Annotated in this window: 57 protein-coding genes, 3 tRNA genes, 2 pseudogenes and 1 riboswitch (1 of these 63 running past the window's edge); of the genes and pseudogenes, 25 read left to right on the top strand and 37 right to left on the bottom strand. The window is 71.5% G+C overall.

What is annotated here, in order from left to right; translation table 11 throughout:
* A protein-coding gene (locus ACLF5H_RS33275; protein WP_421679740.1) for a putative bifunctional diguanylate cyclase/phosphodiesterase crosses the window boundary here: on the top strand, positions 1-244 show its 3' end. The gene continues 1559 nt to the left of window position 1, outside the view; the window shows 244 of its 1803 coding nt (coding positions 1560-1803); the start codon falls outside the window, past its left edge; it ends in the stop codon at positions 242-244.
* Between the two features lie 21 nt (positions 245-265).
* On the opposite strand, the gene ACLF5H_RS33270 is transcribed toward ACLF5H_RS33275, so the two are convergent.
* Together ACLF5H_RS33270 and ACLF5H_RS33265 are read right to left on the bottom strand one after the other, a co-directional pair.
* Positions 266-1396 (bottom strand): LLM class flavin-dependent oxidoreductase, encoded by a 1131-nt coding sequence (locus ACLF5H_RS33270; protein ID WP_421679739.1) that lies wholly within the window; start codon positions 1394-1396, stop codon positions 266-268.
* A gap of 102 nt (positions 1397-1498) precedes the next feature.
* Positions 1499-2230 carry a maleate cis-trans isomerase family protein gene (locus ACLF5H_RS33265; RefSeq protein WP_421679738.1) on the bottom strand — a complete coding sequence of 244 codons (732 nt, stop codon included), beginning with the start codon at positions 2228-2230 and terminating at the stop codon, positions 1499-1501.
* 259 nt (positions 2231-2489) lie between these two features.
* Between ACLF5H_RS33265 and ACLF5H_RS33260 the strand changes: the two genes are divergently transcribed.
* From ACLF5H_RS33260 to ACLF5H_RS33230, 7 genes are all read left to right on the top strand, one after another.
* Positions 2490-3488 (top strand): D-2-hydroxyacid dehydrogenase, encoded by a 999-nt coding sequence (locus ACLF5H_RS33260; protein WP_421679737.1) that lies wholly within the window; start codon positions 2490-2492, stop codon positions 3486-3488.
* 199 nt (positions 3489-3687) lie between these two features.
* Positions 3688-4539, top strand: coding sequence for an ectoine/hydroxyectoine ABC transporter substrate-binding protein EhuB (ehuB, locus tag ACLF5H_RS33255; protein ID WP_421679736.1), 852 nt, complete (start codon positions 3688-3690; stop codon positions 4537-4539).
* Positions 4536-5255 carry an ectoine/hydroxyectoine ABC transporter permease subunit EhuC gene (gene ehuC / locus ACLF5H_RS33250; protein WP_421679735.1) on the top strand — a complete coding sequence of 240 codons (720 nt, stop codon included), beginning with the start codon at positions 4536-4538 and terminating at the stop codon, positions 5253-5255. Before ehuB ends, ehuC begins: the two co-directional genes overlap by 4 nt.
* On the top strand, positions 5252-5902 hold the full coding sequence (ehuD, locus tag ACLF5H_RS33245) for an ectoine/hydroxyectoine ABC transporter permease subunit EhuD (protein WP_421679734.1): 651 nt from the start codon (positions 5252-5254) through the stop codon (positions 5900-5902). Before ehuC ends, ehuD begins: the two co-directional genes overlap by 4 nt.
* Positions 5892-6674, top strand: a complete 783-nt coding sequence (gene ehuA / locus ACLF5H_RS33240) for an ectoine/hydroxyectoine ABC transporter ATP-binding protein EhuA (protein ID WP_421679733.1) — start codon at positions 5892-5894, stop codon at positions 6672-6674. The genes ehuD and ehuA overlap by 11 nt, the downstream gene beginning before the upstream one ends.
* A gap of 227 nt (positions 6675-6901) precedes the next feature.
* Positions 6902-7660, top strand: coding sequence for an IclR family transcriptional regulator (locus tag ACLF5H_RS33235; protein WP_421679732.1), 759 nt, complete (start codon positions 6902-6904; stop codon positions 7658-7660).
* Positions 7661-7758: 98 nt separating this feature from the next.
* Positions 7759-7832, top strand: a tRNA-Lys gene (locus ACLF5H_RS33230).
* Positions 7833-7875: 43 nt separating this feature from the next.
* Here ACLF5H_RS33230 and ACLF5H_RS33225 read toward each other — a convergent pair.
* The 3 genes and pseudogenes from ACLF5H_RS33225 to ACLF5H_RS33215 all read right to left on the bottom strand — a co-directional run bounded on the left by ACLF5H_RS33225 (position 7876) and on the right by ACLF5H_RS33215 (position 11094).
* Positions 7876-8481 carry a lytic polysaccharide monooxygenase auxiliary activity family 9 protein gene (locus tag ACLF5H_RS33225; RefSeq protein WP_154823181.1) on the bottom strand — a complete coding sequence of 202 codons (606 nt, stop codon included), beginning with the start codon at positions 8479-8481 and terminating at the stop codon, positions 7876-7878.
* 69 nt (positions 8482-8550) lie between these two features.
* A pseudogene (locus tag ACLF5H_RS33220) lies at positions 8551-9734 on the bottom strand (SPFH domain-containing protein).
* Positions 9735-9807: 73 nt separating this feature from the next.
* A complete protein-coding gene (locus ACLF5H_RS33215) occupies positions 9808-11094 on the bottom strand; it encodes a peptidoglycan-binding protein (RefSeq protein WP_421679731.1) in 1287 nt (428 codons plus the stop codon).
* Between the two features lie 176 nt (positions 11095-11270).
* On the opposite strand from ACLF5H_RS33215, the gene ACLF5H_RS33210 reads away from it, so the two are divergent.
* Together ACLF5H_RS33210 and ACLF5H_RS33205 are read left to right on the top strand one after the other, a co-directional pair.
* Positions 11271-11344: transfer RNA gene (locus ACLF5H_RS33210), tRNA-Lys, on the top strand.
* Between the two features lie 76 nt (positions 11345-11420).
* A complete protein-coding gene (locus ACLF5H_RS33205) occupies positions 11421-12092 on the top strand; it encodes a FadR/GntR family transcriptional regulator (protein WP_085564901.1) in 672 nt (223 codons plus the stop codon).
* Positions 12093-12107: 15 nt separating this feature from the next.
* On the opposite strand, the gene ACLF5H_RS33200 is transcribed toward ACLF5H_RS33205, so the two are convergent.
* The 13 genes from ACLF5H_RS33200 to ACLF5H_RS33140 form a co-directional block, all read right to left on the bottom strand.
* A complete protein-coding gene (locus tag ACLF5H_RS33200; RefSeq protein WP_421679730.1) occupies positions 12108-12626 on the bottom strand; it encodes a hypothetical protein in 519 nt (172 codons plus the stop codon).
* Between the two features lie 107 nt (positions 12627-12733).
* The gene (locus ACLF5H_RS33195; RefSeq protein WP_421679729.1) at positions 12734-13513 is read right to left on the bottom strand and encodes an HAD-IIA family hydrolase; all 780 of its coding nucleotides are present in this window, start codon (positions 13511-13513) and stop codon (positions 12734-12736) included.
* A 191-nt stretch (positions 13514-13704) separates the two neighbouring features.
* Positions 13705-14760, bottom strand: coding sequence for a 2-aminoethylphosphonate ABC transporter substrate-binding protein (locus tag ACLF5H_RS33190; protein WP_421679728.1), 1056 nt, complete (start codon positions 14758-14760; stop codon positions 13705-13707).
* 55 nt (positions 14761-14815) lie between these two features.
* Positions 14816-15613, bottom strand: a complete 798-nt coding sequence (locus ACLF5H_RS33185) for an ABC transporter permease (RefSeq protein WP_421679727.1) — start codon at positions 15611-15613, stop codon at positions 14816-14818.
* Positions 15600-16475, bottom strand: a complete 876-nt coding sequence (locus ACLF5H_RS33180) for a 2-aminoethylphosphonate ABC transporter permease subunit (RefSeq protein WP_421679726.1) — start codon at positions 16473-16475, stop codon at positions 15600-15602. Before ACLF5H_RS33180 ends, ACLF5H_RS33185 begins: the two co-directional genes overlap by 14 nt.
* On the bottom strand, positions 16468-17514 hold the full coding sequence (locus tag ACLF5H_RS33175; RefSeq protein ID WP_421679725.1) for an ABC transporter ATP-binding protein: 1047 nt from the start codon (positions 17512-17514) through the stop codon (positions 16468-16470). The genes ACLF5H_RS33180 and ACLF5H_RS33175 overlap by 8 nt, the downstream gene beginning before the upstream one ends.
* A gap of 1 nt (position 17515) precedes the next feature.
* A complete protein-coding gene (locus ACLF5H_RS33170) occupies positions 17516-18214 on the bottom strand; it encodes an HAD family hydrolase (RefSeq protein ID WP_421679724.1) in 699 nt (232 codons plus the stop codon).
* A gap of 8 nt (positions 18215-18222) precedes the next feature.
* Positions 18223-19347, bottom strand: coding sequence for a TIGR03364 family FAD-dependent oxidoreductase (locus ACLF5H_RS33165; RefSeq protein ID WP_421679723.1), 1125 nt, complete (start codon positions 19345-19347; stop codon positions 18223-18225).
* Between the two features lie 153 nt (positions 19348-19500).
* Positions 19501-20256: a GntR family transcriptional regulator gene (locus tag ACLF5H_RS33160; RefSeq protein ID WP_421679722.1), complete on the bottom strand. Its 756-nt coding sequence runs from the start codon at positions 20254-20256 to the stop codon at positions 19501-19503.
* A 38-nt stretch (positions 20257-20294) separates the two neighbouring features.
* Positions 20295-21299 (bottom strand): hypothetical protein, encoded by a 1005-nt coding sequence (locus ACLF5H_RS33155; RefSeq protein ID WP_421679721.1) that lies wholly within the window; start codon positions 21297-21299, stop codon positions 20295-20297.
* Between the two features lie 120 nt (positions 21300-21419).
* Entirely contained in the window at positions 21420-21698 is a 279-nt protein-coding gene (locus tag ACLF5H_RS33150) for a hypothetical protein (RefSeq protein ID WP_421679720.1), read from the bottom strand.
* 55 nt (positions 21699-21753) lie between these two features.
* Positions 21754-22089 (bottom strand): hypothetical protein, encoded by a 336-nt coding sequence (locus tag ACLF5H_RS33145; RefSeq protein ID WP_421679719.1) that lies wholly within the window; start codon positions 22087-22089, stop codon positions 21754-21756.
* 121 nt (positions 22090-22210) lie between these two features.
* On the bottom strand, positions 22211-23344 hold the full coding sequence (locus tag ACLF5H_RS33140) for an ROK family transcriptional regulator (protein ID WP_421679718.1): 1134 nt from the start codon (positions 23342-23344) through the stop codon (positions 22211-22213).
* A gap of 56 nt (positions 23345-23400) precedes the next feature.
* Here ACLF5H_RS33140 and ACLF5H_RS33135 point away from each other — a divergent pair, with 56 nt between their 5' ends.
* From ACLF5H_RS33135 to ACLF5H_RS33125, 3 genes are all read left to right on the top strand, one after another.
* Positions 23401-24465 (top strand): Gfo/Idh/MocA family protein, encoded by a 1065-nt coding sequence (locus tag ACLF5H_RS33135; RefSeq protein WP_421679717.1) that lies wholly within the window; start codon positions 23401-23403, stop codon positions 24463-24465.
* Positions 24462-24974 carry a heme-degrading domain-containing protein gene (locus ACLF5H_RS33130; protein WP_421679716.1) on the top strand — a complete coding sequence of 171 codons (513 nt, stop codon included), beginning with the start codon at positions 24462-24464 and terminating at the stop codon, positions 24972-24974. The genes ACLF5H_RS33135 and ACLF5H_RS33130 overlap by 4 nt, the downstream gene beginning before the upstream one ends.
* Positions 24975-25094: 120 nt before the next feature.
* On the top strand, positions 25095-25970 hold the full coding sequence (locus ACLF5H_RS33125; RefSeq protein ID WP_421679715.1) for an LLM class F420-dependent oxidoreductase: 876 nt from the start codon (positions 25095-25097) through the stop codon (positions 25968-25970).
* Positions 25971-26182: 212 nt separating this feature from the next.
* Here ACLF5H_RS33125 and ACLF5H_RS33120 read toward each other — a convergent pair whose 3' ends face one another.
* The 4 genes from ACLF5H_RS33120 to ACLF5H_RS33105 form a co-directional block, all read right to left on the bottom strand.
* Complete coding sequence (locus ACLF5H_RS33120) at positions 26183-27040, bottom strand: fumarylacetoacetate hydrolase family protein (protein ID WP_421679714.1); 858 nt, start codon at positions 27038-27040, stop codon at positions 26183-26185.
* Positions 27041-27176: 136 nt separating this feature from the next.
* Positions 27177-27896 (bottom strand): YidC/Oxa1 family membrane protein insertase, encoded by a 720-nt coding sequence (locus ACLF5H_RS33115; protein ID WP_421679713.1) that lies wholly within the window; start codon positions 27894-27896, stop codon positions 27177-27179.
* Between the two features lie 90 nt (positions 27897-27986).
* Positions 27987-28313 carry a DUF6412 domain-containing protein gene (locus ACLF5H_RS33110; protein WP_421679712.1) on the bottom strand — a complete coding sequence of 109 codons (327 nt, stop codon included), beginning with the start codon at positions 28311-28313 and terminating at the stop codon, positions 27987-27989.
* 49 nt (positions 28314-28362) lie between these two features.
* Complete coding sequence (locus ACLF5H_RS33105) at positions 28363-28890, bottom strand: winged helix-turn-helix transcriptional regulator (protein WP_421679711.1); 528 nt, start codon at positions 28888-28890, stop codon at positions 28363-28365.
* A 309-nt stretch (positions 28891-29199) separates the two neighbouring features.
* Here ACLF5H_RS33105 and ACLF5H_RS33100 point away from each other — a divergent pair.
* Positions 29200-30588: pseudogene (locus ACLF5H_RS33100) on the top strand (MFS transporter); the annotation flags it as partial.
* Here the strand turns inward: ACLF5H_RS33100 and ACLF5H_RS33095 are convergent.
* From ACLF5H_RS33095 to ACLF5H_RS33085, 3 genes are all read right to left on the bottom strand, one after another.
* The gene (locus tag ACLF5H_RS33095) at positions 30530-31318 is read right to left on the bottom strand and encodes a class E sortase (protein ID WP_421679710.1); all 789 of its coding nucleotides are present in this window, start codon (positions 31316-31318) and stop codon (positions 30530-30532) included. The pseudogene ACLF5H_RS33100 and the gene ACLF5H_RS33095 overlap by 59 nt on opposite strands.
* 74 nt (positions 31319-31392) lie before the next feature.
* A complete protein-coding gene (locus ACLF5H_RS33090; RefSeq protein WP_421679709.1) occupies positions 31393-32127 on the bottom strand; it encodes a TIGR03943 family putative permease subunit in 735 nt (244 codons plus the stop codon).
* Entirely contained in the window at positions 32124-33152 is a 1029-nt protein-coding gene (locus ACLF5H_RS33085) for a permease (protein WP_421679708.1), read from the bottom strand. Before ACLF5H_RS33085 ends, ACLF5H_RS33090 begins: the two co-directional genes overlap by 4 nt.
* Positions 33153-33414: 262 nt before the next feature.
* On the opposite strand from ACLF5H_RS33085, the gene ACLF5H_RS33080 reads away from it, so the two are divergent.
* Both ACLF5H_RS33080 and ACLF5H_RS33075 read left to right on the top strand, forming a co-directional pair.
* Positions 33415-34425 carry a hypothetical protein gene (locus ACLF5H_RS33080; RefSeq protein ID WP_421679707.1) on the top strand — a complete coding sequence of 337 codons (1011 nt, stop codon included), beginning with the start codon at positions 33415-33417 and terminating at the stop codon, positions 34423-34425.
* A 35-nt stretch (positions 34426-34460) separates the two neighbouring features.
* Positions 34461-34913, top strand: a complete 453-nt coding sequence (locus ACLF5H_RS33075) for a very short patch repair endonuclease (protein WP_421679935.1) — start codon at positions 34461-34463, stop codon at positions 34911-34913.
* Here ACLF5H_RS33075 and ACLF5H_RS33070 read toward each other — a convergent pair.
* The 4 genes from ACLF5H_RS33070 to ACLF5H_RS33055 all read right to left on the bottom strand — a co-directional run bounded on the left by ACLF5H_RS33070 (position 34842) and on the right by ACLF5H_RS33055 (position 40431).
* On the bottom strand, positions 34842-36194 hold the full coding sequence (locus ACLF5H_RS33070) for a DNA cytosine methyltransferase (protein ID WP_421679706.1): 1353 nt from the start codon (positions 36192-36194) through the stop codon (positions 34842-34844). The two genes, ACLF5H_RS33075 and ACLF5H_RS33070, sit on opposite strands and share 72 nt — an antisense overlap.
* A 238-nt stretch (positions 36195-36432) precedes the next feature.
* A complete protein-coding gene (locus ACLF5H_RS33065) occupies positions 36433-38238 on the bottom strand; it encodes a DEAD/DEAH box helicase (RefSeq protein ID WP_421679705.1) in 1806 nt (601 codons plus the stop codon).
* Positions 38235-39668 (bottom strand): hypothetical protein, encoded by a 1434-nt coding sequence (locus ACLF5H_RS33060; RefSeq protein WP_421679704.1) that lies wholly within the window; start codon positions 39666-39668, stop codon positions 38235-38237. Before ACLF5H_RS33060 ends, ACLF5H_RS33065 begins: the two co-directional genes overlap by 4 nt.
* A gap of 61 nt (positions 39669-39729) precedes the next feature.
* Positions 39730-40431 (bottom strand): hypothetical protein, encoded by a 702-nt coding sequence (locus tag ACLF5H_RS33055; RefSeq protein ID WP_421679703.1) that lies wholly within the window; start codon positions 40429-40431, stop codon positions 39730-39732.
* 398 nt (positions 40432-40829) lie between these two features.
* Between ACLF5H_RS33055 and ACLF5H_RS33050 the strand changes: the two genes are divergently transcribed.
* From ACLF5H_RS33050 to ACLF5H_RS33040, 3 genes are all read left to right on the top strand, one after another.
* Positions 40830-41762, top strand: coding sequence for a hypothetical protein (locus ACLF5H_RS33050; RefSeq protein WP_421679702.1), 933 nt, complete (start codon positions 40830-40832; stop codon positions 41760-41762).
* A 71-nt stretch (positions 41763-41833) separates the two neighbouring features.
* Positions 41834-42577, top strand: a complete 744-nt coding sequence (locus ACLF5H_RS33045; protein ID WP_421679701.1) for a hypothetical protein — start codon at positions 41834-41836, stop codon at positions 42575-42577.
* A 345-nt stretch (positions 42578-42922) separates the two neighbouring features.
* Positions 42923-43183: a hypothetical protein gene (locus ACLF5H_RS33040; protein ID WP_421679700.1), complete on the top strand. Its 261-nt coding sequence runs from the start codon at positions 42923-42925 to the stop codon at positions 43181-43183.
* Positions 43184-43186: 3 nt separating this feature from the next.
* On the opposite strand, the gene ACLF5H_RS33035 is transcribed toward ACLF5H_RS33040, so the two are convergent.
* On the bottom strand, positions 43187-43705 hold the full coding sequence (locus ACLF5H_RS33035; protein ID WP_421679699.1) for a DUF2267 domain-containing protein: 519 nt from the start codon (positions 43703-43705) through the stop codon (positions 43187-43189).
* Positions 43706-44095: 390 nt separating this feature from the next.
* Positions 44096-44521, bottom strand: coding sequence for an Hsp20/alpha crystallin family protein (locus ACLF5H_RS33030; protein WP_421679698.1), 426 nt, complete (start codon positions 44519-44521; stop codon positions 44096-44098).
* A gap of 194 nt (positions 44522-44715) precedes the next feature.
* Here ACLF5H_RS33030 and ACLF5H_RS33025 point away from each other — a divergent pair, with 194 nt between their 5' ends.
* A complete protein-coding gene (locus ACLF5H_RS33025; RefSeq protein WP_421679697.1) occupies positions 44716-45018 on the top strand; it encodes a hypothetical protein in 303 nt (100 codons plus the stop codon).
* 38 nt (positions 45019-45056) lie between these two features.
* On the opposite strand, the gene ACLF5H_RS33020 is transcribed toward ACLF5H_RS33025, so the two are convergent.
* Both ACLF5H_RS33020 and ACLF5H_RS33015 read right to left on the bottom strand, forming a co-directional pair.
* Complete coding sequence (locus ACLF5H_RS33020; protein ID WP_421679696.1) at positions 45057-46724, bottom strand: MFS transporter; 1668 nt, start codon at positions 46722-46724, stop codon at positions 45057-45059.
* Between the two features lie 96 nt (positions 46725-46820).
* Complete coding sequence (locus ACLF5H_RS33015) at positions 46821-48137, bottom strand: DUF445 domain-containing protein (RefSeq protein ID WP_421679695.1); 1317 nt, start codon at positions 48135-48137, stop codon at positions 46821-46823.
* 220 nt (positions 48138-48357) lie between these two features.
* Between ACLF5H_RS33015 and ACLF5H_RS33010 the strand changes: the two genes are divergently transcribed.
* Positions 48358-49731 (top strand): SGNH/GDSL hydrolase family protein, encoded by a 1374-nt coding sequence (locus ACLF5H_RS33010; RefSeq protein WP_421679934.1) that lies wholly within the window; start codon positions 48358-48360, stop codon positions 49729-49731.
* Positions 49732-49895: 164 nt separating this feature from the next.
* Positions 49896-50498 (top strand): RdgB/HAM1 family non-canonical purine NTP pyrophosphatase, encoded by a 603-nt coding sequence (rdgB, locus tag ACLF5H_RS33005; RefSeq protein WP_421679694.1) that lies wholly within the window; start codon positions 49896-49898, stop codon positions 50496-50498.
* A gap of 55 nt (positions 50499-50553) precedes the next feature.
* On the opposite strand, the gene ACLF5H_RS33000 is transcribed toward rdgB, so the two are convergent.
* The 4 genes from ACLF5H_RS33000 to bcp form a co-directional block, all read right to left on the bottom strand.
* Positions 50554-50627: transfer RNA gene (locus ACLF5H_RS33000), tRNA-Leu, on the bottom strand.
* A gap of 15 nt (positions 50628-50642) precedes the next feature.
* Positions 50643-51317 (bottom strand): HNH endonuclease, encoded by a 675-nt coding sequence (locus tag ACLF5H_RS32995; protein ID WP_421679693.1) that lies wholly within the window; start codon positions 51315-51317, stop codon positions 50643-50645.
* Entirely contained in the window at positions 51314-51979 is a 666-nt protein-coding gene (locus tag ACLF5H_RS32990) for an HNH endonuclease (protein WP_421679692.1), read from the bottom strand. The genes ACLF5H_RS32995 and ACLF5H_RS32990 overlap by 4 nt, the downstream gene beginning before the upstream one ends.
* Positions 51980-52153: 174 nt before the next feature.
* Positions 52154-52621, bottom strand: a complete 468-nt coding sequence (gene bcp / locus ACLF5H_RS32985; RefSeq protein WP_421679691.1) for a thioredoxin-dependent thiol peroxidase — start codon at positions 52619-52621, stop codon at positions 52154-52156.
* A 102-nt stretch (positions 52622-52723) separates the two neighbouring features.
* On the opposite strand from bcp, the gene ACLF5H_RS32980 reads away from it, so the two are divergent.
* The 3 genes from ACLF5H_RS32980 to ACLF5H_RS32970 all read left to right on the top strand — a co-directional run bounded on the left by ACLF5H_RS32980 (position 52724) and on the right by ACLF5H_RS32970 (position 53973).
* Positions 52724-53050 (top strand): DUF3618 domain-containing protein, encoded by a 327-nt coding sequence (locus tag ACLF5H_RS32980; protein WP_421679690.1) that lies wholly within the window; start codon positions 52724-52726, stop codon positions 53048-53050.
* A 73-nt stretch (positions 53051-53123) separates the two neighbouring features.
* On the top strand, positions 53124-53483 hold the full coding sequence (locus tag ACLF5H_RS32975) for a GroES family chaperonin (RefSeq protein ID WP_421679689.1): 360 nt from the start codon (positions 53124-53126) through the stop codon (positions 53481-53483).
* Positions 53484-53555: 72 nt separating this feature from the next.
* Positions 53556-53619, top strand: a riboswitch (guanidine-III (ykkC-III) riboswitch).
* Between the two features lie 36 nt (positions 53620-53655).
* Complete coding sequence (locus tag ACLF5H_RS32970; RefSeq protein ID WP_366665260.1) at positions 53656-53973, top strand: DMT family transporter; 318 nt, start codon at positions 53656-53658, stop codon at positions 53971-53973.
* Positions 53974-54056 lie beyond the last annotated feature (83 nt).

Here is a 54056-nt window from a genome sequence, read left to right as displayed (position 1 = left end):
CGAGGAGGCGTCCAAGGGGGTCGCGCCCAACCCCGCCGACGAGGTGATCGTGGAGGCGATGATCCAACTGGCCCACCGGCTGGGCCTCACCGTCACCGCCGAGTGCGTGGAGACCTCCGCCCAGGCCACCCGTCTGCGCCGCATCGGCTGCGACACCGGCCAGGGCTGGCTGTACTCCCGCCCGGTCCCGCCTGATCGCATCTCCGAGCTGCTGGGGGCGCGGGCGTACACCGCCACCACATGAGGGCGCGCGGCGCCGCGGGAGTCACCCGGCCGTCGGCAACCCGTAGGCGTCGGCGATGAGTTCGTACGAGCGTACGCGCACCTCGCCCCGGTGCGCGTGCGTGGTGAGCATCAACTCGTCGGCGCCGGTGCGCTTCTGGAGGTCGTCGAGGCCGGAGCGCACCTCGTCGGCGGTGCCGTGGACCACGTTGGCGGACCAGGAGGCGATGAACTCCTCCTCCATGGCGCCCAGTTCCGTCTGTTCGGCCTCCGCGGGGTCGGGGAAGAGGCCGGGGCGGCCCATCCGCAGCCGGAGCATGTTGAGGGCCATGGCGCGGGTCTGGCGGCGGGCCTCGCGCTCCTCGTCGGTGGCGAGGGCGGAGACGCCGATGAGGGCGTACGGCTCGGCGAGCACCGGGGAGGGGCGGAAGGTCTGGCGGTACAGGTCCAGCGCGGGCACGGTGTTCTGCGCCGAGAAGTGGTGGGCGAAGGCGAACGGCAGGCCGAGCATTCCGGCCAGCTGGGCGCTGAAGCCGGAGGAGCCGAGCAGCCAGACCGGCGGGCGGTGCGCGGACTGGACCCCGCCCGGGGCGCTGCCCTGCACCGGGCCGGGGATCGCGTGGATGCGCCGGTAGGGGTGGCCGTCGGGGAAGTCGTCGTCCAGGAAGCGGATCAGCTCGGCGAGCTGCTCGGGGAAGTCGTCGGCGCCCTCGTTCAGGGTGTCGCTGCGGCGCAGGGCGGCGGCCGTGGCCCCGTCGGTGCCGGGGGCGCGGCCGAGGCCGAGGTCGATCCGGCGCGGCGCCAGCGCCTCCAGCGTGCCGAACTGCTCGGCGATCACCAGCGGGGCGTGGTTGGGCAGCATGACGCCGCCGGAGCCGAGCCGGATGCGCACGGTGTGGGCGGCGAGGTGCGCGAGGATCACGGCCGGTGAGGAGGAGGCGACGCCCGGCATGGAGTGGTGTTCGGCCACCCAGTACCGGTGGAAGCCGCGGGCCTCGGCGCGGCGGGACAGCTCGACGCTGGTGCGCAGCGCGTCGGTGGCGGTGCGGCCCGCACCGACGGTGACCAGGTCGAGGACGGAGAGCGGGACGGGCGCGGTGCCGTGCGCCGTGCCCCGGATGCCGTCCGCGGCCTCGCGGTTCTCGTGTGTCCGAGCTGCCTCGTCTGCCGACACGGTAGGGCCTCCTGTTCCCGGCGTGAGCTGTGCCGGAGTGTCGTAACAGGTGGCTCTCCCCGCTTATTCCGCGTCCCGCTATTCCGCGTCCCGCCCCGTCCCTCAGACCTGGACGAGCGGCTCCCGGGTGAACAGCGCCCCCAGCTCCGGCGCGTTCACCCGGCGGTCGGCGAGCCGGAGCGCCTCCCACACGGTGACCTGGTTCGCGGTGAGCACCGGCTTGGACAGGGACTTCTCCAGCAGGCCGAGGTGGGCGGCCGTGTGCAGGGCGGTGTCCGGCAGCAGCACCGCCTCCGCGGCCGCGTCGTCCGCGGCCCGCGCCAGCGTCAGTACGTCCTCCTCGCCCCAGCCCGCGACCTCGGCGGCCGTGCCGGCCCCCGAGGAGCGCGTCCCGGTCACCTCCAAGCCCCCGGCCCGCAGGAACTCCGCGAACAGCGCGGTGATCTCCTCGGGGTAGGTGGCGCCGACGGCGACCCGTCGTACCCCCAGCTCATGGGCCGCGTGCACAAAGCCGAAGGAGGTCGAGGAGGCCGGCATCCCGGCCAGGGTGGCCAGGGTGCGCACCTGGTCCTGGGCGCCCTGCCAGCCGTGCACGAAGCCGCCGCCGGTGCACGCCCACACCACGGTCTCGGCACCGGCGAGCCGCAGCCGCTCCATGCCCGCGCCGAGCCGCTCGGCGGAACCCGCCCCGCGCAGTGCCTCGACCTGGAGCGCGTCCTCGCCGATCTCCGTGTGGACCAGGTCCACCCGGATGTCGCTGCCCAGGAGCTGCTCGATGCGCGGGTAGTCGTCCTCGGCGAAGTGGCCCGGGTAGAGGAATCCGAGTGCGGTCATGTCCAGCCTTCCTGCGTGCGATCGGGCAGTGCGGGGCGCCCGCGCGCCGCCTCGGTGGGGGCAGCGCCCGGTACGGCCCCGCGGCCCGGGTACCCAGCCTCCTCGGGGCAGCCCATCCCCTGACCCGATCGGCCGAGAGCGGCCGTGTTGACGCCGGTGGATCCGGGTGCGAGCGTGGGCGATCCGTGCATCCCGGGCGGTCGGAGGACACCTCCGGGGCGTCTCGGAAGCACCCGCCACGGATCGCCGGGAGCCGCGTATGTCGGACGTCGGGAGCCGTTCCGCCGGACGCCGGGAGCCGTCCCGTAGGGGGAGCGTTCCCACCCTGCTCGTGCTGGACGCCGAGCCGCCGCCCCGGCTCGGCGTCCTGACCGGGCGGGCCCGGATCGTGCACACCGACGCGGCGCGGCTGGCCGAGCGGCTGCCGGGCGCGGACGCGCTGCTGGTGTGGGACTTCACCTCGACCGCGGTGCGCGAGGCATGGCCCGGCGCGGGGCCCCGGCCGCGCTGGGTGCACACGGCGAGCGCGGGCGTGGACCATCTGCTGTGCCCGGAGCTGGCCGCGTCCGGCACGGTGGTCACCAACGCGCGCGGGATCTTCGACCAGCCGATCGCCGAGTACGTGGCGGCGCTGGTGCTGGCCGCGGCCAAGGATCTGCCGCGCACCCTGGAGCAGCAGCGGGAGCGGGTGTGGCGGCACCGGGAGAGCAGGCGGGTGGCCGGTACCCGTGCCTGTGTGGTCGGGTCGGGGCCCGTCGGGCGGGCGATCGTACGGCTGCTGAAGGCGCTCGGTGTGACGACGGCGCTGGTCGGGCGGGTGCCGCGGACCGGGGTGTACGGCCCGGCCGACCTGGACCGGCTGGTCTCGCGCGCGGACTGGGTGATCGCGGCGGCGCCGCTGACGGAGGCGACGTACCGCATGTTCGGTGCCCATGTCTTCGGGGTGATGCAGCCCTCGGCGTTCTTCGTCAACGTGGGGCGCGGTGATCTCGTGGACGAGGACGCGCTCGCCCGCGCCCTGGCCCGGCGCTGGATCGCGGGCGCCGCCCTGGACGTGTTCGCCACCGAACCGCTGCCGCCCGACAGCCCGTTGTGGGACCTTCCCGGCCTGATCCTCTCCCCGCACATGAGCGGGGACACGGTGGGCTGGCGGGACGAACTCGGGCGGCAGTTCGTGGAGTTGTACGAGCGCTGGGCGGCGGGCAGACCCCTGGTGAACGTGGTCGACAAGAGACGCGGGTACGTTCCCGGCCACTGACCGGCGGGGCCCGGGAGCTCTCCCTCGCCCTCTCCCGTGGGGGTTCTGTAAAGGGGCGGGGCGGGAAGCGGGGACGCGCCGTCCGGCCGGGAAACCGATGCGCATACCCCGGATCGGCCTGGGTAGCCGCGCCGCCATGGCTCCACCACATGGGAAAGACGGACACAGTTTTCGGCCAGATCTCAGACCCAGCCGACGGATGTTGCTCGGCTCGATCGCGGCGCTCGGGGCACTGGGCGCCGCGGGTTGTACCCGGGTGGCCGCCGCGAGCGGGAACGGCGGCGACCTGCTCGACCGGCTCCGCGCGCAGGGCGTCGTACGGCTCGGGATCGCGGGCGAGATCCCCTTCGGGTACATCGACAAGGACGGCCATCTCACCGGTGAGGCACCGGAGTTGGCGAAGGCGGTCTTCAAGCGGCTCGGCGTCGACCGGGTGCAGCCGGTGCCGACCGAGTTCGGCTCGCTCATACCCGGCCTGAACTCACAGCAGTTCGATGTCGTCGCCGCCGGTATGTACGTCAACGCAGACCGCTGCGAACAGGTCATCTTCGCGGACCCCGACTACCAGATGCTGGATTCGTTCATCGTCCGCAAGGGGAACCCGAAGGGGTTGCACTCCTACCGGGACGTCGTCGCGAAGAAGGCGAGGTTCGCGACCGGCACCGGATACGCCGAGATCCAGTACGCCGTCGAGGCGGGCTACAAGCAGAGCGACATCCTGATCGTGCCGGACCAGGTGGCCGGTCTGAACGCGGTCGAGGCGGGCCGGGTCGACGTGTTCGCCGGTACGGCGCTCACCACCCGCGAGGTCGTGAAGAAGTCGGCCAAGGCGGAGGCGACCACGCCGTTCGCGCCGCTGGTCAAGGGTCAACGGCACGTCGACGGCGGGGCGTTCGCGTTCCGGCCGACCGAGACCCGGCTGCGGGACGCCTTCAACACGGAGCTGCACCGGCTCAAGCGGACCGGTGAACTGTTCCGGATCCTGCGGCCGTTCGGCTTCACCGAGGCCGAGATGACGGACCTGACCGCGAAGGAGCTGTGCGGGCAATGACCTCGGGGCTCTGGGAACTGGTACTCAAGGGCGTCTGGACCACCGTCCAACTGCTGCTGTTCAGCGCGCTGCTGGCCGCCGCGGTGTCCTTCGTGGTCGGCCTCGCGCGCACCCACCGCCGGTGGATCGTGCGCTTCGTGGCCGGCGTCTACACCGAGGTCTTCCGCGGCACCTCCGCGCTGGTGATGATCTTCTGGGTGTTCTTCGTGCTGCCGATCGCCTTCGGCTGGCAGCTGGTGCCGATGTGGGCGGGCACGCTGGCGCTCGGCCTGACGTACGGCGCGTACGGCTCCGAGATCGTGCGCGGCGCGCTGAACTCGGTGGACCCGGCGCAGAAGGAGGGCGGGATCGCGCTGAGCTTCACACCGGCGCAGCGGATGCGGCTGATCGTGCTGCCGCAGGCGGTGCCGGAGATGATCCCCTCCTTCTGCAATCTGCTGATCGAGCTGCTCAAGGGCACCGCGCTGGTGTCGGTGATGGGCATGGGCGATCTGACGTTCAGCGCCAACCTGGTGCGCCTCGCGCTCCAGCAGAGCGCGGAGATCTACACGTACGTGCTGGTCATCTACTTCGTGATCGCCTTCGTGCTGACCCGGCTGATGCGCGGCCTGGAGAAGCGGCTGAAGGCCGGGCTCGGCCGGGACCCCGGCACGAAGTCCGCGGCACATGAGCCGAAGCGGGCGCGGACGACCGGGGTGGGCGGTGGTGTCGTATGAGGTGGGACTGGCACGCGGTGAGCGACTTCATGCCGCACTTCTGGGACGGCCTGCTGGTCACGCTCCAGGCGCTGGCCCTCGGTTCGCTGCTGTCCTTCACCCTCGGCCTGGTGTGGACACTGCTGATGCGGGCGCCGACCCGGTGGGTGCGCTGGCCGGTCGGGGTGGTCACGGAGTTCGTGCGCGACACCCCGCTGCTGGTGCAGCTGTTCTTCCTCTTCTACGTGCTGCCGGAGTGGGGCCTGACCTTCTCCGCGCTGTCCACCGGCGTCTTCGCGATCGGGCTGCACTACTCGACGTACACCATGCAGGTCTACCGGGCCGGCATCGAGGCGGTGCCGGTCGGCCAGTGGGAGGCGGCGACCGCGCTGAACCTGCCCAGGCGGCGGACCTGGACCGCGGTGATCCTGCCGCAGGCGATCCGCCGGGTGATCCCGGCGCTCGGCAACTACGTGATCTCCATGCTCAAGGACACACCGATGCTGATGGTGATCACCGTGCTGGAGATGCTGGGCCAGGCCCGGCTCTTCTCCCAGCAGCGCTTCCAGTTCACCGAGCCGCTCACCGTGATCGGCGTGGCCTTCATCCTCATCTCCTACCTGGCCTCCCTTCTCCTGCGAGCCCTGGAGCGACGCCTTGTCCGTTGAGACCCGTACCGAGCCTTCCGCCACCGCCGCCCAGCCGGCCGATCTGATCCGTCTGGAGCAGGTCACCAAGCGGTTCGGCGCCGACACCGTCCTCGACCACCTGGACTTCGCGGTCCGGCCGGGCAAGCACGTCACGCTGATCGGACCCTCCGGCTCCGGCAAGACCACGATCCTCAGACTCCTGATGACCCTGACGAAGCCGGACGAGGGGACCATCACCGTCGACGGCGAACCGCTGTTCCCGGCGTCGGAGAAGCGGGTCCGGGAGGTGCGCAAGAAGATCGGCATGGTGTTCCAGCACTTCAACCTGTTCCCGAACATGTCGGTGCTGCGCAATCTCACCGAGGCGCCGGTGCAGGTCCTCGGCCTGTCCAAGGACGAGGCGGAGGAGCGGGCGCGGGAGCTGCTGGAGCTGGTGGGTCTCGCCGACAAGTGCGGGGCGCGCCCGGCGCAGCTGTCCGGCGGGCAGCAGCAGCGGGTGGCGATCGCGCGGGCGCTGGCGATGCGGCCGCGGGTGCTGCTGCTCGACGAGGTGACGTCCGCGCTCGACCCGGAGCTGGTCGCGGGCGTCCTCGATCTGCTGCGGGACATCGCGCGCAGCACCGACATCACGATGCTCTGCGTGACCCATGAGATGGGCTTCGCCCGGGACATCTCCGACCAGGTACTGATGTTCGACGGCGGCCGGGTGATCGAGTCCGGCTCCCCGGAGAAGATCTTCAGCGAGCCGGAGCAGGACCGCACCCGGGAATTCCTCGGCGCGGTGCTGTGAGCGCGGCCGCGTGAGGTTCGCGGGCAACGGACGAGGTCCAGCCACTGGGGCATGACTCTGGCATATGTCACCGGGTCTGCGCCGCAGCTGGGGCGGCCGCCGGGACGAGGGGGACGAGCCGGAAACTTGTCAACGCCCCCTCCCCGGCGGCCGTTCGCCCGTTATCGTGGTAGCGCCGCACCGTCCGGAATCCACGGCCCAGTACGCGAGCGCAGGGGGGACCCACCGTGGCGCTGATGCACGAGCCGACCGCCCCGTACCACTCCGCCCAGGACGCGCTGCGCGTGCTGGAGACCGTGGCGCACACCGCCGCCGGGGTCACCGAGACCGAACTGGCCCGGCACACCGGCCTCGGCCCCGAGCGGCTCACCGTGCTGCTGCGGATGCTGCGCCGCGAGGGGTACGTGGAGCAGATCGGCGGCGGGGCGTACGTCACCGGCGACATGCTGCGGCGGCTGACCTCGGCCCAGGACCGCGAGCGTGCCCTCACCGACAAGCTCCAGCTCATGCTGGACCGGCTGCGCGACTCGGTCGGCGCGGCGGTCTACATCAGCCGGTACGTGGACGGCGAGGTCAAGGTCACCCAGTACGCGGCCGGGCCCGCCGCCCCCGCGGTCAACGAGTGGGTGGACTTCCGCTACTCGGCCCACGCCACGGCGGTCGGCAAGAGCCTGCTGACCCAGCTGGACCACAACGGGCGGCGCGACCATCTCGCCCGGCACAAGATGGCCCGCCTCACCTCGCGCACCATCACCAGCGACAAGCTGCTGCTGTCCCGCCTGGAGTCCCAGCCGCCGACGGTGCCGGTGCTCGACCTCCAGGAGTACGCGGTGGGCACGGTCTGCGCGGCCGTCCCGATCACCGCGGGCGCCTCGGTGGGCTGCCTGGCCGTGTCCCTCCCGGTGGAGCACGCGCACCGGCTGAAACAGGCCGCGGACACACTGAACCGGAACGCGGCGCCGGTGCTGCTGTCGCTGGCCATCTGAGCGGATCGCGGCCGGCCTCTCGGGTGGTCAGGAGCACCCCCGAGGACCAGGTAGTATTTTCTTCGTCGCCGGCCGCGAGAGCGGAAGGCGAGAGTCACGCGCCGCTAGCTCAGTTGGTTAGAGCAGCTGACTCTTAATCAGCGGGTCCGGGGTTCGAGTCCCTGGCGGCGCACAGAAGAAGGGCCCCTCGCCTGCGAGGGGCCCTTCGGCGTTACTCAGAAGTTGACGTCCGAACAGGCGTAGAACGCGTTGCCGGTGTCGGCGATCGTCCAGACCGCGAGGATCACGTGGTGTCCGGACAGGCCCGTCGGCAGGACGCCGCTGTGGCTGAGCGTGGCCGGCGGCTGCTGGCCGTTGTAGGGCACCGTCAGGAACGGCGTGAGGTTGAGGTCCGAGCGGGACAGCGGATGGTTCTGGTTCCAGCCCTGCTTGGTGACGTAGTACTTGAAGTCCGTCGTGGCGTGCCGGGCCGTGAACTGCCAGCGGAAGGTGTACGACTGCCCGCCGGTCACCTGGGTGGTGGGCCAGGCGGCGCCGGACGGCGTGGTCGGCGAGCTGAGCTGGGCGAAGCGGTCCACGCTGCCGTTGCAGAGCTGGCCGTCGGCGGGCCCGGTCGCCGGGAAGCCCTTGGGCCCCTCGACGCTCTGCGGCTCGTACTGGATGTCGCCGCAGCCCTTGACCGTGCCGTTGGCGCACAGCTTCTGTCTGCTGATGGGGAGGTCGGTGTAGCCGTGCCCGCTGGCGCCGCCGGTGGAGAGCGCGAACGCTCCGGCGGTCACCACTCCGAGTACGACTGCGGACATTTTGGTCTTGATGCGCATACTGCCGCTCCTGGAGAACGTGGGGAGTTCACTGAGCCGTGCAGGGGAAGGTCTAGACCAAGTCCCAGATTATGGGCGGCACTTGAGCATGTCCATACCAGTGGAGGAGACGGTGGCCCCCAGCTCCCCGCGCCCGGCGCAGAACGCCACCGTGAGATCCCGCACCAGCACCTTGCGCTCGCCCTCGTCCAGCTCGACCAGGCCGCGCGTGGTCAGCCGGGTCACCGTGTCCTCCACGGAGTCCACCACCGAGCTGAGCACGCTGGCCCGCTGCCGGGCGTCCAGCTGGGCGATCCGGCGGCGCTCCATCGCGGCCGCGACCTCCGGGGCGTACTCCACCCGCAGCGGCCGCACGGAGTACACCTCAAGACCGGTCGGCGCGGTCTCCGCCGTCACCAGCCGGGTCAGCGTCTCGCCCGCCGCCGCGGGCCCGCCCCGGCCGCCGCCCGCGGGCTCCACCGGCACCCGGGCCAGCGCCGCCTCCACGCATTCGCGCAGATACCGCTCATGGTCCTCAAGGCCGAGCACCGCCCGCGCCGTGTCCCGCACCCGCCACACCACGAGCACCACCACCCGCAGCGGGGTGCCGCCCGGGTCGGTCGCCGGGATCGCCTCGCTGCGCCAGTGCCGCAGCCGCACGTCGACCCGCCGGCGCCGCAGCAGCGGGTTGACCCAGAGCAGCCCGGTGCGCCGTACCGTCCCCCGGTAGCGGCCGAACAGGCCCACCACCCAGGCCCGTCCGGTGCGCCCCCGGGCCAGCCCGCCGAACCCGGCCGCGCCGAGCAGTCCGGCCCCGGCGTACGCCGCCCACTGCGCGGGGCCGAGATCGGAAGAGCCGCCTGGGCGGCGAGCGGCGGCAGCACCCCCGCCCACCAGGAGGCGGCCAGGCAGCCGGTGACCCCGCAGGCCCCGGCGAGCACCCCGGCCGCCCCGGGCAGCACCCGCGCCTCCCGTTCTGTCAGCTCCGGGTCGATCCGGGGCAGCGGGCGCCGCGGCGGCGGTGCCGGGCGGCCGGTGCGCGGCAGTTCGCCGGTGCCCTGTCTGCGGCCCACCACGGCGGGCTTGGGCGGCACCCGCGCCGGGTCGTCCCCGTCGGGGCGGTCGCGGCCCGAGGGGTCGTCGCGGAAGAGCAGATGGACCGGGATCTCGGTGGTGGACTCGTTGCGGATCAGCCGGGCCGGACGGGTGCCGGTGCCACTGGCCGGGTGGGGCCGTCCCTCGGACTCGGACGGTGTGTGGGTGGTCGTACTCATGCGTGCCTCCAGCCTCCGCGCCAGATGCGTCATGAACGTGAACTGATGGGTGGGGTACGGGCGTCGGGGCCGGTCAGGAGAACAGGCGGCGCCAGGTCTCCGGGCCGACCGAGCCGTCGGCGGCGCCGCCCCGCCAGCCCTGGCCGCGCTGGAAGGCCGCCACCGCCTGCCGGTCCGCCTCGCCCCACCGGGGCCCCGGACCGTCGTCGTAGAACCGGCCGAACCCCTTGCGGGTCAGCTGGACCCCGAGCCGGGTGACGTAGTCGTTGCTCTGCCCCGGGCGGAAGTAGCCCTTGCCCGGGTAGCCGGGGACGCCGTGCGAGGCGGGCTCCGCCGCGTCCGGGGTGATGTCCCGGCCCCGGCCGGAGGTGAGCAGGTCCCAGGTGCGCGGTCCCGGCAGCCCGTCGGCCTCCTCCTCGTCCCAGCCCTGGGCCCGCTGGAACGCCTCGGTGGCCCGCCGGTCCGCCTCGCTCCAGGCCGGGCCCGGACCGTTCGGGTAGTACGGTGCCGCGCCCCGGGCCATCAGCATCCGGCCCAGCTCGGTGACGTACTCGTTGACCGCGCCCAGCCCGAAGGAGTCGGCGCCGGGGAACTCCGGGGAGGTCTTGCCGCCGGTCGCCTCGGCGCCCGCGCTGCCGGTGGCCAGGCCCTTGTAGCGGTAGGGGACGTACTTCCCGGCGTGGCTCCAGTAGGGGTAGGGCGTGGTCTGGCTGCGGGTGTGCGGGGGTGTCTGCTCGTAGACCTTGTAGTGGGTGTGCGCGGAGTCCGTCCAGCCGCCGAAGATCACCACGTGCGAGCCGTTCTGGGGGTTGGCGGTGTTGTGGAAGAGCAGCATGTCGCCGGGCTGGAGCTGGGACTTCTTGATCTTCACGCCGTACTTGGCGAGGCTGCCCGTCCACTGGTTGCTGTTCAGGCCCCAGGCCATGGAGACATAGCCGGAGCAGTCCTGCCGGTAGCCGTCGGTCCAGTAGCGGCCCATGCTGTACGGCACCTTCGCGGTCACCCAGGACTTGGCCCGCTTGATGATCGCGTTGCGGGTGGTGCGCGGGGTGAGGACGCCACCGGGCCGGGCGGCGCCGCTGTCCGGGCCGTGCAGGGGAGCCTCGGCACCCTGGGGGGTGTCGGGGCCGTCGCCGGGGACGGCCAGGCGCCCCGGGGGGTGGCCGGCGGGCAGGGCGGTCGCCGGGGTCACCACGCCGAGGGCGGCGGACACGGCGGCCACGACGACCATCCCGCGCCGCGCGGGGAGATGGGCGGGGCGGCCGGGAGACTGGCGGGGACGGGGGCGCCGCCGGTGGACACAGCCGGGACAGCCACAGTCGCGCGCGGGTTCGAACTCCTCGAACGCCGGAGCGGTCATGCGATCTGCCTCACATTCATGGTGTTTTTGTCCGCTTGTGTGCACGTTGATCAGTTTCCCAACTGTCCGCGCGACGCGCACTTTGACGGTCCGAATGATGTACGGCACCCTCCGAAGCCCTCTTCCGGCGGTCAGAAGCACCCTCGCAGGTCGGGTAGAGTTCTCTCTGTCAGCAGGCGCCGCTAGCTCAGTTGGTTAGAGCAGCTGACTCTTAATCAGCGGGTCCGGGGTTCGAGTCCCTGGCGGCGCACAGACGGAGAAGGTCCCTCGCAGCAGCGGGGGACCTTTTCGTATGCCCCTCTTCATGGGGCCGCTACTCTCTGGCCATGGCAGCGCGGGACCTTCAGGAGCGGATCAAGAGGCTGATCGTGGACCGGCGGCTGCCCCCCGGGGCCCCGCTGCCGACCGAGCCGGAGCTGATGGAGTTCCTCGGGGCGAGCCGGAACTCGGTGCGCGAGGCGCTCAAGGCGCTCCAGGCGATGGGCATCGTGGAGATCCGGCACGGCTTCGGGACGTACGTCGGCCCGATGTCGTTCGCGCCGATGATCGAGGGCCTCGCCTTCCGCACGGTCGTCGGCCACTACCGGGGCGAGGACTCGCTGCTCCAGCTCCTCGAACTGCGCGAGGCCGTGGAGACCGGCCTCGTCTCCCGGCTCGCCGGGCGGCTGCCGCGGGCGGACCTGGCCGAGCTGGACGCCCTGGTCGACCGCATGGAACAGCAGGCGGCCCAGGGCGCGGGGCTCGCCGACACCGACCGCGCCTTCCACGCCACGCTCTACCGGGGCCTGGACAACGCCCTGCTCAGCGAGGTCCTCGAAGCCTTCTGGGACGCCTTCCACCGGGTGCGCCGGGATCTGCTGGACGTGCCGCAGGACCCCCGGGTGACCTGCCGCCAGCACCGGGAGATCCTGGACGCGGTCCGCTCCGGGGACTCCCCGCGCGCGGAGCGCGCCATAAGGGACCACTTCGGGAACGTACGGACCCGGCTGTCGGGCTGAACCGCCGCCGGGGGTTCAGCGGGTACGGCGGCCCCGGCGGGCGCGCAGGCCCACGGCGACGGCGGCGATCGAGGCCAGCGCGAGCCCGGTCACGGCCTGCGCGGTGTCGGGTCCTGAGCCGCTGGTGGCCACGGTGGCGAAGTGCGCGGTGGCGTCGGCCGGGGCGGCGGAGGCTCCTTTGCCGATGGCCGCGACCTTGTCCATGGCCGCGACCGTGATGCTGCCGTCCACCACCCGGTCGGCGCAGGTCACCTTGACCTCGTAGGCGCCCGGCCCGACCGTGGAGCCGACGCGGGCGCTGCCCGACAGGGCGCCCCGATCCCCGGTGAGGCGGGCGTCGGCGGTGAAGGCGCGCGAAGCGGCGACGGCCTGCCTCCCGGTGCAGCCGCTGACCTTCAGGGTCACCTCGGCCCCGGGGGCGGCGGGCGCCGCGGCGAGGGTGCCGCCGTCCGCCGCGTGGGCGGCCTGGGCCGCCGGGCCGAGCGCGGCTACGACCAGCAGACCGCTGCACACAGTGAGGGGAAGTGAGCCCATCGTGAACCTCCAGACACGTAAGGAGGTTCTCCCGGCGGGGGCGCCCCCGCATCCCGGCGGGCGCCCCACTGCTCCGTCCGGGTGAGACCGGGTTTGAGCCCCCGCTGTCAGATGAGGTCGACCAGGTCGGCGATGGAGTCCACGACCTGGGAGGGCCGGAACGGATAGCCGTCCACCTCCTGCGGCTGGGTCACCCCGCTGAGCACCAGGAAGGTGCGCATCCCGGCCTCCAGGCCCGCCAGCACATCGGTGTCCATCCGGTCGCCGATCATCGCGGAGGTCTCGGAGTGGGCGCCGATCGCGTTCAGGCCCGCGCGCATCATCAGCGGGTTGGGCTTGCCGACGAAGTAGGGCTTGCGGCCGGTCGCGGCGGTGATCAGGGCGGCGACCGAGCCGGTGGCGGGCAGCGCGCCCTCGGTGGAGGGGCCGACGTTGTCGGGGTTGGTGGCGATGAACCGGGCGCCGTCGTTGATCAGCCGCACGGCCTTGGTCATGGCCTCGAAGGAGTAGGTGCGGGTCTCGCCCAGGATCACGAAGTCGGGCTCGTGGTCGGTGAGGACGTAGCCGACGTCGTGCAGCGCGGTGGTCAGACCGGCCTCGCCGATGACATAGGCGCTGCCGCCGGGCCGCTGGTCGTTCAGGAACTGGGCGGTGGCCAGCGCCGAGGTCCAGATGTTCTCGGCCGGCACGTCCAGGCCCATCCGGCGCAGCCGGGCGTGCAGGTCGCGGGCGGTGTAGATGGAGTTGTTGGTGAGGACCAGGAAGGGGCGGCCCGAGTCGCGCAGCTTCTTCAGGAAGTCCTCGGCACCGGGGATCGGCACGCCCTCGTGGATCAGGACTCCGTCCATGTCGGTGAGCCACGATTCGATCGGCTTGCGGTCTGCCATGTTGTGCGTCTCCTGGCATGCGTTGGATCTACGAGCGGGGGCCGGAACCACGGCGTACCGACGCCCCCAGCCTAATCAGCCCCGGCTGATCCGTACCCCGCCGATCAGCCGGTAGCCGCCGGAGCCCCGCGGGGGAGGGCGGCACGGCTCCGCCCCCGGCGCGGGCCGGGGGCGGAGCCGTGCCGAGTCGATCAGCTGCCGGTCGCCGACTTCCAGTCCTCGACGTACGAGGTGAGGTTCTTGTCGATGTCGTTCCAGTCCGGCTGGAAGAAGTCGACGCCGTCCATCAGCTTGGTGAGGGCGATGGCGTTGGCGTCCGTGGCCTTGACGTCCTCGCGGGCCGAGAAGCCGCCGCCGATGGAGCTGACCTCGGCCTGCGCCCGCTGGGAGAGCATGAAGTCGAGCAGCTTCCTGCCGTTGGCGCTGTGCGGGGCCTTGGTGACCAGGCCCGCGGCGTACGGCAGCGCGAAGGTGGAGGGCTTGCCGTCCTTGCCCGCCGGGAACCAGATGCCGAGGTTGGGCATGGTCTTGGACTGGGCGTAGTTCATCTGGACGTCGCCGTTGGCGACGAGCAGCTCGCCCTTGTCCACCTTGGGCGCGAGCTTGCCGGTGGAGGCGGACGGGCCGACGTTGTTGGCCTGGAGCTTCTTCAGATAGGCGAGGGCCCGGTCCTTGCCGCCGAGGTCGTGCATGGCCTGGATCAGCACGGCGGTGCCGTCACCGGCGACGCCCGGGGTGGAGTACTGGAGCTTGTTCTTGTACGACGCGTCGAGCAGGTCGTCCCAGGTCTTCGGCGCCGTCTTCAGCTCCTTCTTGTTGTAGACGAAGCCGAAGTAGTTGTTCACGACGGAGGTCCAGGTGCCGTCGGGCGCCTTGTCGGCGCCGCTGACCGCGGTGGAGCCGTCGGGCTCGTACTTCTGGAGCAGGCCCTTGGCGTCGGCCTCCTGGATGAACGGCGGCAGCGTGACCAGCACATCGGCCTGCGGGTTGCTCTTCTCGCGGACGGCGCGCTGCACCACCTCGCCCGAGCCGCCCTCGACGTACTTGACCTTGATGCCGGTCTTCTTGGTGAAGTCCGCGAAGACCTTGTCGTACCAGCCGTCCCCGTTCTCGCCCTTGAGGCCGTCCGCGCTGTAGACGGTGACCTCCTTGGCGTCGGAGGCGGCGGAGGAGGAACCGCAGGCGGACAGCGCGGGGGCGGCGAGCAGGGCGACGGCTGTGGCGAGCGAGAGTCTGGTCCTGGACATGGCGAGACGAACTCCTGGCGTTCTCAAGGCGATCGGGGGGTACGGGAGTGGCTGGTCAGCGGTACGACGCCCGGGTGCGGACCCGGGAGACGGCGAACAGGACGAGCAGGGTCGCGGCCATCAGCACCACGGCGACGGCGGAGCCGGTGAACAGCGCGCCGCGGTCGGTGGCCGCGTAGATCAGGACGGGAAGCGGGGTCCAGTCCGGCGGATAGAGCATCATCGTGGCGCTCAGCTCGCCCATGGACAGGGCGAAGCAGAGACCGGCGGCCGCGGTCAGGGAGGGCAGCAGCAGGGGCAGCCGTACCCGCCACAGCACAGAGGAGGGCCGGGCGCCGAGGGAGGCGGCGGCCTGTTCGTAGGCCGGGTCGAGGCGGGTGATCGCCGCCGACACGGACTGGTGAGCGAAGGCGGTGACCAGCACGGTGTGCGCGAGGATCACGATCCACCGGGTGCCGTTGAGCAGCAGCGGCGGCTTGGAGAAGGCCACCAGGACCGACAGGCCCACCACCACGGAGGGCACGGCGACCGGCAGCACGAACAGGGCGTCCAGCACCCGCTTGCCGCGCTTCTTCAGGGCCGCCCCGGCGAGCGCCGCCCAGGTGCCGACGGCCAGCGCGAGAAGGCTGGCGCCGGTGGCGGTGAGCAGGCTGGTGACGAGCGCCTGGAGGGCCTCGCCGCGGGTCGCGGAGCGGTAGTTGGCGAGGGTCGGGCCCGAGGGCAGGACGCTGGACCAGTGGGTGGCGAAGGAGGCGCCGAGCACCACGAGCAGCGGCAGCGCGAACAGCGGCAGGAAGAGGACGAGGAACACCGCCCACAGGGCCCGTCTGGCCCCTCGGCTATGCACCAGCACGACGGCTCACCACCCGGTAGAGGCCGTAGAGACCCACGGAGATCAGGACGTTGACGACGGCGACCACACAGGCGCCCGGGTAGTCGGACTCCAGGATCGCCTTGCTGTAGACGAGCATCGGCAGGGTGGTGACCCCCTTCGCGCCGGTGAAGAGCACGATGCCGAACTCGTTGAGGCAGAGCACCAGGACGAGGCTGCCGCCGGCCGCGAGCGCGGGCAGCGCCTCCGGCAGGATCACCTGGCGGACGATCCGCGGCGCCCGCGCCCCCAGCGAACTGGCCGCCTCCAGCTGGGCGGTGTCCAGCTGCGAGAACGCGGCGAGCAGCGGGCGCATCACGAACGGCGTGAAGTAGGTGATCTCGGCGAGCAGCACGCCCCAGGGGGTGTTCAGGAACTGGAACGGCCCCTGCGCGGCGCCCGTGAGCCCGGTCCAGGCCCCGTTGGCCATGCCGACGCCGCCGTAGATGAACAGCAGGGCCAGCGTGATCAGGAAGGACGGGAAGGACAGGAACACATCCACGAACCGTGCCACCGCCTTCGCGCCGGGGAACGGCACGAACGCGATCACCAGCGCCAGCAGGAACCCCAGCACCAGGCACCCGGCGGTGGAGGCGAGCGCCAGCCACACGGTGGTCCACAGCGCCTGCCGGAACGCCTCCGAGGCGAACACCTCGGCGTACGGCTGGACGGAGGTCCCCCCGCTGTCCGGGCGGAAGGACTGCTGGACGACCAGGGCGAGGGGGTAGAGGAAGAAGAGGGCGAGGAGGGCGACGGGGGGCAGGGCCCACAGCACCGCCCCGAACGACCGTGTGCGGCGCACCGGTTCACCGATGACCGGCGCCGCCTGGACGGCCTCAGCCATGACCGACCCCCGCGGGCAGCAGCACCGCGTCATCGGGCGCGAAGTGCAACGTGACCTCGTCACCCCGCCACGGCGGGTCCCTCAATTCCCGGACGTCCGCCATGACATCGTGTTCGCCGATCCTGACGTAGAGCCGGTGCGTGGCCCCGCGCCACTGGATCTCCTGGACGATGCCGGTGAGTTGGTTGGGGCCCGCCCCGATCCCCACGAGATGCGGCCGGACGCACAGCGTGGCCCGCGCCCCCGCGGCCACGCCCGCCGTGTCGACCTTCACCTCCCGGCCCGCGAGGTCGACGCTCCCCGAACTCACCGTCACCGGCAGCAGGTTCGCGCCGCCCACGAAGGACGCCGTGAACGCGTCGGTGGGCGCCCGGTACAGCTCCTTCGGTGTCCCGCACGCCCGCAGCCGCGCCTTGTCCATCACCGCGATCCGGTCCGCCAGGGTCAGCGCCTCGACCTGGTCGTGGGTGACGTACAGCATCGAGACCTCGGGCAACTCGCGGTGCAGCCGGGCGAGTTCCGCGAGCATCCCGGAGCGCAGCTGCGCGTCGAGCGCGGACAGCGGCTCGTCCAGGAGGAGCACACCGGGCCGGATGGCGAGCGCGCGGGCGATCGCGACGCGCTGCTGCTGGCCGCCGGACAGCTCGCGCGGATGACGGCGGGCGTAACCCGCCATGCCGGTCATCTCCAGCGCCTCGCCGACCCGTTGCCGTATCTCGCCCCGGGCCGTGCCGCGCGCCTTGAGTCCAAAGGCCACGTTCTCGTCGACCCGCAGATGCGGGAAGAGCGCGTACTGCTGGACGACCATCCCGATGCCCCGCCGGTACGGCGGCAGGTCCGTCACGTCCCGGCCGCCGAGGAGCACCCGCCCGGACGCGGGCCTGACGAACCCGGCGACCGCCCGCAGCGCGGTGGTCTTGCCGGAGCCGGACGGCCCGAGGAGCGCCATGACCTCGCCGGGCTCGACGGTCAGATCGAGGCTGTCGAGGACGACATTGCCGTCGTAGGCGACCGTGACGGAATCGAAGCGGATGCTCATCTCACCGGGCTCCCGTGAGCAGCGCGGGCAGGTCGGCCACCGAGTCCAGGACCCGGGTGGCGCCCGCCGCGTGGAACTCCGCGTCGCCGTGCGCCCCGGTGCGCACCCCGGCGACCAGCCCGGCCCCGGCGCGCACGCCGCTGAGCACGTCGTAGGAGGTGTCCCCGACCACGGCGACCTGCCGTACGTCCTCGGCGGCCCTGGTGCGCAGGAACGCCTCCAGGACCATGTCGGGGAAGGGCCGCCCGCGCCCGCCGGCGTCCGCCGGGCACAGGGTGAGCGGCACCAGGTCCGCCCAGCCGAGGGCGGCGAGGATGGCGTCCTGGGTGACCCGGGCGAAGCCGGTGGTCAGGACGACGGCGCGGCCGCTCGCGAGCAGGTCCTCGACGGCCTCGCGGGCGCCGGGGACGGGGGCGATCAGGCCGGCGTCGACCAGTTCGCCGTACGCCTTCTCGAAGGCGGCGTTGGCGCGCCGGGCCCGCTCCTCGTCCCCGAACAGGTGCCGGAACACGGAGATCTTGGACTCGCCCATGGTGGCGCGGACGTAGGCGAGGTGCTCGGCGTGCTCGGCCGTGCCCTCCCGGACGCCGAGTTCGGCGGCGGCCACGGCGAAGGCGCGCTCCACGAGCCCGCCGTCGGCGACGGTCGTACCGGCCATGTCGAGGACGACGAGCCGGATGTCGGGGGAAGTGTCGGTCATGGGGGTGCTCACCAGCCCAGTTCGTTCGCGGTGGTCTCGGCTATCGCGGGGGAGCAGGTCATGCCGCGCCCGCCGGGCCCGGTGACCAGCCATACCCCGTCGGCGACCTGCTGACGGTGCACGACGCGGGAGGTGTCCGTGCACTGCGCGTACACGCCCGCCCAGCGGTGCCGGATCCGCGGCAGCGGCCGGCCCAGCAGGTTCTGCACGACGCCGGTCAGGTGCTCGTACGGCTCCTCGACGGTGTCGAAGGGGAAGGGGTACGCGTACTCGTGGGTGTCGCCGATGGTCAGGCCGCCGTCGGCGCGCTGCACCATGAGCAGCTGCATCTTGTGCGCGGCCGCCGTCTCGGGCTGCGGCTGGCCGGAATTGAGCGCGTCGAGCGCCTTCGAGGCGTAGGCCGGGTAGTAGCGGAAGCTGTCGCCGTCCGCGACCGAGGTCGGCAGCGGCTCGCCCAGCGGGTCGGTCTGCATCATCTGGAGCCGGACCCGGCGCACTGGCAGATCGGGGCCCGCCAGCTCGCGGACCAGGCCGCCGAGCCAGGCGCCGGTGGCCAGCACGACCGCGTCGGCGCGATGCACGTCCCCGTGGTCGTCGCGGACGGCTCCGGCACCGGTCACCTCGCGGACCTCGCGGCCCGGCAGGAAGGTGTAGTTCGGGGACCTGCGCAGCTCCTCGCGCAGGGCGAGCTGCGCGGTGCGCGGCTCGACGGCGGCGTCCCGCTCGCAGTAGAGGGCGGCGATGAACTCGCCGCGCAGGGCGGGGTTGAGCGCGCGGGCCTCGCCCGGGGTCAGCAGCCTGTAGCCGCGGGCCGCGGCGTCCGCGCGGGCCACGGCGGCCTCGGCGACGGCCAGTTCCAGCTCCGTGCGCACCGGGGTCAGGGAGCCGGTGGCGCGGAAGCCCAGCTTGGCCACCCGGCCGCCGATGCCCTCCCACAGCTCCCGCGCCCGCAGCGCGGTCTCCAGCTCTTCTCCCCCGGCCCGGCCACTGACCCAGATCTGTCCGAAGTTGCGCAGCGAGGCACCGCGCGCCTCCGTCTCCCGCTCGATCTGGACGACCTCATGGCCGCGTTCGATTGCTTGCCAGGCGTGCATGGTGCCGACCACGCCGCCTCCGACGACTGTCACTCTCACGACGCCAACGGTGCTCGGGGACGGGTAACCGGAGACGTCCGCCGGTCGACGGGGGCGTGAACTGCCCATCACGTTTGGGCTAGACCCGTTATCTCATCGTGACCAATCAGGGGGTGAGTATGTCCGGATCTCCCTACCGAAAAGGGACGTTCCTCAGCCCTGGAGGTGGGCGGTGAAGGAGAACCGGTCCCCCCGGTACAGCGACCGCACCCGCTCCAGCGGCCGGCCGCCGGTGTCCCTGGACACCCGGTGGATCAGCAGCATCGGCAGGGCGGGCGGGGTACCGATGAGCAGCGCCTCGCGGGGCGTGGCGAGCACGGTCTCCAGGCGCTCGTCGGCGTCGCCGAAGCCGATGCCCTGGGCGGCGAGATAGCCGTAGAAGGAGGAGTCGGCGTCGAAGTCGGCGTCCAGCCGGGGCACCCGCTCGACCGCGACGTAGGTGCTCTCCAGGCCGACCCGCTCCTCGTCCGCGAGCAGCACCCGCTCCAGGTGCCACACCGGCTCGCCCTTCGTCAGCCCGGTCTCGGCGGCCAGGGGCGCCGGGCAGGGGAAGCGGTCGAGGGTGACGAGGGTACGGCCGGGGGTACGGCCCTGGCGGCGCACGCCCTCGGTGTAGCTCGCCAGCGACAGCGGCTGGGCCAGCTTGGGCCCGGCCACCACGGTGCCGCGCCCGCGCCTGCGCAGCCGCCCCTCCAGCACCAGCTCCCGTACCGCCTGGCGCACCGTCTCGCGGGCCACGTCGTACCGCTCGGCGAGGTCCCGCTCGGTCGGGATGACGCTGTCCTCCCCCAGCTGCTCCAGCAGTCCGGCGATCCTCGCCTTCACCGCGTAGTACTTCGGGATCCGGCCGTGCTCGGGGATGCCGGACCGGACGGGGGCGCCTGGGGCCTGCTCATACGGGTAGTCCACGCGGGGATCGTCGCAGATCGGGGTGGGGGCACCTCAACTCAGCGGCGCCTGCGGGCCAGGAGGAACGCGGCACCGGTCACACAGAGCAGGGCACCGGCGGCGGCGAGGAGGCCGTGGGTGAGGGCGGGGCCGGTCCGGGCGAGTTCGCGGGCGCGCCGCCCGGCCTCCTGGGCGTCCCGGGCGAAGGGGAGGGAGGAGTCGGGGGCGGTGGCGGTGGCGGTGGGGCGCGGGGTGCCGGGTCCGGCGGATCCGGTGCCGGGGGCCGTGGTGCCGCCGGGTCCCTGACTCTGCTCCGAACCCGTGCCTGTACCCGTGCCCGTGCCCGAGAGGTCCTGGGCCACCGGGGTGCCGTCCTGGTCCCCCGACGGCTCGGGGGCCGGGGACATCGGGGCGCCGACCCCGAACCGGTAGGCGTTGGACTCGCCGACCCAGTCACCGTCCTGGCCCCGCCGCTGCACGGCGGCAGCGTTGGCGGTGACCTGGTCGGGTACGGCGGCCTCATGGGTGAGCGCGAGGCGGACCCGCACGCTGACGGTCTTGCCGGGCGGCACGGAGAAACCGCCGAATCCGGGTGCGTCCAGCACGCCGACCAACTCCTTCTCGTCGGTGCTCTCGAACGTCACCGGGCGGACGCGGGAGCCGTCGTCGAAGTCCAACCGGGCCTGCCCGGCCGTCAGTTCGTGCCGGTCGTCGACGAGGACGACGACCGGGTGGATGCCCGCGCAGGAGCGGCGGGTGGTGTTGGTGAGATCGATGTACCAGGTGGTGGCGCCGTCGCCGGGCTGGTACTCGGTGGGGCCGCCGCGGATCCGGGTGGCCAGGGGAAAGGCGTGCTCGCCGGGCGCGGCGCAGGAGGGCGCGGGGGTGGCGGCGGCGGCCGGGGGCGGACCCCCCAGGGCCGACGCCGGGAGCGGACCGCCGAGCGCCGACGCCGGAAAGGGGGCGAGGGCGGTGGCCGGGAGGGGGGCGAGGACGGCGGCCGCGGCGAGGCCGAGGGGGCGGAGGGAGATGCGGCCGGGGGACAGGGACGTACACAGTCGCATGAACACATGACATGCCGGGTCAGGGGCGGGAGGCCGGGCCGCCACTCCGGGGCGGGCCGCGATGCCGCTCGATCGGCCGAGGCGGCGGGCCGGGAACAGGCGACGGCAGGCGACGGCCGGTCAGGCGCCGGCGCAGACGTGCTCGGCCTCGGTGGACGTCGAGTCCCGTACGCTCTCGGCCTTTTGCAGCGCCTGCCGCTGGGCGGTGCCGGGGTGTCCGCCGTTGGCCATGCTGCGCAGCAGGTCGGTCTTCAGGCCGTCGTAGTAACGCTCCGCCTGCTGGGCGGCGGCGAGGGCCTTGTCGCAGTTGGTGCGGGGAGCGGCGTGGGCCGCGGGCACGGCGACGGAGAACGCGAGAAGCGCTACGGCACCGGCCGCGAACGTTCGCATGGACGTCATGGGAACCTCCGGTGTGACGGGTCGTTCGGGTCGTACGTACGGCTACGGCTACGGCTCAGGAGGACAACGTGACGACGCGCCCGCTGCCCTTCACCTCCACACACGCCTGGTACGGATCGGGGTTCCCCCGCCGTTCCCCGCACTTCCAGCGGGCCCCGGCCGCGTGCACCTCGGCCCCGGTCGGCGCGCCGTGCCAGACCCTCGTATAGGCGGCCGCGACCTGGCGGGCCACGCCGCAGGTCACCCGCTCGCCCGCGAGCACACCGAGCCCGGAGGCGGGATCGGCTCCGCAGTACCGGACGCTCGCGCCCGGCGCCGCGAGGGCCGTGCCGCCCCCGGAAACACAGAGCAGACCGATCCCGACCGCCCCGACGAACACTCTGGCCTTCATCGACCCCACCGGGCACCTCCGTACCACGAGCGACCCCCACAGCATGAGTACCCACATGCGGTCCCGGCGCTCGCGAGGCGCGCCCGGAATCCGACGGCCCGGCGCGGCCCTCGTCGGCCCCTCACCCCTCACCCCTCCCGAACACCCCCGCCCCCAGCACCATCTCCGCCGCCCCCTGCGCCACGACCCGCTCCCCCTGCCGCACCACGTCCACCGCGACCCCCTCCCGGAGCCCCTCCCGCCGTGCCCGCGCGGCCAGCTCGGCCGACACCCCGCGCACGAAGGGCTCCGGGTCCGCCAGCACGGTCCGCCCCCCGAGCAGCACCCGGTCGATGTCCAGCAGCCCCACCAGATTCCCGGCGCCCACCCCGAGGACCCGCGCCGCCCGCTCCGTCTCCCCCCGCGCCACCGCGGACAGGCACAGCGCCTCCAGGCACCCCCGGTCCCCGCACGCGCAGCGCGGCCCGTCCAGCTGGACGACCTGGTGCCCGAACTCCCCCGCCCCGGTCCGCGCGCCCCGGTGCACCCGCCCGCCGATCACGAGCCCGGCCCCGAGCCCCGTACCGAGGTGCAGATACGCGAAGGATCCGCCCGCGCCCCCGACCGCGAGCCCCACCGCCGCCGCGTTCGTGTCCTTGTCCACGACCACCGGCACCCCCAGCCGTCCGTGCAGCGCCTCCCGCAGCGGGAAGCCGTCCCACCCCGGGAACCCGGTCACCCGGTGCAGCACCCCCCGCACATGGTCGAGCGGCCCCGGCAGGGCCACCCCCACCCCCAGCAGCGACCCGGCCTCGGCAAGCTCCCCGAAGGGCCCCAGGCAGGAGCGGACCAGCCCCGTCACCGCCTCCCCGACCACCCCGAGCACCGCGTCGGCGCCCGCCCCGAGGTCCAGCTCCCCGCGCCGTTCCCCCACCACGGCCCCGTCCAGTCGTACGAGCACCGCCCGCAGCGCGTCCCGGTCCAGCTGCACCCCCACCGCGTGCCCCGCCTCCGGGACCAGCCGCAGCACGGTGCGCGGCTTGCCGCCCGTGGACGCCCGGCGGCCCGCCTCCGCCGCGAGCCCCGCCTCCCGCAGCCGTCCGGTGATCTTGCTGACGGCCTGCGGGGTCAGCCCGGTCCGCTCGGCCAGTTCCAGCCTGCTGATGCCCTCCGCCCCGGCCCTGCGCAGCAGATCGAGCACGAGCGCGCTGTTGTGCGACCGCACCGCCCCCAGGTTCGCTCCGGCCCGCCCGCTGTTCACCCTGTCCTCGCTCACACGCCCATTCTCCCCGTGGCTTGCACTTTGGCAACAGCGTTGCGAAAGTGGAGCGCATGAGCACTCCCCTCCGCGTCGGCCTGGTCGGCTACGGCCTCGCCGGCTCCGTCTTCCACGCCCCCCTGATCACCGCCACCGAGGGCCTCGTCCTCGACACGGTCGTCACCTCGAACCCGGAGCGGCAGCAGCAGGCCCGCGACGCGTTCCCGGACGTGACGCTCACCGCGACCCCCGAGGAACTCTTCGCCCGGGCGGGCGAGTTGGACCTGGTCGTCATCGCCTCCCCGAACAAGACGCACGTCCCGCTCGCCACCGCAGCCCTGGCGGCGGGCCTGCCCGTGGTCGTGGACAAGCCGGTCGCCGGCACCGCCGCCGAGGCCCGGACGCTCGCCGCCCTCGCCGAGGACCGCGGCCTGCTGCTGTCCGTCTTCCAGAACCGCCGCTGGGACAACGACTTCCTCACCCTGCGCGCCCTCCTCGAAGACGGCGCGCTCGGCGACGTACGCCGCTTCGAGTCCCGCTTCGAGCGCTGGCGCCCGCGCCCCAAGGGCGGCTGGCGCGAGTCCGGCGACCCCGCGGAGATCGGCGGTCTGCTGTACGACCTCGGTAGCCATGTCGTCGACCAGGCCCTGGTGCTGTTCGGCCCGGCGGCCGAGGTGTACGCGGAGGCCGACGTGCGCCGTCCGGGCGCCGAGGCCGACGACGACACCTTCATCGCGCTCACCCATGAGAGCGGCGTCCGCTCCCACCTCCACGTCTCCGCGACCACCCCCCAACTCGGCCCGCGCTTCCGGGTGCTGGGCTCCGAGGCCGGCTATGTGAAGTACGGCCTCGACCCCCAGGAGGCCGCCCTGCGCGAGGGCCTGCGCCCCGGCCCCCGGTGGGGCGCGGAGCCCGAGGCCCTGTACGGCCGGATCGGCGCCGGTGAATCCCCGCTGACCGGCGGCGGCACCCCGGTGAAGACCCTGCCCGGCGACTACCCCGCCTACTACGCGGCCGTCGCCGCCGCCCTCACCGGCGCGGGCCCCAACCCGGTGACCGCCCTGGAGGCGGCCGCCGCCCTCGACGTACTGGAGGCGGCCCGCAGGTCCGCCCAGGAGAAGGTGACGGTGACCCTGTGACCACACAGCAGCAGCAACTCGCGCCCTCCATCGAAGAGTTGGAGGAGCAGGAACAGCGCCTGACGTTCGACCGGTTCACGTACGACGACGCCTGGGCGCTCGGTTCCCTGATGGTCGGGCTGGCCCGCGAGCGCGGGCTGCCGGTGGCGATCGACATCCATCGCGGCGGACAGCAGCTCTTCCACGCGGCCCTGCCCGGCTCCGCCCCGGACAACGACGCCTGGATCGTCCGCAAGCGCCGGGTGGTCGAGCGCTACGGCGCCGCCTCCTATCTGGTCGGCTCCCGCTTCCGCGCCAAGGGCACCACCTTCGAGAACTCCTCCCGCCTCGACGCGGACACCTACGCGGCGCACGGCGGCTCCTTCCCGATCCGTCTGGAGCAGGCGGGCATCATCGGCGCCGTGACCGTCTCCGGCCTGCCCCAGGTCGAGGACCACCGGCTGGTGGTGGCGGCGCTGGAGAAGTTCCTCGGCCGCCCGGCTCGGTCCCCCGGCGGTTCGACCGACTGAGGGAACCGGGCGACCAGACCGAGGGAACCCGGGAATCAGCCAGAACGCCCTCCGGTTGGCAGTGGGCACAGACGTGATGATCACGACAGCACCGCCCCACCCTCCGGAGGGATCGCCCGCATGAGTCAGAGCACAGGCACGCTGAAGGAACGCCTCGGCCGGCACGGCGTCTGGGACGTCGCGCTGCGCGCGGAGGACCCCGCGCGCCGCGGCGAGCAGGAGGACGCCGCCGCCGAGCTGGAGGAACTCGACTTCGGCGCGATCTGGCTCGGCGGCAACAGCACCGCCGCGCACGCCACCCCGCTCATCGAGGCCACCCACCACATCACGGTCGGCACCAGCATCCAGAGCGTCTGGCAGCAGGACGCCACCACGACCGCGGCAGACTTCGCCCGGCTGGAGTCCTCGCACCCCGGCCGCTTCCTCCTGGGCCTCGGCGTGAGCCACGGGCCCCGCGTGGAGGGCTACCACCGCCCCTACTCCACGATGGTCGGCTACCTGGACGAGCTGGACAAGGCCGGCGTCCCGGCCGGCCGCCGGGTCCTGGCCGCCCTCGGCCCCAAGATGCTGAACCTGGCCGGGGGCCGCGCGGCCGGCGCCATCCCCTACCTCGTCACCCCCGAGCACACGGCGCAGGCCCGGGAGATCCTCGGCCAGGGCCCGCTGCTCGCGCCGGAGTTCAAGGTCGTCCTGGAGCAGAACCCGACCCGCGCCCGCGAGATCGCCCGCGCCTATCTGGCCCGCTATCTCGAACTCCCCAACTACACCGACAACTTCCTGCGCCTCGGCTTCGACGAGTCCGATGTCGCGGGCGGCGGCAGCGACCGGCTCATCGACGCGGTCTTCGCCTGGGGCGACGACGATCGGATCCGCCGCCGCGTGCACGCCTTCCACGAGGCGGGCGCCGACCATGTGGCCCTCCAGGTCGTCACGGAGGACACGGGCCGCGCCATCCCCCGGGAGCAATGGCGCAGGCTGGCCCTGCTGCTGAGGTGACCGGGTCACGCCCTTGCCCCCGGCCACCGCCCGTTCGAGGCGTTCTCCCCTGCCCTGGCCGGGTGGGGCCCGCAGCACGCGCGCCCCGGCCCCGACCGGCTCGGAGGCGCGGGGCTGTCCGGACGTACGGCTCCGCCGTGCGGGCGCGACGAGCCATGAACCGCTCGCGCCCGACGGCGAAGCCCCCTTGCCCGGCCGCCCCGGCGGAGCGCCTACGCGTCCCTGAACTCCTGCCGCTGCCGCCCGAGTCCCTCGACCTCCAGCTCCACCACGTCCCCGGCCCGCAGATACGGCTTCGGCTCGGGATGCCCCATCGCCACTCCGGCCGGCGTCCCCGTGTTGATCACGTCTCCGGGGTACAGCGTCATGAACCGGCTGACGTAGCGCACCACTTCGCCGACCGGGAAGATCTGCTCGGCCGTGCTGCCGTCCTGCTTCAGCTCCCCGTTGACCCACAGCCGCAGCGACAGCCGCTGCGGATCCGGGACCTCGTCCGCCGTCACCAGCCAGGGCCCGAGCGGATTGAACGTCTCGCAGTTCTTGCCCTTGTCCCAGGTCCCGCCCCGCTCGATCTGGAACTCCCGCTCGGAGACATCGTGCGCGACCGCGTACCCGGCGACCTGCGCGAGCCCCTCCTCGGCCGACTCCAGGTAGCGCGCCCTGCGCCCGATGACGACGGCCAGCTCCACCTCCCAGTCGGTCTTGGCGGAGCCGCGCGGCACCAGCACGGTGTCGTGGGGCCCGACCACCGTGTCCGGCGCCTTGAAGAAGACGACCGGCTCGGCGGGCAGCTCGGCGCCGGTCTCGCGCGCGTGGTCGTGGTAGTTCAGCCCGATGCACACGATCTTCCCGATCCGTCCGAGCGGCGGCCCGACGCGCAGTCCCGCCGCGTCCAGCACGGGCAGTCCACCGGCGGCGGCCGCGTCCCGCACCCGCCCGAGCGCGGCGGCGTCGGCGAGCAGCGATCCGTCGATGTCGGCCACGAGCGCGGACAGGTCGCGCAGGGTTCCGTCGCCGTCGAGCAGCGCGGGCCGCTCGGCCCCCGCCGTACCGACTCGCAGCAGCTTCATGGTCACCATCTCCCTCGATCGCGGGCGCCCGGCCGACGGGTGCGGCCGTCGGAGGGCTGGACGATCCTCCAATCACCCCGTCCACCCGGCAAGACCCTGTTCACGTACTGGACCGTAACTCCGGCCCGTTCGGCCGCTACGGCTGCCGGTACAGCGCCGCCCGCTCCACCGCGCTCCACGTCGTACTGGTCACGACGTACAACGCGGCGGCCAGCGGTACGACGGCCACGCTGATCAGGGTGAGGAAGGACAGGAACGGCATCACCCTGCCGACCGCGCCGAGCCCCGGCACCTGCTCCTCGCCACCGGCGGCGGCCATGACCGGGTTCTGCGCCATCTGCTTCCTCGTGCGCAGGTAGTTGAACGTGGCGACGCCCGCGACCAGGGCGAACAGCACCAGGTAGACGACTCCGGCGCCGCCGAGGAGCCCGTCCCCGGCGAGCGCGTCGGCCCACCGTCCGCCGAGCGGCGCGGCGAACAGCCGGTGGTCGAGCAGCGCGTTGCCCGAGGTGCTGGAGAACAGGTGGTAGAGGAGGAAGAACGCGGGGAGCTGGAGCAGGCTCGGCAGGATGCCGGAGAGCGGCGAGACCTTTTCCTCGGTGTGCAGTTCGAGCAGCGCCGTGCGGAACCGCTCCTGGTCCTTGCCGTGCCGCTTGCGCAGTTCGGCGATTCTCGGCTGGAGCGCGGCACGGGCCCGCTGGCCCCGGGCGGCGGCGCGGGAGAGCGGGTGGACGAGCAGTCGTACCAGCGCGGTGAACAGGACGATCGCGGCGGCGGTCGCGGAGCCGTGGCAGAGCGGTGCGAGCAGGTCGGCGAGCCGCTCGACCAGGTGCGCGAACACGGAGAAGACGGACATGGATGAGCCCTCCGGGGGTCTCGTCGTGCCGGAAAGAGATGAGATCGGCAGGACGACCCACGCGGGGTCACGGCATACGGGGTGCGTGCCCTACGCGGTGGTCGCCGGGAGGGTGTGTCCGGGCGCCCGGGGCCTGCGGCGGCCGCGCGCGTCGGGGTCACGCTGGGGCAGGAAGGCCGTGCGCCGGGCCCGGTCGCGTATCGCCGTACGGATACGGGTGGGCGGTACGGCGGGTGCGCGGCCGGCGGCGATCAGGGTGCACAGGGTGAGCGCGGAACCGGCGGCGGCGGTCGCGGCGAGGGCGACGGCGGTGGTGAGGCCGCCGGTGTCGAGGAGCGCGAGGGGGAGCAGGAGGAGCAGGGGGGCCAGCAGGAACGCGACGGCGCGACCGGGTCCGCGGCTACTGGTCCGGCTCATTGTCGCCCCCCTCCCTGACTCCACTGATCGGTGCTCGTCCCGCACCGCATCATGCCTGATCGGTCTCCAAAGGCTCCAGCAGCCGCCGCGGCTCGAGCAGCGCGCGGCTGACCGGATCCACCGGGTCCGGATCGAGTCCGGGGCCCGGCTCCATGACAACGTCGGCGACCGGCACGATGGTTCCGCACCGGGCGCATTCGCCGTACGGGCCGAGTTCGGTGCCGCAGGCGGCGTGCCGGAAGGAGCGCAGCCGGACGTCGGTGAAGTGCTCGCGGCCCCAGGCGCCGAGGGCGCGCAGGGTGGGCCACAGGGCGATGCCGCGCTCGGTGAGCACGTACTCGTCGCGGGGCGGCGACTCCTGGTACCGGCGCTTCTCCAGGATCCCCTCCGCGGTCAGCGTCTGGAGCCGGGCGGCGAGGACGGCGCGCGGGATGCCGAGGTGGACGAGGAAGTCGTTGTAGCGCCGTACGCCGTAGAGCGCGTCCCGTACGACGAGCAGCGTCCAGCGCTCGCCGACGATCTCGAGCGCGCGGGCGATCGAGCACTCCTGTGTCGCATAGTCCTTGCCCAGTGCCATGCCCCCACTGTAGCCACTTTCCGGCAATAGGTTCAGTCATCGAACCGACCGTGTTACGGTGGCCGGGACAGCTAGGTTCAATGACCGAACTGAGGACTTGCCATGACCGGGGTCGATTCCGCCGCAGTGGGCGAGGCGCGAGAGGCACGAGAGGCGCAGGGAGCGCGAGAGGCGGCGCGCGGGACGCGCGAGGAACCGGGGGCGAGCGGCGCTCACGGCTCGAAACCGGGCCCGCACCCGGGATCACCCCCGGACCCGCACCCGGAAACGCACCCGGACCCGCGCTGTGGATCGGACTCCGCCCGGCCCTCCCCCGTCCGCCCCCGCGCCACCCTCGCCCTCGTCAGCGCGGCGACCGCCGTGACCCTGATGAACTACACGGCCCCGATGGTCACGCTCCCGGAGACCGCGGCCGCCCTGGGCACCCCGCTCTCCGGCCAGGCATGGCTCCTGAACGGCACCCCGCTCGGCCTCGCCGCCCTGCTCCTGGTGGCCGGCAGCCTCGCCGACGACTACGGCCGCCGCCGGATCTTCCTCGCCGGCACCCTGGCCCTCGGCCTGACCACCGCGCTCGGCGCGCTCACCACCTCGACCTGGCAGTTCACCCTGGCCCGCATCGCCCAGGGCGCGGCCGGCGCGGCCCTGCTGGCCAGCGCCCTCGGCCTGATCGTGCACGCCTTCCCCACTCCGCGCGGCCGACTGCACGCCACCGGTGTGTGGGGCGCGTTCGTCAGCGGCGGCATCGCGGCGGGCCCCCTGGTCGCCGCCGCGCTGCCCAACTGGCGCACCGGCTACGGCGTCCTCGGCGCCCTCGCCCTGCTGCTGGCCGCGCTCGGCACCCGCACCCTCACCGAGTCCCGCGCGCCCCGCGGCGGTCGCCCCGACATACCTGGCGCGCTGACCTTCGGACTCGCCCTGGTCGCCCTGGTCGCGGCCCTGACGCTGGGCCGGGACGGCTGGCTGCGGGCACCGGTGGGCCTGCTCCTGGCGGCGGCCGCGGCACTGATCGCCGTCTTCGTCGCCGTCGAACGGCGCTCCGGCACCCCGATGGTCGACCTGGGCCTGCTGCGCCACCGCCGCTTCCTGGCCTCCTCGGCGGGCGGCCTGTTCACGGGCCTCGCGGTGATCGCCGTCTTCAGCTATCTGCCCTCGGTCGTCCAGCGGACCATGCACCTCTCCCCGCTGGCCACCGCCGGTCTGCTGCTGCTCTGGTCCGGCCTGAGCTTCGGCGTCGCCCTCCAGGTCAAGCGCCTGACCCTCCCGCCGCGCGGCCAACTCGCCCTGGGCTTCGCCCTGCACGCCGTCGGCGCCCTGACCATGCTCGGCGCCATCGGCGCCGGCTCCTGGACCCGGCTGCTGCCCGGTCTGATCATCGGCGGAGTGGGCAGCGGCCTCCTCAACGGCGCCCTGCCGCTCCTCGCCGTCGAGTCCGTCCCCCGCGAACGCGCCGCCATGGGCTCCGGCGCCCAGCAGACCCTGCGCTACATCGGCTCCAGCGTCGGCGTCGCCCTGACCATCGCCCTCGCCACCTCCGGCGGCCACCTCGCCCATGGCACGGACCTCGCCCTGCTGGTCTCGGCGGGCCTGGCGGTGACGGGCGCGATCGGCGTGCTGGCCCTGCGGGACCGCGAGCAGGACGCTACCGGGGGCGGACGGACACCAGCTTCCCCCACACCGCCATCCGGTACCGGGAGGTGAACTCGGGCGTGCAGGTGGTGAGGGTGAGGTAGCGGCCCGGCTCGCGGTACCCGTACCCGGGCCGGACGAGGGAGCGCGGAACGGGCCGCAGGACCCCGGAGTCCCTCGCCGAGGTCCGCGGCAGCACGCTGTCCACGTCGTACGTGTACGTCGCCGTCCCCGTCTCCACCTCGACGGTGTCCCCGCGCCGCAGCCGGGGCAGGTGACGGAAGGGCTCCCCATGGGTGTTCCGGTGCCCGGCGAGCGCGAAGTTCCCTTCCTGGCCCGGCTGTTGGGTGCCCGGGTAGTGGCCGACGTACCCCTTGTCCAGGACGTCCGCCTTGCCGACGCCCTCCGCGACGGGGACGCGCAGCCCGAGCCGGGGGACGACGAGGACGGCGAACGCCTGGGCGGGGCGGGGGCGGACGGCGGGGTACGACGGCTGCCGTGACGGTTTCGGCGCGCGGGGCCCGGGTGTCGTGGGCGCGAGGGGCATGGGCGCGGGCGAACCCGCCCCCGGCGCGGGGGCGTCGGCACTCGGCCCCCACCCCCGCTCCAGCGCCGCGACCTCCCGCTCGGCCCCCTGCCGGGCCTCCCGGTTGGTCCACCACAGCTGGTGCGCCACCAGCAGCAGGAGCAACACCCCGGCGGTGACGAGCAGTTCGCCGCCGCCCCACAGGATCCGCCGGCGCCGGGCACGCCTGCGCCGCTCCCCGTGCCCGACGACCCGGACGCCCGCCGCGGTCCGCATCCGCACACCACCTCCACCGGAGCCGCCCGCACGATAGGCGCGCCGCCCTCAACTCGCCAGAGGCGAGCCCGATTTCAGGGGGTGCGCGCGGTGGGCAGCGGAAGGGCGTCCTGGTAGCCGTTGATGGGCCGGGGCACCTTCTTGACGGTACGGGCGTCCAGCGCGACCGCCGCGGAAGCCGTGCCCAGCGTGCCGCCCGGGTGCCAGACCCCGGTGACCGTGACCCACGTATTGGCGGGCAGCACGGGCCCGCCGTACACCCGCACCTTCACCGACTGGGCGTCCGCCGCACAGCAGTTGATGATGATCCGGGTGAGGTCCCAGCTGCCCTTCCCGTGCGGCGTGACGATGCCGGTCATCAGGATGGTGCGCCCCTTGATGGCCCGCGCGCGGTCCTGCTGGACCCGGCTGGTGAAGTCGGACAGGGTCATCGGCAGTGGAGAGAGGGCGGGCAGCGGCGCGAACTCGCTCTGCTGGGCCATGGGTTCGGGCGGCTGCCGGGAGGCGGTGTAGGCGCCGAGGGCGGGCGGGGCGTAGCAGAGCAGGCTGAGCGCGGGCAGCAGCAACAGCCAGGCGACGCGGGGCACATGGGAGTGGTCGTGCCCATGCGTGTCGTACTCCCGCTTGTGCCGCCTCCGGTCGAGGACCGCGCTGGCGACGCCCAGCAGCACCAGTACGCACCCGGAGGCGATGAGCAGGGGCCGCATGCTCTCCTTGACGTACCGCAGGCACAGATCGGTGACGAGGGAGATGCGCAGCAGGCCGAGCCCGCACAGCACCAGCAGCCCCGATTGCAGCGTCCGCCTCACAGCAGGGCACCTCCGATCAGCGCGCTGCACACGACGGCGACGACCAGGGTGACGGCGGAGAACCGTACGGCGAAGGCCCGCCCGAACGTGCCCGCCTGGAGGGCGATCAGCTTCAGGTCGACCATGGGCCCCACCACCATGAACGCCAGCCGCGCCACCGGCGGGAACCCGGTGAGCGAGGCCGCCAGGAAGGCGTCCGCCTCGGAGCAGACGGCGAGCAGCACCGCGAGGGCGGCCAGGAAGAGCACGGACAGCCAGGGCGTGCCGGTGAAGGTGGCGAGCACGGAGCGCGGCACGCCGACGTTGAAGGTGGCGGCCGCCATCGCGCCGAGCACCAGGAAGCCGCCGGCGTGCAGGAAGTCGTGCTGGAACCCGACCCGGAACTCGTCCCACCTGCTGTGCCCGCTCCGGTGCCCGGTGTGCCGTACGGCGGGCCGCAGCCACTCGCCGCGCCCGAACCGCAGCCACAGCCACCCCATCGCGACGGCCGTCGCGAGGGAGGCGAGCAGCCGGGCCAGCACCATGGCCGGGTTGCCGGGGAAGGCGATCGCGGTGGCGGTGAGCACGACCGGGTTGATGGCCGGCGCGGACAGCAGGAAGGCGAACGCGGCGGCCGGGGTGACGCCCCGCCCGATGAGGCTGTTGGCCACCGGCACGGACGCGCACTCGCATCCCGGCAGCACCACCCCCGCCAGCCCCGCCACCGGCACGGCGAGCAGGGGCCGCCGGGGCAGCATCCGCTGGAACGCCCGCTCGGGCACGAACGCGTTGATCGCCCCGGACAGGGCCGTACCAAGCAGCAGGAAGGGCAGCGCCTGCACCGTCACCGCCAGGCACACGGTCCGCCACGCCTCGACGGCCGGGGCGTCCCCCCACCGCCCGACGAGGAAGAGCAGGGTGCCGGGCACGACGGCGGCGCCGACGAGCAGCAGCGGCCAATGCCGGGGCAGCGCCCCGGCGGCCCCGCCCTCCGCCCGGGCCGCGTCCAGCCCCTCCCGCTCGGCGTGGACCAACTCCCCCGTCACGCGCATCCCGACCCACGACCCCACGTCCAGATGTCCGCCCAGACCGGATGTCTGTACGGATGTCGATGTACGGGACAGAAGATAGCGAGTGGTCCTGTGTGCGGCGGGTCGGGGCACGACGGTCCCGGCAGCTCTCCTGTGTCCGGGTTCCGGCGGACCGGTATATCCCGACAGGCGCCGTTACATGCGAGGTGTCCCCCTCAAGGACCACCCCACCGGACCGCCCTCACGTTTGTCGGCGCCCGGCAGTACGGTGTCCCCCATGCGCCCCGACACGCCTGCCGAGAACGTCGACCACACCGCCGAAGCGGCACGCCTGGAGCGGACCGCCGGCCTGTACCCGGAGGACGCCGAGGCCCTGCTCCTGCGGGCCGCCGCCCACCTGGAGCTGTCCGGCGACCGCCCCGCGGCCACCACCCTCTACGACCGCCTGCTGTCCACCCCGGCCGCCCTGGAGAACCCGTCGCTGGTGCGGGCCCTGAAGGCGTCCAACCTCTGGGAGTACGGCCATGAGGCCGAGGCCCGGGCGATCATCGAGGGCATCCGTACGACGGCCCCGCACGAGCCGGGCCCCTGGGTGATCATCGCGGAATCCCTGGAGGCCCACGACGAGCTGGAGTCGGCGGAGGAGACGTTCACGGAGGCGGCCCGGCTGCTCCTCCCGGACACCGCGGAACCCCCGCAGGCCCTCCACCCCCTCCTGTACGGCCGCCACCGCGTCCGCCGCATGCGGGGCCTGCCGCACGACGACTGGGACACCCTGGCCGACACCCTGCACACCGCGCCGGTCACCCTGGACGAGCTCCACGACCCCAAGCGCGTCTGGTCCCTCGGCTCGGACAACCCGGCCGAGCTGGAGGCCGAGATCTCCCGCCTGCGCACGGAACTGGGCGCCTACCGCGAGGCCCTCTCCCGCCCCTTCCCGGTGGCCGTCCTGCACTGGCCGGCCCCGGAACTGGCCGAACTCCTCTCGGCCTACCCCACCCTCTCCACGGAGTACCCCTCCCACGAGACCCACCTCACGACCATAGAGTCCTCCTTGCGCGAACTCTCCACCTCCGGCACCGACAACCTCGGCATCGTCACGGGCACGGTCCCCTCCTACGAAGCCTTCGCCGCCTCCGAGGCAACCTCCCCCGACGACCCGACCCTGCTCCCCCAGTACGCGACAACCCTGGCCGCAAGGGGCAGAGCAGCAGCGTGGCCTCCGGGGCGGGGGGCGGGGTGCTGGTGTGGGACGGGGCGGGGGTACGTGGAGTGCCACGGGGCGTAAGGCCACCGAGCTAGGCTTGCAGAGTGTCCGAAGACTTGCCGTGGGTTGCGCCGGAAGGCTCCTGGGCCTCATCCGCAGCGCGGCGCCGCAATATGCAGGCGATCCGCAGCCGGGACACGAAGCCTGAACGGCTGATCCGGCGACTAGTTCACGCCCAGGGACTGCGTTACCGCGTCGCCGTACGCCCCTTGCCGGACCTTCGCCGGACAGCGGACCTCGTGTTCCGTCCGGCGAAGGTAGCCGTATTCATTGACGGCTGCTACTGGCATGGCTGCCCTGAGCACTACGTTCCGCCCAGGACCAACTCGGGCTACTGGTCAGAAAAAGTGCTCCGAAACGTCGCGCGGGACCGCGACACTGACGAGCGCCTCAAAGAAGCCGGATGGCTCGTGCTCCGATTCTGGGAGCACGAGCCATCAGACATTTGCGCCAATACGATCGCCACGATAGTGAGCCGCCGGCGCGGGCGTAGTAGTCGGCCTGACTGACAGAGGGAAAGCCATCTGCTCTTGCTCCAGCAGATCAGCGGAAAGTTCCCGAGTATCTGGCACGTAGTCGCGGAGAAAATCATCACGGTGCTCCGGACGAAGGACTGCGACAATGGCCCGCCCTACCGCTTCAGCAACCGGCGGCGGGAAAGCGTTACCGACCTGGCGATACTTTGCGGTCTTCTTTCCCTGGAATTTCCAGTCGGCCGGAAATCCCTGGATAAGGGCAGCCTGTTCCACAGTGAGCATCGGCCCCGCAGGCCGGAAAAGGTCCCGCTCCGGGTCACAATTATCAGGGTCATTGGCGATACCCATGCCATCCACGCCGAGGGCTTCCCAAGCCCTCTTGGCCCGGGTCGGTCCCAGGTCCGCGCCACCATGCTTCTTCGATCCGCCGACGAGGGTCGGAGCGACACCTCTGCCGATCGCAGCTGCCCTGGAAGCCTTGCGCAACCACTCCTGGTAGACATCCTTTCCAGTGCGCTCCCCGGGCTTCGCCCGCTCTCCGTGCTCGTTTTTCGTCCAAAACTCCTTGCAGCGCTGCTCCATGCTCGCGGCAAGCTCGTCAACTACCGTCGCCTGCTTGCCTTCGACCCTGGACGGCCATACGAATTCATGGCCGGACTCCTGAAGGACATCTTCACGAATCACAACCAGAATGGCCCGGGGCCTCAACTGGGGAACGCCAAACTTGCTCGCATCAATGCGACGCCAGACCTTCCGCATCGCAAGGTCCTGCTTCTCCGCCGACCAGCTCGCCTTGATATCAGGAACCATATATCCGAGGTCTCGCAGGTTCCCCAAGATGTCCCTGCGGTAGTCGATGAAAACCTCTGGGGGTTCCAGAATACCCCGGACGTTCTCGATCATAACCGCCTCCGGCATAAGCTCATCGACGATCCTCAGAGCATCCGGAAAAAGGTCCCGCTCATCATCCTTCCCCAGCCGCTTGCCAGCCAACGAGAAGGGCGGGCAGGGCACGCCACCCGCCAGCAGCCCCAGTTGCTTCTTCTCGATTCCTGGATTACCGGCTCCGCCCGGCTTGAGGAATTCCCGCACGTCCGCAGACTGAAGGGCCTTAGCCCGTTCCTCACTCCAGCCAGGCCAGTCGCCCACGTTCGCCCGCAGAGTCTCCACCGCGTGCGGATCCCACTCAAGGAGAGCCAGGTGGTCAAACCCCGCATTATGCAGCCCAACGGCTTGCCCGCCCGCCCCGGCACAGATCTCCACTGAGGTCAGTGGCCGGGCGAACTGCGGACGCTCACGACCGCTGGCGCTCATAGGGTTCCTTCCAGGAGTGACTCAAACGGACCCCAAGTGTCCCAGAGGCCAGCGGTCGCTTGCTGGCTCTCGAGCACATGGCACCCACGAGTCTCCCACTGTCTCAGCCCTGGCCAGCGATCAGGCCAGGGCTGAGATCAGGGAACGCTTCCATCACTGTGATCTCACTCACCAGACATTCTGGCAAGTGATTCAGCCAAGCATCGTTCAGAGTTGCCCGGTCAAGGGCGCCCAGTACTCACGCACGGCCGATGTGCCGGAGCAACGCTTCGATATCACCGGGTGCGAGGCCGGCCGCTACGGAGGGTTCCTCCTCCAGGTCCGCCAGTTGCTGGACCGTGGGGTCATCGAGGATCTTGCCCATGAATTCGAGCTTCTGGTCCAGCCGCATCTCGACCACTTCGTCAATGGTCTTCCGTGCAGCGAGCACGATGACCCTCGTCTCCGTGCCTGGGGCGAGACCCAGCCGGTGGATCCGGTCGAGGCTCTGGAGATAGCGCCCAGCCATGAAGTCGCGGTCCACGTAGACCGCGTCGTGGCACACGTGATGAAGGCTGATCCCCTCTCCGAGTGTCGCCGGGTTGGAGATCAGCACCATGCAGCTGGGGTCCTCGCGGAAGCGGCGCAGTTGCTCTTCCCGGTCCGGCGTGCCGCCGTAGACGACAGCCGGGCTGTACTTCTCCAGCATCTGCGCCAAGGTGGTCAGGCTGCGCACAAAGGTCGTCCAGACCAGCGTCTTACGGCCCTGCGCGGCGTTCTCGGCGACGATCGTCAGCGCTTCCTTGTACTTCGGAGACAGCTCGTAGTCCGGAAGGTTCTGCATCAGCGAGTACAGAGAGCTGCCGACCGGAATCTCCAGCGGAGGAAGCTGATAGGCCAGCGGCTCATACTTGGTGGCCCCCTCCAGCAGCAAGGCCGGGCTCGTCGCCGCCATCAGCAGACGCAATGCCGTCTTGCCAAGCCCACTGAGATCGTCGCGCGTGGTGCCGGCGGCCGCGCCGCCTACCAAAGAGCTGTAGATCTCGCCGTGCAGATCCGGCATGTCGACATAGCGCATCCGCAAGGTCATCGGCGGCAGGCCGAGTTCCTGCTTGGTCGTCCGCGTGAACAGCGGCCTCAGGACCGTGCTCGCGTAGGCGAGGTCTCCGCCTGCCACTGCCCGGGTGACCGCCCGCTGGCCGTGGCCCGGCCAGACGAAGCCCATGAGGTTCTCCAAATCCTTGGAACCGTTCGGGGCCGGCGTACCGGTCAGGATCAGCCGACGTTCCGCGAGCGGTCCGAGCGCCATACACGCGGCGCCGTACGTACCACGCGCACCAAGCTTCATACGGTGGGCCTCATCTAGCACGATCATCGAGGGTGCGGACTTCAACCAGCTCGCGAGCAGGGACAGCGAGCGGTCCAGTCGCTCGTAGTTGACGATGAGGACCTCGGCCCACTCATCCAGAGAGCCGTCGAGGACGTGGGTGCGCAAGGGATAGGTGAAGCAGACAGCGGTCTCGTAACGCCACGATTCATAGGCCGACTTAGGGCAGACGACCAGGAGCCTGCTGACGGCTCCCTTGGTCCGCTGAGCCGCGTACACGGCGAGCGCCACACGGGTCTTGCCAGCACCCGGGACACTGAAGTTCGCCCCGTGCCCAAGAGAAAGCAGCTTGGCGACATCCCGGCGCTGGAAGGTGTTGAGGTCTTCCTTCCACGTGTCGCCGAGCATGCCCAGGACTTCATCGGCCGCGACCTCCGAAGGCGGACCGGTGTCGGTCAGCCGCTCTTCGACGAGCCGCGCATCCCTGACCACCCCGGACACGAGGCTGCGGAGCTCCGGAGCCCACTCAACGCCGGCGGGGTCAGGCCAGCCACTGAGGACGGCCAGGTTCGCCAGGAGATCGTCCAGGACGACCGAGGCAGAGTGCGGGCCCAGCTGGCCGCCGGTACGGAACCGGGCGGCCAGCTGGACGAGGTCTTGCCGGTACTGGTCAGTGGTCCGCAGGACGACACGGGTGCGTGCGTCGTCGAACCCCAGGTGCAGGGACGTTTCCGTCACCGAGAACCCTCCGCGATGGCGGCGGCGAGGAGCCAGGAGACACCGTCGCCAGGGTTCGGGATGCCGCGCCCGGCCTGCTGGGCGAGCTTGCGCAGGCTGCCCTGGAGCTTGAGCACGGCTTCGTCGAATGCCTCTTCATCCAGACTGTTCGAGGTACGGGCCTGGACCAGCTCGAAGACACACTGATCGATGTTGGCGCACGCGTCCGCGAGCCGGGCCGGCGCGAGTTGCTTGCGCTTACGAACCCGCGCGTCCCGGCCATGCTTATCGATCGCCCTATCGAAGGCGCCCCTGGCCTGGTCGAGCAGCGCCTGAGCCGACGCCTTCTCGCTGTCGGACACTCCCGCCGTCGTGTTACGGACGGTGGCAGCCGCACGGAGAATGCGGTCATTCAGAGCACGAGCCGCCGATACAGCCGACGATGCGGCCGGTACGTCCAGGCCCAGCCCGGGAATGGCGACCACCTCAGGCTGCGCCGCCGTTCCGCTGTCCGCCAGTTCCGGCGGCAGCACGTCCTCCAGATACCCCTCCTCCAAGAAGACCTCGTCGATGTGGCGCACATCCGTCTTCGAGAAGTTCAGCAGGATCGCCGCGAGGCGCCGTTCCTTCAGAATCTCGGCCTGGTCCCGGTCCAGATTCTCCAGCTTCACATAGAGCCTCTGGAGTTCCTTAAGGCGCTCCTGCGCCCCCTCCCAGTCCACCAGTCGCAGCGCGACACCCCCACCGCTCGCGCTGCGGTCGTTCAGCTCCTTGATCACGCTGAGGATCCACCGCTCCTGGTGATAAGTCGCCGGCCTGATCCGGAACTCCTTGGCGATCTGCTCCGGCGTCCGTCCCAGCGCCGCCTGCTCTTCCATGGCAAGCAGCCGGTTGATGTACGAGTAGTCGCGCCGCTGGTCCTGTCGGAGCTGAAGCGCCAGCTCTACGGCGTCGATGTCGGCCTGGGTGAACGAGGACGGGAGTACGCCCACCCGCATCGACGGCTTGCCGAGTTCACGCAGCGCGACGGCACGCGTGTTGCCATTCACCAGCACACCGTGGTGGGTGACCAGCCCGGGGTCGTTCTGCCCGAACTCCCTCAGGTCTTCCCTCAACTTCTCGTAGGCAGGATCAGGCAGTTCAGGGTCGGCCGGCAGGGCCATGAGCAAACTGCGCAGGTAGCGCTGACCGACTTCCCCGAAGGGATCCTTGTCCAGGTTCTGGTCCTGGTCCGGCTTGTGGGTGCGCTGGGCCCGGATCCTGTGCGTACCAGGATTGAGGTAGAGGTCGTTCAACGGCAGGTCGATCACTTCGACATGGAGCTGCTGCCCGTTCCAGTCGACCGTAACGGTCTCCCGGGTGCCGCCGGTCGCCCTCGCCTCCTCTACCCTCTTCTTGATCAGCCCACTGAAGTATTCCGCGCGCGGTGGCGGCGGGAAGTCCCGCACCATATCTTTTCCCCGTCCCTTTCTGTCGCCGGTCCTGTCAGCTGCTTTTGCCGGTCCTTCCGGATCAGCCGGTCATATCGTCGATGGCCTCCGCCACCGCCGTACGCGACTGCTGGGGCAGGGTCCGGTAGATACCCCATACCTTCTCAAGCGGGCTGAACGAACGCTGATCAGCCTCGATCCACTTGGCGAAGAGGCGCTGCTCCAAAGGCGAGAGAGACTCCACCAGCTCCAGCAGCGCTCCAAGGTCGACCTCCCGGTCAGGGCCGCCGCCGGTGCCGCACCTCTTGCACTCAGTGATGAGCTGGTACTCCATGGTCCCGGCAGAGTGCAGCACCTTACGCCGGGAGACGTTGAGCTTGGCAAGCTCGACGCCGCCACCGTCCTCGTACACCTCGCCGGCCCCGATGCCGCATGAACGGCACAGGTGATTGTCGTCATGGAGGACCTTCGCGCGCTGGGCAGGGGTCAGGCTCGCCTTGTGCTTAGGCGCCTTCGACTTGCCGGGGATCCAGACGTCCGCCCCCCTGGTCACAAACCGCTGTTCCTGCTGGAGCAACTCGGGATCGTCGCGGCTGGTGTCGATGCGCCAGCCGTGATCCCGCAGGTCGCGGAGCCTGCGGTCGATCTGCGCTACGTCGGGAAACGCCTCACGCAACTGCGCCTTGGTGAAGATCTCGCCTTCCCCCACCTCAGCGATCAGCCACAGCGCGGCCCTCGCCTTGGTTCCGAACTTCTTGTCCTGATAAGACGGGATTTCTACCATCAGCAGACCTCCGTGAATTCATCAGCTTGCCCAACAGGCACGCTACCGCCCTGTGGTTGTGCGGCAGTCCAGTCAAACATGGGATACCCATTTGAACTCCGCAACCCCTGACCCTTGGCGGCTCGTTCAACACCTCACACGATGACCACCACGAAAGTCCAGCCCTTTCCCGCCTGCTCGGGTAAAGCAAATACGCAAGGCCGACTTGCTCGCGTAATGGCAAGTTGGCCCGTCAGATAGCAAGCAAAATCATGTGGTTGACTCAGCGACCGTCGGGCACAATTGCAAGGTCGAGGCCAGGCCACAGGTCGCCTCACGGGCGTCCACGCAGCTGACGTCTGTGCAGCTCGGGGAGGAAACACATGTCATCAGGGGCACCAGAGGGAAGCCGCGCGCCCATGCCGCGCTGGCTTACGAAACCGCTCGTCGGCGACGGTCTCCCGCGGAAGCGGCAACTCGTCCTCACCATCCGCCCTTTGCTCGGCCTGCTGTGGGCACAAGGTTCCACTGAGCCCAGCTCCACGCCGCCGAAACAGGCAGAACTAGCGAAACGCCTGGGCAGCAACTCGACTTCTTTGTCCCGCTTCGTCAGCCTTGATCCCCGGGTTCCGGGCCAGAAATTTATCGAGAGTCTCTATAAGGAGGCTTGTCTGGAAGCCGCTGTCAGCGGCGCCCACGTCGGCATCACTCTTGAGGCATTGCAGGATCTGCGCACCAGCGCAGACGGCGAAAGACGGGGTTGCCCGTCCTGCGTGGAGCTGGGCGGGCGAATCGATTCGCTCACTACTCAGCTCAACTCGCCGACCGCACAGCTCAACGCCCCCTGTCCCGTGTGCGTGACCCGCGAGAAAGAGCGGGAGGATGCCGTCGCCCTGACGGCGTCCCTACGCCGGGAAGCCGCTGAGCTGCGAGCCAGGGTTCAGGCCCTGGAGTCTTCCGAGGCCGGCCTACAAGCGTGTCTGGCCACGGCCAAGGCTTACCGGACTCCGCTGCCGGTCACCCGTCAGCAGCGAGACCGGCAGCGGAGCCAGAAGGAAGTGGCCGTGGCGCGGCAACTGGCGGCACAGGCGAGCGAGCTGGACCGCACTGGCCAGCAGGACGAAGCCCTAGCCCTCCTACGGCGCGGCACCACCGAACTGCTGAGCCCCACTGAGACCGCGCTGGTCATCGTGGAGCTGAGACAGCAGAAGCGCGATCACCTGGTAGACAACCTCATCCACGTCTACGGCCGCGACCAGGGAGACCGGCCTGTCATGACGGTCGCGGCGGAGCTGTATGAGGAGGGAGTACCGGATGACGCCGGCGCCGTGCTTCGGGCGGCCCTGAAGTAACGTGCCGGCGACATCGCACCGCCTGCAAGCCCTTCCGCGGTCTGCCGCAGCATGAGGATGGCCGGGCCGGGGTGATCTGGACCCAGTGGATCAGTCCCCGCACCCTGGACGAGACGGTCGTCGTCACAGCGGATCCTTTCCAGGCGAAGGACCTGACGACCGGCGATGTGCGGGCCACCGTCGTCGGCCATCGGGTCTTCGTTCAGGTGATCACCACACCATGCGGTGCCCTGGACTGGCGCCGGGGCAACTGGTACCACCTCGTACACTCACCCGTCGACGTACCGTCGCCGATCCGGATCGCTCTTCGAAGCTACCTGGCATCGTTCGATCCGGTCTTCGGGTGCTTCGACTTCACCCTCACCGGCCCTGGCCACGATCCGGATAACTGGTGGGCGATCGGGTGCAATCCGAACGGGCAGTGGGGCTGGCTTCCGGATGCCCCAGCCGTCACCGAAGCGTTCGCCGACATCCTGAGCATGGAGGAGAGAGGGCCCCTGATGATGCCCTCGGTCGTTGACGCTGGCGCCGTCTGTCTGCGCGAAGCAATGAAGCAGTCGCCCGAAGCTAGCGGTGTCCTGGGCGACCCCGCTTGGCGAATGGCGGTGGCCACGGTGCCGCGGCACCGCTTCGTACCCGGTTTCCACCTCCCCGCACGCGAGCCAGACGAGCACGGGGCGACCATGTGGGAGCCCGTCACCGCTGGGACCGACTACGGCCGCTGGCCGTCGGCCGCGTACTCCGACATCACGAGTCTTGATGCCGGCCCAAGGCGTCTGGAGACGGCGGCGAAGGCCCTGCACAGCTGTGGCTAAACATCTACGCTGACAGTCGCCGACGGGCGGTTCTGCTACTGGCTGGAGACACACTTCGACCGCGCCGTGGCAGCCCGCTCATTCCGCGCCGTCCCACCCACACTCATTGCGCGGACCCGGCCGGGCGGGAAGGTCCTGCTGACCCTGTCGGGCTGGTTGTACGGCTACGCGCGCGTCCTTCTCACCGTCGCCGAGGACGGTACCGCCGAAGGGCCGCTGCTCCCGGGCACGATCTCCTTCATGTCCGCCTGCGCCGACGCGGCGCCTGCGTCCAGCGATCCCTCCCACTGGGTGGCGGGACTACCTGAAAGGGCCAGGCCGACCCCGTACGGTCCTGAAAGGATCATGGCTTCCACCACGGGAGCTTTCCATCTGCGCTATCTCACACAATGCGCCGTGCCCGACGCACCGCTGATGAGCCTCGAAGACATCGTGGTCCTGGTTGACGTCGTCAGCGGTTCTGCCGCCTCCCATACACTGAGCGGGTCCGGCTGGGAGGTACGTGAGGCCGGTCCGGTGGAACTGCGGGAGCGCGTCGAAGAGGTTCTTGACGCCTTCGACGCCTCGGATGGCCTGGGTGAGCAGACCTGCGGCACCCGCAGATGACAGTCACGCCGTGACCGCCAACTCCGCTCTTCCGAACAACAGCGCATACCCCCGCGGCAGTTGAGACAGCACCTGGTCCGTCAGGTCGGGGCCGATCGTGGCGGAGATCGTGGTCAGGACCGAGCTGACGTCCCAGCGGGCCGTTGACGGCGTGGAGTCGGGGATCCGGGTGGAGAGGGAGTCCACGAATTCTCGGGCTGTCAGGGGGTGGTGCCGTGGGATCTGGGCGGCGATCAGGTGGCCGGCCTCCGGGGGCAGGGACTGGGCCAGGGCGACGCGTTCGTCGCCGGTGAGGTGGCTGCCGAGGGCGGTGAGGACGAGGCGGGTGAGGTCTTCGGCCACCGCCCTGGTCGGGTAGCGGCCCGTCTCGCGGACGGCCTCGGTCAGGTCCTCCCAGGTGGTCCGCGGGGCGGGCACCGGTGCCGCCGGGCCAGGCTCCCGCACCGTCACGACCTCCCCGGTCGCCCCCGGGACCGGCTCCCGCATGCTCCGCACAGCGGGCTTCGGCACCGTCGTGGTCATCGTCATGGCTCCTTCCGCGGGACGCGTGGGCGTCCGGTACACGCAGTGGTTCGGTACCCCGTCGCCGTACGGGTGGATCGGGACGGGTGGGCCGGCTTCGGGGGCCGAACGGCCCGGGGGGGGGGGGGGGGGGGGGGGGGGGGGGTGGGGGGGTTGGTGGTGGGGGGGGGGGGGGTGGCCCCCCCCCCCCCCCCCCGCCCCCTGGAGTCAGCCGGCGAGCTGCTTGCGGGAGGGGGTGCCGCCGGTGGGGGGGGGGGGGGGGGGGGGGGGGGGGGGGGGGGGGGGGGGGGGGGGGGGGGGGGGGGGGGGGGGGGGGGGGGGGGGGGGGGGGGGGGGGGGGGGGGGGGGGGGGGGGGGGGGGGGGGGGGGCCCCCCCCCCGCCCCCTGGAGTCAGCCGGCGAGCTGCTTGCGGGAGGGGGTGCCGCCGGTGATCTGGATGCGGCGCGGCTTCGCCCGTTCGGCGACCGGGATGCGCAGGGTCAGGACGCCGGACTCATAGGAGGCGTCGATGCGGTCCGTGTCCAGGGTGTCGCCGAGGAAGAGCTGCCGGGTGAAGGTGCCCGTCGGCCGCTCCGCGACCAGCGTCTGCGCGTCCTCGGGGGCGGGACCGCGGCGCTCGGCGCGGACATTGAGGACGTTGCGCTCGACGTCCAGCTCGATCGTCTCCGGATCGACGCCGGGGAGATCGAAGTGGACCAGGAATTCATCACCGGAACGGTAGGCGTCCATCGGCATCGCCGACGGACGGGCGGTGCCACCGAGTGCCTGCTGCGCGAGTCGGTCGAGTTCGCGGAACGGGTCGGTACGCATGAGCATCACGGGTCACTCCCTTCTCAAGGTGTTGGGTGCGATGCCCTACGCGTATTTATATAGCGCGCAGCCGGAAAGTTGACAAGCTGCGACTCAGGTTAGGTAAGCGCCTCCACCCGCGCGCTAGCCTCGGCATCCTCTACGGACATTCGGACACGACGTCCGGATACGACGTCCGGATACGACATTCGGAGGCATGCATGGCCAGGGTTCCCAGCGCTGTCGTCGCCGCGAGCGGGCTCGTCGGTGGGTACGGGGTCGCCCGGTGGACGAAGAAGCGGCCACTCGGCGGGGCCGTACTCGCCGTCGCCGGTGCCGCCGCCGCCCAGCAGTGGCGCAAGCAGGCCGGGAACGCCACCGCCGGAGTGCTGACCGCCGCCTATGTCGGCGCCTTCGCCGGTTCCCACCCGCTCGCCAAGAAGATCGGCGCCTGGCCCTCCGTCCTCGGCGTCGCCGGTGCCGTCGCCCTCGCCTCCTGGGCCGTCGCCGACCGCAACGCCTGAGCACAGGCAGCCGATCAGACGGCGGACGGGCGCGGGGCTCACGCCCTGCCCACCGTCGGCGGGCCCTGGGTGCCGGCGCCCGGGCCCGACGGCGGGGGGGGGGTGGGGGGGGGGGGGGTGGGGGGGGGGGGGCCCGACGCCGCCGCCGTACCCTCCGCCACCGCCGTCAACGGCGTCGCCACCTCCTCCAGCGGCCGCCGCTCCGCCCGCACCGCCAGCGCCGCCGCCACCAGACCCGCCACACACATCAGCGACGCCCCGATGGAGAAGGCCAGGACCGTGTCGCCGACCCGGCCCGTGCCGGTGAGGTCGGCGAAGAGCAGCGGCCCGCTGATACCACCGGCCGCCGTACCCAGGGCGTAGAAGAAGGCGATGGACATCGCGCGCGTCTCCATCGGGAAGATCTCCGACACCGTCAGATACGCGCTGGACGCGCCCGCCGAGGCGAAGAAGAGGACCGCGCACCAGCACGCCGTCAGGGTCGTCGCACTGAGCACACCCCGGTCGAACAGCCACGCCGTACCGAACAGCAGCAGGCCCGACAGCAGATACGTCGAGGAGATCATCACCCGGCGCCCGACCGTGTCGAAGAGCTTGCCCAGCAGCAGCGGGCCGCAGAAGTTTCCGACGGCGATGACCGCGAAGTAGTAGCCCGTACGGTCCGTCGGCACCGCGAAGAACTTCGTCAGGATCGCGCCGAAGCCGAAGGTGATCGCGTTGTACAGGAACGCCTGCCCGATGAAGAGGGAGAAGCCCAGCACCGCGCGCCTGCGATACCGCCCGAAGACCGTATGGGCGATCTCCCGAAAGGTGACGCTCTTGCGCTGATGGATGGCCAGCCGCGCGTCCGTCCCCGGCAGCCGGACGCCCTTCTCCGCCTCCACCTGCCGCTCGATGCCGGTGACGATCTCCTCCGCCTCCTCGTCCCGGCCGTGGATCAGCAGCCACCGCGGACTCTCCGGAACATGCCGCCGTACGAGCAGGATCACCAGCGCCAGCACCGCGCCCAGCGCGAAGGTCAGCCGCCAGCCCACGTCCATCGCCAGCAGACCGGTGTTCAGCGCCACGATGGACAGCAGCGAACCACCCACCGCGCCCAGCCAGAAGCTGCCGTTGATGATCAGATCGACGCGACCGCGGTAGTGGGCCGGGATCAGCTCGTCGATCGCGGAGTTGATCGCCGCGTACTCGCCGCCGATGCCGAAGCCGGTCAGGAAGCGGAACAGGAAGAACCACCAGGCCTCCCAGGAGACCGCGGTCAGGGCCGTCGCCACCAGATACACCGCCAGGGTGATCATGAACAGCTTCTTACGGCCGTACCGGTCGGTCAACCGGCCCCAGAACAGCGCGCCCACGCACGCGCCCGCCACGTACAGCGCGGCGGCCGTGCCCGTGATCTGACCGGATGTGATCGACAGACCGCTGCCCGGTTCGGCCAGCCGACTGGCGATGTTGCCGACGACCGTGACCTCCAGACCGTCCAGGATCCATACGGTGCCGAGGCCGATCACGATCGTCCAGTGCCACCGGGACCACGGAAGGCGGTCGAGACGGGCGGGGATGTCCGTACTGATGGTCCGGCCGCCGTCACCCGACCCGCCACCGCCACCCGCCCCGCCGCCACCCGTCCGACCACCGTCACCCGACCGGCCGCCCGCACCGGCCCCCCGGGACGCCCCCGCGGACGCCTTCTCGGCTCCTGTCATCGGCTTCCTCCTCGTCGAGGACGCCCCCCGAAACGGGAGGACGGCAGGACGACGGATACCCCCGCGCCGCCGATCCAGGCGCCGGACGACCCACCGTCAGCCACCCACCGCCCGCGACACCGTGAAGATCAGCAGCCCCGCCAGTGATCCCACCACCGTGCCATTGATCCGGATGAACTGCAGATCGCGCCCGATGTGCGCCTCGATCTTCCGAGTGGTGTGCTCGGCGTCCCAACCCGCCACCGTGTCCGTGATCAGCGACGTGATCTCCGCCCGGTACGTGGTCACCACATGCACCGCCGCACCCTCCAGCCAGCTGTCCACCTTCTCCTGCATCTTCGGCTCGCTCGCCATCCGCGCACCCAGGGACAGCAGCGCCGAGCGCAGCCGCGTCCGCAGCTCACTGCGCTCGTCCTCCGCCGCCGCGACGATCATCGACCGTACGGCCGTCCAGGCGGACGCGATCAGATCCTGCACCTCACCCCGGCCCAGCACCTCACCCTTCAACCGCTCCACCCGCGCCCGCGTCTCCGTGTCCGACTGCAGATCGGAAGCGAAATCGGTCAGGAAACGGTCCAGAGCACCACGCGCCGGATGGGACGGCATGTCCCGCATCTCCGCGCAAAAACGCAGCAGCTCCTTGTAGACCCGCTCACCGATCTTGCGATCCACGAACCGCGGCGTCCAACCCGGCGCCCCACCCTGCACCGCACCCATCACATTGTCGCCGTGCAGCACCAGCCAGTCATGGGCCCGCGACACCACCAGGTCCACGGCCCGCCTGTGACCACCGTCCGCGACAACCTTCTCCAGCATCTTGCCGAGCCCCGGCGCGATCTCCCGGGCCCCCGCCCGCCGGGTGATCGCCTCCCCCACCACCGCCTGCACATCCGAGTCCCGCAACACCGTGAGCGCGCCACGCAACGCGGTCGCCAGCTCCGCCGTCACCCGGTCCGCATGCTCCGGCTCCGCCAGCCAGGCCCCCAGCCGGGCACCGATGCCGACAGCGCGCAACCGCTGCCGTACGACGTCCTGGGACAGGAAGTTCTCCCCCACGAACTCGCCCAACGAGACACCCAGCTGATCCTTCTTCGTCGGAATGATCGCGGTGTGCGGAATCGGCAACCCGAGGGGATGCCGGAACAGCGCGGTCACCGCGAACCAGTCCGCCAGCGCGCCCACCATGCCCGCCTCCGCCGCCGCGGAGACATAGTCCGCCCACGCCCCCGCGCCCGCGTTCCCGGCCAGCTTGGACAGCACATAGACCACGGCGACGAACAGCAACAGGCCCGTCGCGGTCAGTTTCATCCGCCGCACCCCACGCCGACGCTCCTCGTCGGCCGGGGTGAACGCCGTCATCGTCCGGTACGACGACACGGCCGGTCCGGCAGTTCCGGTCTCGGTAGGTTCCATCAGCTCCACCCGTTCGGTGATCCCGCGCACAATTGTCCCCTCCTGACCGACTCCCGGAACGGAACAGGAGTTCCCGGCGTCTGTTCAGGCGGGGGCATGGGCCCTGGGCCCCGACGGTGCGGCCCGGCCCATGAAGCATCATGACCCCATCAAGATCGGAGCCCGGAGGTCCCTCCCCGAGGAGACCCGGGACTCCCCTCCCGAGGAGAACGGCACGAGCGTGACCACGCGCCCCGACGGAGCCCCCGAGGCCCCCCGCGCACAGCACCGCACCACGTACCTCGCCCTGCTCGGCGCGCTCATCGCGCTGGTGGTGGCCATCAGCGCCGGTATCTACGTCACCGCCGCACCCGGCGACCACAACCATGGCGGCACCCTCGCCGACGACCGCCCCCACCACGGCTCCGCCGCGCCCGTCTCCACCGGCACCTGGGTCGGCTCCTGGGCCAGCGCCCCCGTCGGCGGCGAACCGGGCACCGAGACCGCCGGCCTCGCGGGCCACTCCGTGCGCAACGTCGTCCACGCGGACGCCGGGGGCACGAGCGCCCGGATCACGCTCTCCAACCTCTACGGCCAGACACCGCTGGACATCACCCACGCCACCCTCGCACTGTCCGCGGGCGACGCCACGGCGGCGGCCGACGCGGACACCATGCGGCGGCTCACCTTCGGGGGCGCCACCGGCGTCGTCATACCCGCGGGCGAACAGGTCGTCAGCGACGCGGTGCACCTCCTCATACCCCACAACACCGACGTCCTCGTCACCACGTACTCCCCCACCCCCTCCGGACCGGTCACCTACCACCCGCACGCGCAGCAGACCTCGTACGTCGCCACCGGGGACCGCACCGAGGACTCCACCGGTGCCCCCTACACCCAACAGACGCCGTACTGGCGGTACCTGACCGCGCTGGACGTGCTCAGCAACGAGGCCGACGGCACGGTCGTCGTCTTCGGCGACTCCATCACCGACGGCATCACCTCCACCGTCGGCGCCAACCGCCGCTGGCCCGACGTCCTCGGCGACCGGCTGCGCTCCGCGCTCGCGGGCGGGCAGCGGCTGCCGCGCTACAGCGTCGTCAACGAGGGCATCAGCGGCAACCAGGTCCTCGCCGACGGGCTCGGCCGCCCCGCGGAGAACCAGAGCGGCCTCGGCCGCTTCGGACGCGACGCGCTCTCCCGCACCGGCGTCAAGGTGGTCGTCATCGACCTCGGCATCAACGACATCCTGCGCGACCCGCGGCTGAACGGCCCCGACCGCATCCTCACCGGCCTGCGCACCCTGGTCCGCGAGGCCCACGCGCGCGGACTGAAGGTCGTAGGGGCGACCCTGATGCCGTTCCAGGGCCACCGGGGCTGGACGCCCGCCCGGGAGACCGTACGGCAGCAGATCAACGCGCAGATCCGCGCGGGCCGGGTGTACGACGCGGTCGCCGACTTCGACAAGGCCCTCCGCGACCCCTACGACCCCCGCCGCCTGCGCCCCGACTACGACTCGGGCGACCACCTCCACCCCAGCGACCTCGGCTTCGCCACGATGGCCGAGGTGTTCGACCTGCGGACGCTGAAGGGCGGCGGGCAGACGGAGTTGTGAGGCGGGGCGACCGGCACCCGACAGCGGGCACGGGCGTCGGTGCTCGGAGACGGGTACGGGGCACGGGCGTCCGTACGCGAAAGCGGACCGCGGCGGCCGGACGCGAGCGCTCGCACGCGGAGGTCGGCGTCGGCGGTCGGGCGCGGCGAGGAATACTGGGCGGCATGACCCGCCTGATCCTCGCCACTCGCAATGCCGGAAAGATCACCGAGCTGAGGGCCATCCTGGCCGACGCCGGGCTCCCCCATGAGCTGGTCGGCGCCGACGCCTACCCCGAGATTCCCGACGTCAAGGAGACCGGCGTCACCTTCGCCGAGAACGCCCTGCTCAAGGCGCACGCCCTGGCGGGGGCCACCGGACTGCCGGCGATCGCCGACGACTCCGGCCTGTGCGTGGACGTCATGAACGGCGCCCCCGGCATCTTCTCCGCCCGCTGGGCCGGCCGGCACGGCGACGACAAGGCCAACCTCGACCTGCTCCTCGCCCAGATCGGCGACATCGCCGAGGAACACCGCGCGGCCCACTTCGCCTGCGCCGCCGCCCTCGCCCTGCCGGACGGCACGGAACGCGTGGTCGAAGGCCAACTCCGCGGCACCCTGCGGCACGACCCCGCGGGCACGAACGGCTTCGGCTACGACCCGATCCTCCAGCCCGACGGCTACACCCGCACCTGCGCCGAGCTGACCGCCGACGAGAAGAACGCCATCAGCCACCGCGGCAAGGCGTTCCGGGCGCTGGTGCCGGTGATGCGGGAGCTGCTCGGCTGAGCTTGCGAAACGGCCCCGCACCTTTGAAACGAAGGTGCGGGGCCGATTCTGCCTGTGCGCCCGGTCGGATTTGAACCGACAACACCAGACTTCTAAGGCCTGTCTCTCTGCCAATTGGAGTACGAGCGCATATCGGGCCCCACTTTACTGGGGAAGAGTATGCCCGCGTCGACCACCTCGGCACCAGGTGCTCGTGGTCGCATGGCAGTTGGGGCACAGCAGCCGCAGGTTCTCCCGCCGGTCGTCGCTCCAGTCCCCGTCGATGTGGTCGACCTCCAGCGTCATCGGCTCTCCGAGCCACCTGGAACCGATACCGCACTCGGCACACCGCTCCGGCACGCCCACCTCGCGCAGCGCGCGGCGCAGCAGACGGGTGGACGTGCGACGCCGACCGCCGTGTTCGACGAGGGTGTCCGCGGGCTGTTTCACGCTGACCGTGCCGGCCTTGCCCCGTTGGTGCGCCTGCCCCAGGAAGTGCGCCGTGGAGATGCCCGCTTCCGCGATCCACCCGCGCAGCAGCGCCCGCTGTGTGCCGGTGTCGGGCCGCTGAAGGCGGCGCAGCGTCCCGGCGAGGGAGACCGACTCGGCCACCGCCGCGCGCAGTTCCCCGGCGGCGGGGCGGGCCTTGCGCCCGGTCAGGGTGATGTGGTCGTCGAAGTGCGCGATGTCGATGCCGAAGTGGACGAATCTCCTGGCGAGGTGGCGGTGCGCACCGGCGTACGGTCGGGTGCCGAAGAAGGCGATCACCTCGTCCAGGCTCGTGCATTGCTCGGCGGCTTCCGCCAACCGCTCGCGCGTGTACCGCACGCCGCTGCTCATACCGCGCCTGGTCGCGCGTGCCGCCCCTTGCCCCGGCCCCGGTAATTGTCCGTGACCGAGTGGCAGTTGGGGCAGAGGAAGCGGAGGTTCTCGATGCGGTTGTTCCGCCAGTCGCCGTCGATGTGGTCGACCTCCAGCGGGAGCGGGCGGCCCCGCCACACCGGATCCGTGCCGCAGCGGGCGCAGCGTTCCTCCACGCCCAGCTCGTTCATCGCCCTCTTGAGCCGCCGCCCCGGGACGCGCGCGGCATGTTCCGACGCGTTCTCGACCAGGATCTCCTCGGCGGTTCGGCGACGCCGGTTGTCCCTCATCCGCTCGGTACGCACCACGGGTGTGAAATGCGCGGTGTCGAGTCCGTACGCCCTGATCCGCCGGGCGATGTTGGCCTGGTGGCCGCCCACGGAGTCGAGCCCGAGCCGACGTACCACCTCATTGACGCTGACGGAGGCCGCCACCACCGGCTCCAGGATCGCGCGCGTCCACTTCGTGCCCTCCCGTTGGAAGTGCGACGTGTCCACCCCGAGCTTCTTCATGCGCCGCGCGATGTAGTCCCGCGTCGGACTCCCCGGATCCACCCCCAGCCTCTCCAACGCCTCCGACAACGTCCGTGCCCCGTGAGCCGCCTCGCGCAGTCGCTCCTCGGTGTACGCGCTGGTCCCCATCGAGCCCCCTCCGGTCCGGGCAGGTGTTCGTAGCCCGCATGGATCAACGAACCGGCTGCCGGACGGTCACGGGCGGGGAACGGGGGGGAACGGGGAGAACGGGGGGGAATCGGAAAGCGGCCCGCGCCAGAACGGGCTGGTGCGGGCCGCCGTCGGAGACGGAGGGGGAACGGATCAGATGCCCAGATCCTTGATGATCTTGGCTACATGGCCGGTCGCGCGGACGTTGTAGAAGGCGTGGGCGACCTTGCCGTCCTCGTCGACGACGATCGTGGAGCGGATGATGCCCATGTAGGTCTTGCCGTAGTTCTTCTTCTCGCCGAAGGCGGCGTAGGACTCGGCGACCTTCTTGTCGGGGTCGGCGACGAGGGTGACCTTGAGGGACTCCTTCTCGCGGAACTTGGCAAGCTTTTCCGGGGTGTCCGGGGAGATGCCGATGACGTCGTAGCCAGCGCCGGCCAGCAGGTCGAGGTTGTCGGTGAAGTCGCAGGCCTGCTTGGTGCAGCCCGGGGTAAGCGCCGCGGGGTAGAAGTACACGATGACCTTGCGGCCCTTGTGGTCCGCGAGGGAGATCTCGTTACCGTCGGCGTCCGGAAGGGTGAAGGCGGGGGCCACGTCCCCCGGCTGGAGTCGCTCGCTCATCGGACCAGCGTAACCGGGGCCCCTTGCGGTGCGGCGCGGGCCGGAGCTGACAGACTGTCCGGAACAGGACAGCAGATTTCGGCAGACTTCGGAGGCCGTACGGTGGCGGACACGGCGGACACCAGAACCCCGGCGCAGATCGAGGCGGACATCAGGCGCCGCCGCGAAGTGCTGGCCGAGACGCTCGACGAGATCGGGGTGCGGGTGCACCCGAAGACGATCGTCGGAGACGCGAAGGCCAAGGCCGTGGCCAATATCGATCACACCGTCGGGCGTGCGTATGTGCAGGTCAACCGGGTGGTGAGCGAGGTCAGGGCGCAGTTCACGGACGCGGAGGGGCGGCTGCGCGCGGAGCGGGTCGTGCCGGCCGCGCTCGTGGTCGTCGGGGTGGTGGGCCTCGTCGCGCTGTCCCGGCGGCGCGGGCGCTGAGCCCGCGAGCACCGGGTACGTGCGACGGCCACCCAGGGGCCATGGGCGTGTGGAAGGCAGGTAGGTTCGAGGCGTGAGCGCCAAGAGACACGAGCAGAGCACCCCGCAGCACGACAAGCTGCCCATCCGGATGCTGCACGACCGGGTGCTGGTCAAGCTGGAGACCGGTGAGGGCGAGCGGCGGTCGGGGGGCGGCATCCTGATTCCCGCCACCGCGGCGGTCGGTCGTCGGCTGGCCTGGGCCGCGGTCGTCGCGGTCGGCCAGAACGTACGGACCGTGGAGCCCGGCGACCGCGTCCTGTTCGATCCGGAGGACCGGGCCGAGGTGGAGGTGCGGGGCGTGGCGTACGTGCTCATGCGCGAGCGCGACCTGCATGCCGTGGCCGCGGACCGGTTCGAGGGCTCGGAGGATTCGACCGGGCTGTATCTGTGAGGCCGTAGCGGTCCGGAATGACGAGGAGGAGGGCTGGTGACCGTGGTCACCAGCCCTCCTCCTCGTGGTTTTGCTAGGTTCGGGAGCGAGCCCGACGAGACGCGCCGTACCGGGATGCAGGCAAAGACGACGCACCGGAAGAGAAACGTCGTATGTCTCGGAGGTGGCCGTCGTGGCCTGGGTTCTGCTTGTCGTGGCCGGTCTGCTGGAAGTGGGCTGGTCGATCGGGATGAAGTACAGCGAGGGTTTCACCCGGCCGGTGCCCAGTGTGCTCACCGGTGCCGGGATCGTCGCCAGCATGGTGCTGCTGTCGTACGCGGCCCGGTCCCTGCCGATCGGTACGGCCTACGGGGTGTGGGTCGGTATCGGCGCGGCCGGGGCGGCGGTGCTCGGCATGGTGGTGCTCGGTGAGCCGGTCACCGCCGCCCGGGTCTTCTTCGTGTGTCTGCTGCTGGTCGCCGTGGTGGGGCTGAAGGCGACCAGCGGCTGACGCGCGGCTCAGGTGCCGGGGCCTCCGCCGGGGCCGCCCCCGGCGATGGTGCCGGTGCCGCCGGCCGCGGCACCGCCGCCACC

It is taken from the genome of Streptomyces sp. LaBMicrA B280, from assembly GCF_049222185.1.
Classification (GTDB): Bacteria; Actinomycetota; Actinomycetes; order Streptomycetales; family Streptomycetaceae; genus Streptomyces; species Streptomyces murinus.
The sequence above is the reverse complement of the archived record's forward strand: the minus strand, read 5'-3'. Positions and strand labels throughout refer to the sequence as shown.

Excerpts from the sequence above, each read along its gene's own strand:
- ACLF5H_RS33265 (WP_421679738.1), bottom strand. The coding sequence starts at position 2,230 with ATGACCGCACTCGGATTCCTCTACCCGGGCCACTTCGCCGAGGACGAC.
- ACLF5H_RS33260 (WP_421679737.1), top strand. The coding sequence starts at position 2,490 with ATGTCGGACGTCGGGAGCCGTTCCGCCGGACGCCGGGAGCCGTCCCGT.
- ehuB (WP_421679736.1), top strand. The coding sequence starts at position 3,688 with ATGTTGCTCGGCTCGATCGCGGCGCTCGGGGCACTGGGCGCCGCGGGT.
- ehuC (WP_421679735.1), top strand. The coding sequence starts at position 4,536 with ATGACCTCGGGGCTCTGGGAACTGGTACTCAAGGGCGTCTGGACCACC.
- ehuD (WP_421679734.1), top strand. The coding sequence starts at position 5,252 with ATGAGGTGGGACTGGCACGCGGTGAGCGACTTCATGCCGCACTTCTGG.
- ACLF5H_RS33225 (WP_154823181.1), bottom strand. The coding sequence starts at position 8,481 with ATGCGCATCAAGACCAAAATGTCCGCAGTCGTACTCGGAGTGGTGACC.
- ACLF5H_RS33215 (WP_421679731.1), bottom strand. The coding sequence starts at position 11,094 with ATGACCGCTCCGGCGTTCGAGGAGTTCGAACCCGCGCGCGACTGTGGC.
- ACLF5H_RS33205 (WP_085564901.1), top strand. The coding sequence starts at position 11,421 with ATGGCAGCGCGGGACCTTCAGGAGCGGATCAAGAGGCTGATCGTGGAC.
- ACLF5H_RS33200 (WP_421679730.1), bottom strand. The coding sequence starts at position 12,626 with ATGGGCTCACTTCCCCTCACTGTGTGCAGCGGTCTGCTGGTCGTAGCC.
- ACLF5H_RS33195 (WP_421679729.1), bottom strand. The coding sequence starts at position 13,513 with ATGGCAGACCGCAAGCCGATCGAATCGTGGCTCACCGACATGGACGGA.
- ACLF5H_RS33190 (WP_421679728.1), bottom strand. The coding sequence starts at position 14,760 with ATGTCCAGGACCAGACTCTCGCTCGCCACAGCCGTCGCCCTGCTCGCC.
- ACLF5H_RS33180 (WP_421679726.1), bottom strand. The coding sequence starts at position 16,475 with ATGGCTGAGGCCGTCCAGGCGGCGCCGGTCATCGGTGAACCGGTGCGC.
- ACLF5H_RS33175 (WP_421679725.1), bottom strand. The coding sequence starts at position 17,514 with ATGAGCATCCGCTTCGATTCCGTCACGGTCGCCTACGACGGCAATGTC.
- ACLF5H_RS33170 (WP_421679724.1), bottom strand. The coding sequence starts at position 18,214 with ATGACCGACACTTCCCCCGACATCCGGCTCGTCGTCCTCGACATGGCC.
- ACLF5H_RS33155 (WP_421679721.1), bottom strand. The coding sequence starts at position 21,299 with ATGCGACTGTGTACGTCCCTGTCCCCCGGCCGCATCTCCCTCCGCCCC.
- ACLF5H_RS33150 (WP_421679720.1), bottom strand. The coding sequence starts at position 21,698 with ATGACGTCCATGCGAACGTTCGCGGCCGGTGCCGTAGCGCTTCTCGCG.
- ACLF5H_RS33145 (WP_421679719.1), bottom strand. The coding sequence starts at position 22,089 with ATGAAGGCCAGAGTGTTCGTCGGGGCGGTCGGGATCGGTCTGCTCTGT.
- ACLF5H_RS33135 (WP_421679717.1), top strand. The coding sequence starts at position 23,401 with ATGAGCACTCCCCTCCGCGTCGGCCTGGTCGGCTACGGCCTCGCCGGC.
- ACLF5H_RS33125 (WP_421679715.1), top strand. The coding sequence starts at position 25,095 with ATGAGTCAGAGCACAGGCACGCTGAAGGAACGCCTCGGCCGGCACGGC.
- ACLF5H_RS33120 (WP_421679714.1), bottom strand. The coding sequence starts at position 27,040 with ATGAAGCTGCTGCGAGTCGGTACGGCGGGGGCCGAGCGGCCCGCGCTG.
- ACLF5H_RS33115 (WP_421679713.1), bottom strand. The coding sequence starts at position 27,896 with ATGTCCGTCTTCTCCGTGTTCGCGCACCTGGTCGAGCGGCTCGCCGAC.
- ACLF5H_RS33110 (WP_421679712.1), bottom strand. The coding sequence starts at position 28,313 with ATGAGCCGGACCAGTAGCCGCGGACCCGGTCGCGCCGTCGCGTTCCTG.
- ACLF5H_RS33105 (WP_421679711.1), bottom strand. The coding sequence starts at position 28,890 with ATGGCACTGGGCAAGGACTATGCGACACAGGAGTGCTCGATCGCCCGC.
- ACLF5H_RS33095 (WP_421679710.1), bottom strand. The coding sequence starts at position 31,318 with ATGCGGACCGCGGCGGGCGTCCGGGTCGTCGGGCACGGGGAGCGGCGC.
- ACLF5H_RS33080 (WP_421679707.1), top strand. The coding sequence starts at position 33,415 with ATGCGCCCCGACACGCCTGCCGAGAACGTCGACCACACCGCCGAAGCG.
- ACLF5H_RS33070 (WP_421679706.1), bottom strand. The coding sequence starts at position 36,194 with ATGAGCGCCAGCGGTCGTGAGCGTCCGCAGTTCGCCCGGCCACTGACC.
- ACLF5H_RS33060 (WP_421679704.1), bottom strand. The coding sequence starts at position 39,668 with ATGGTGCGGGACTTCCCGCCGCCACCGCGCGCGGAATACTTCAGTGGG.
- ACLF5H_RS33055 (WP_421679703.1), bottom strand. The coding sequence starts at position 40,431 with ATGGTAGAAATCCCGTCTTATCAGGACAAGAAGTTCGGAACCAAGGCG.
- ACLF5H_RS33050 (WP_421679702.1), top strand. The coding sequence starts at position 40,830 with ATGCCGCGCTGGCTTACGAAACCGCTCGTCGGCGACGGTCTCCCGCGG.
- ACLF5H_RS33040 (WP_421679700.1), top strand. The coding sequence starts at position 42,923 with ATGGCTTCCACCACGGGAGCTTTCCATCTGCGCTATCTCACACAATGC.
- ACLF5H_RS33035 (WP_421679699.1), bottom strand. The coding sequence starts at position 43,705 with ATGACCACGACGGTGCCGAAGCCCGCTGTGCGGAGCATGCGGGAGCCG.
- ACLF5H_RS33030 (WP_421679698.1), bottom strand. The coding sequence starts at position 44,521 with ATGCTCATGCGTACCGACCCGTTCCGCGAACTCGACCGACTCGCGCAG.
- ACLF5H_RS33025 (WP_421679697.1), top strand. The coding sequence starts at position 44,716 with ATGGCCAGGGTTCCCAGCGCTGTCGTCGCCGCGAGCGGGCTCGTCGGT.
- ACLF5H_RS33020 (WP_421679696.1), bottom strand. The coding sequence starts at position 46,724 with ATGACAGGAGCCGAGAAGGCGTCCGCGGGGGCGTCCCGGGGGGCCGGT.
- ACLF5H_RS33015 (WP_421679695.1), bottom strand. The coding sequence starts at position 48,137 with ATGGAACCTACCGAGACCGGAACTGCCGGACCGGCCGTGTCGTCGTAC.
- rdgB (WP_421679694.1), top strand. The coding sequence starts at position 49,896 with ATGACCCGCCTGATCCTCGCCACTCGCAATGCCGGAAAGATCACCGAG.
- ACLF5H_RS32995 (WP_421679693.1), bottom strand. The coding sequence starts at position 51,317 with ATGAGCAGCGGCGTGCGGTACACGCGCGAGCGGTTGGCGGAAGCCGCC.
- ACLF5H_RS32990 (WP_421679692.1), bottom strand. The coding sequence starts at position 51,979 with ATGGGGACCAGCGCGTACACCGAGGAGCGACTGCGCGAGGCGGCTCAC.
- bcp (WP_421679691.1), bottom strand. The coding sequence starts at position 52,621 with ATGAGCGAGCGACTCCAGCCGGGGGACGTGGCCCCCGCCTTCACCCTT.